The 56,680-nt window shown below is 70.5% G+C and carries 49 protein-coding genes (2 of these 49 cut by a window edge); 32 read left to right on the top strand and 17 right to left on the bottom strand.

Translation table 11 applies throughout. The features are described 5' to 3' along the window. Together cydC and ABD652_RS03825 are read left to right on the top strand one after the other, a co-directional pair. A protein-coding gene (gene cydC / locus ABD652_RS03830; RefSeq protein ID WP_344718359.1) for a thiol reductant ABC exporter subunit CydC crosses the window boundary here: on the top strand, positions 1-157 show its end. 1,685 nt of this gene lie to the left of the window's left edge; 157 of the gene's 1,842 nt are visible here — the last part of the coding sequence; the start codon falls outside the window, past its left edge; it ends in the stop codon at positions 155-157. A gap of 58 nt (positions 158-215) precedes the next feature. Then, complete coding sequence (locus tag ABD652_RS03825) at positions 216-1,730, top strand: mannitol dehydrogenase family protein (protein ID WP_344718357.1); 1,515 nt, start codon at positions 216-218, stop codon at positions 1,728-1,730. A gap of 143 nt (positions 1,731-1,873) precedes the next feature. On the opposite strand, the gene ABD652_RS03820 is transcribed toward ABD652_RS03825, so the two are convergent. From ABD652_RS03820 to ABD652_RS03810, 3 genes are all read right to left on the bottom strand, one after another. Further along, positions 1,874-3,019: an ABC transporter ATP-binding protein gene (locus ABD652_RS03820; RefSeq protein WP_344718354.1), complete on the bottom strand. Its 1,146-nt coding sequence runs from the start codon at positions 3,017-3,019 to the stop codon at positions 1,874-1,876. 280 nt (positions 3,020-3,299) lie between these two features. Further along, the gene (locus ABD652_RS03815) at positions 3,300-3,965 is read right to left on the bottom strand and encodes a response regulator (protein ID WP_344718352.1); all 666 of its coding nucleotides are present in this window, start codon (positions 3,963-3,965) and stop codon (positions 3,300-3,302) included. Further along, positions 3,958-5,802: a sensor histidine kinase gene (locus tag ABD652_RS03810; RefSeq protein WP_344718350.1), complete on the bottom strand. Its 1,845-nt coding sequence runs from the start codon at positions 5,800-5,802 to the stop codon at positions 3,958-3,960. Before ABD652_RS03810 ends, ABD652_RS03815 begins: the two co-directional genes overlap by 8 nt. Before the next feature lie 271 nt (positions 5,803-6,073). Between ABD652_RS03810 and ABD652_RS03805 the strand changes: the two genes are divergently transcribed. Genes ABD652_RS03805 through ABD652_RS03795 form a run of 3 tightly spaced genes read left to right on the top strand, consistent with a single transcriptional unit; the run spans position 6,074 to position 9,131 of the window. After that, positions 6,074-7,099 (top strand): Bug family tripartite tricarboxylate transporter substrate binding protein, encoded by a 1,026-nt coding sequence (locus ABD652_RS03805; protein WP_344718348.1) that lies wholly within the window; start codon positions 6,074-6,076, stop codon positions 7,097-7,099. Next, positions 7,096-7,602: a tripartite tricarboxylate transporter TctB family protein gene (locus ABD652_RS03800; protein ID WP_344718346.1), complete on the top strand. Its 507-nt coding sequence runs from the start codon at positions 7,096-7,098 to the stop codon at positions 7,600-7,602. The genes ABD652_RS03805 and ABD652_RS03800 overlap by 4 nt, the downstream gene beginning before the upstream one ends. A gap of 5 nt (positions 7,603-7,607) precedes the next feature. Next, on the top strand, positions 7,608-9,131 hold the full coding sequence (locus tag ABD652_RS03795) for a tripartite tricarboxylate transporter permease (protein WP_344718344.1): 1,524 nt from the start codon (positions 7,608-7,610) through the stop codon (positions 9,129-9,131). Positions 9,132-9,237: 106 nt separating this feature from the next. Here ABD652_RS03795 and ABD652_RS03790 read toward each other — a convergent pair whose 3' ends face one another. From ABD652_RS03790 to ABD652_RS03775, 4 genes are all read right to left on the bottom strand, one after another. Continuing rightward, positions 9,238-9,627, bottom strand: coding sequence for an ectoine synthase (locus tag ABD652_RS03790; RefSeq protein ID WP_344718342.1), 390 nt, complete (start codon positions 9,625-9,627; stop codon positions 9,238-9,240). 205 nt (positions 9,628-9,832) lie between these two features. After that, complete coding sequence (ectB, locus tag ABD652_RS03785; protein ID WP_344718340.1) at positions 9,833-11,119, bottom strand: diaminobutyrate--2-oxoglutarate transaminase; 1,287 nt, start codon at positions 11,117-11,119, stop codon at positions 9,833-9,835. Positions 11,120-11,286: 167 nt separating this feature from the next. Then, on the bottom strand, positions 11,287-11,817 hold the full coding sequence (ectA, locus tag ABD652_RS03780; protein ID WP_344718338.1) for a diaminobutyrate acetyltransferase: 531 nt from the start codon (positions 11,815-11,817) through the stop codon (positions 11,287-11,289). 368 nt (positions 11,818-12,185) lie between these two features. Beyond that, the gene (locus tag ABD652_RS03775) at positions 12,186-13,721 is read right to left on the bottom strand and encodes an SLC13 family permease (protein WP_344718335.1); all 1,536 of its coding nucleotides are present in this window, start codon (positions 13,719-13,721) and stop codon (positions 12,186-12,188) included. Between the two features lie 416 nt (positions 13,722-14,137). On the opposite strand from ABD652_RS03775, the gene ABD652_RS03770 reads away from it, so the two are divergent. Next, complete coding sequence (locus tag ABD652_RS03770) at positions 14,138-15,577, top strand: uracil-xanthine permease family protein (RefSeq protein WP_344718333.1); 1,440 nt, start codon at positions 14,138-14,140, stop codon at positions 15,575-15,577. 3 nt (positions 15,578-15,580) lie between these two features. Here the strand turns inward: ABD652_RS03770 and ABD652_RS03765 are convergent, their stop codons facing one another. After that, positions 15,581-16,345: a DJ-1/PfpI family protein gene (locus ABD652_RS03765; RefSeq protein WP_344718331.1), complete on the bottom strand. Its 765-nt coding sequence runs from the start codon at positions 16,343-16,345 to the stop codon at positions 15,581-15,583. A gap of 130 nt (positions 16,346-16,475) precedes the next feature. Here ABD652_RS03765 and ABD652_RS03760 point away from each other — a divergent pair, with 130 nt between their 5' ends. Then, entirely contained in the window at positions 16,476-17,030 is a 555-nt protein-coding gene (locus ABD652_RS03760) for a GNAT family N-acetyltransferase (protein ID WP_344718329.1), read from the top strand. Here the strand turns inward: ABD652_RS03760 and ABD652_RS03755 are convergent. Next, positions 16,999-17,562 carry a TIGR03086 family metal-binding protein gene (locus ABD652_RS03755; RefSeq protein ID WP_344718327.1) on the bottom strand — a complete coding sequence of 188 codons (564 nt, stop codon included), beginning with the start codon at positions 17,560-17,562 and terminating at the stop codon, positions 16,999-17,001. The genes ABD652_RS03760 and ABD652_RS03755 overlap by 32 nt on opposite strands. A 208-nt stretch (positions 17,563-17,770) precedes the next feature. Between ABD652_RS03755 and ABD652_RS03750 the strand changes: the two genes are divergently transcribed. The 6 genes from ABD652_RS03750 to ABD652_RS03725 all read left to right on the top strand — a co-directional run bounded on the left by ABD652_RS03750 (position 17,771) and on the right by ABD652_RS03725 (position 24,648). Next, complete coding sequence (locus ABD652_RS03750; protein WP_344718325.1) at positions 17,771-17,953, top strand: CsbD family protein; 183 nt, start codon at positions 17,771-17,773, stop codon at positions 17,951-17,953. A 516-nt stretch (positions 17,954-18,469) separates the two neighbouring features. Beyond that, positions 18,470-19,714, top strand: a complete 1,245-nt coding sequence (locus ABD652_RS03745) for a Gfo/Idh/MocA family protein (protein ID WP_344718323.1) — start codon at positions 18,470-18,472, stop codon at positions 19,712-19,714. A 128-nt stretch (positions 19,715-19,842) separates the two neighbouring features. Then, on the top strand, positions 19,843-20,712 hold the full coding sequence (locus ABD652_RS03740) for a carbohydrate ABC transporter permease (protein ID WP_344718321.1): 870 nt from the start codon (positions 19,843-19,845) through the stop codon (positions 20,710-20,712). 26 nt (positions 20,713-20,738) lie between these two features. Then, a complete protein-coding gene (locus ABD652_RS03735; RefSeq protein ID WP_344718319.1) occupies positions 20,739-21,698 on the top strand; it encodes a carbohydrate ABC transporter permease in 960 nt (319 codons plus the stop codon). Positions 21,699-21,736: 38 nt separating this feature from the next. Then, positions 21,737-23,149 (top strand): ABC transporter substrate-binding protein, encoded by a 1,413-nt coding sequence (locus ABD652_RS03730; protein ID WP_344718317.1) that lies wholly within the window; start codon positions 21,737-21,739, stop codon positions 23,147-23,149. 200 nt (positions 23,150-23,349) lie between these two features. Continuing rightward, complete coding sequence (locus ABD652_RS03725; RefSeq protein WP_344718315.1) at positions 23,350-24,648, top strand: ISL3 family transposase; 1,299 nt, start codon at positions 23,350-23,352, stop codon at positions 24,646-24,648. A gap of 79 nt (positions 24,649-24,727) precedes the next feature. On the opposite strand, the gene ABD652_RS03720 is transcribed toward ABD652_RS03725, so the two are convergent. After that, entirely contained in the window at positions 24,728-26,338 is a 1,611-nt protein-coding gene (locus tag ABD652_RS03720) for an amidase (RefSeq protein WP_344718313.1), read from the bottom strand. 221 nt (positions 26,339-26,559) lie between these two features. Between ABD652_RS03720 and ABD652_RS03715 the strand changes: the two genes are divergently transcribed. Beyond that, entirely contained in the window at positions 26,560-26,889 is a 330-nt protein-coding gene (locus ABD652_RS03715; RefSeq protein WP_344718311.1) for a rhodanese-like domain-containing protein, read from the top strand. After that, entirely contained in the window at positions 26,886-27,818 is a 933-nt protein-coding gene (gene pheA / locus ABD652_RS03710; RefSeq protein ID WP_344718309.1) for a prephenate dehydratase, read from the top strand. The genes ABD652_RS03715 and pheA overlap by 4 nt, the downstream gene beginning before the upstream one ends. 74 nt (positions 27,819-27,892) lie before the next feature. On the opposite strand, the gene ABD652_RS03705 is transcribed toward pheA, so the two are convergent. After that, entirely contained in the window at positions 27,893-29,167 is a 1,275-nt protein-coding gene (locus tag ABD652_RS03705; RefSeq protein ID WP_344718307.1) for a diacylglycerol/lipid kinase family protein, read from the bottom strand. 177 nt (positions 29,168-29,344) lie between these two features. Between ABD652_RS03705 and serS the strand changes: the two genes are divergently transcribed. Together serS and ABD652_RS03695 are read left to right on the top strand one after the other, a co-directional pair. Then, the gene (gene serS, locus ABD652_RS03700; RefSeq protein WP_344718305.1) at positions 29,345-30,634 is read left to right on the top strand and encodes a serine--tRNA ligase; all 1,290 of its coding nucleotides are present in this window, start codon (positions 29,345-29,347) and stop codon (positions 30,632-30,634) included. 328 nt (positions 30,635-30,962) lie between these two features. Continuing rightward, a complete protein-coding gene (locus ABD652_RS03695) occupies positions 30,963-31,436 on the top strand; it encodes a ribose-5-phosphate isomerase (protein ID WP_344718303.1) in 474 nt (157 codons plus the stop codon). Between the two features lie 128 nt (positions 31,437-31,564). Here ABD652_RS03695 and ABD652_RS03690 read toward each other — a convergent pair whose 3' ends face one another. The 3 genes from ABD652_RS03690 to ABD652_RS03680 all read right to left on the bottom strand — a co-directional run bounded on the left by ABD652_RS03690 (position 31,565) and on the right by ABD652_RS03680 (position 35,890). Then, positions 31,565-33,073 carry a sulfatase family protein gene (locus tag ABD652_RS03690; RefSeq protein WP_344718301.1) on the bottom strand — a complete coding sequence of 503 codons (1,509 nt, stop codon included), beginning with the start codon at positions 33,071-33,073 and terminating at the stop codon, positions 31,565-31,567. A 127-nt stretch (positions 33,074-33,200) separates the two neighbouring features. Continuing rightward, on the bottom strand, positions 33,201-34,514 hold the full coding sequence (locus tag ABD652_RS03685) for a D-arabinono-1,4-lactone oxidase (protein ID WP_344719037.1): 1,314 nt from the start codon (positions 34,512-34,514) through the stop codon (positions 33,201-33,203). Further along, positions 34,511-35,890, bottom strand: coding sequence for an MFS transporter (locus ABD652_RS03680; RefSeq protein WP_344718299.1), 1,380 nt, complete (start codon positions 35,888-35,890; stop codon positions 34,511-34,513). Before ABD652_RS03680 ends, ABD652_RS03685 begins: the two co-directional genes overlap by 4 nt. A gap of 278 nt (positions 35,891-36,168) precedes the next feature. Between ABD652_RS03680 and ABD652_RS03675 the strand changes: the two genes are divergently transcribed. Both ABD652_RS03675 and ABD652_RS03670 read left to right on the top strand, forming a co-directional pair. Then, positions 36,169-37,404, top strand: coding sequence for an ROK family transcriptional regulator (locus ABD652_RS03675; RefSeq protein ID WP_344718297.1), 1,236 nt, complete (start codon positions 36,169-36,171; stop codon positions 37,402-37,404). Next, positions 37,394-38,956 (top strand): sulfatase family protein, encoded by a 1,563-nt coding sequence (locus ABD652_RS03670; RefSeq protein WP_344718295.1) that lies wholly within the window; start codon positions 37,394-37,396, stop codon positions 38,954-38,956. Before ABD652_RS03675 ends, ABD652_RS03670 begins: the two co-directional genes overlap by 11 nt. A gap of 39 nt (positions 38,957-38,995) precedes the next feature. Here the strand turns inward: ABD652_RS03670 and ABD652_RS03665 are convergent, their stop codons facing one another. Continuing rightward, a complete protein-coding gene (locus tag ABD652_RS03665) occupies positions 38,996-40,024 on the bottom strand; it encodes a sugar-binding transcriptional regulator (protein ID WP_344718293.1) in 1,029 nt (342 codons plus the stop codon). Positions 40,025-40,206: 182 nt separating this feature from the next. Between ABD652_RS03665 and ABD652_RS03660 the strand changes: the two genes are divergently transcribed. Together ABD652_RS03660 and ABD652_RS03655 are read left to right on the top strand one after the other, a co-directional pair. Beyond that, on the top strand, positions 40,207-41,916 hold the full coding sequence (locus tag ABD652_RS03660) for a dihydroxyacetone kinase family protein (RefSeq protein ID WP_344718291.1): 1,710 nt from the start codon (positions 40,207-40,209) through the stop codon (positions 41,914-41,916). A gap of 55 nt (positions 41,917-41,971) precedes the next feature. Further along, positions 41,972-42,736, top strand: a complete 765-nt coding sequence (locus tag ABD652_RS03655) for a triose-phosphate isomerase (protein ID WP_344718289.1) — start codon at positions 41,972-41,974, stop codon at positions 42,734-42,736. A 118-nt stretch (positions 42,737-42,854) separates the two neighbouring features. On the opposite strand, the gene ABD652_RS03650 is transcribed toward ABD652_RS03655, so the two are convergent. Beyond that, positions 42,855-43,661: a FadR/GntR family transcriptional regulator gene (locus tag ABD652_RS03650; RefSeq protein ID WP_344718287.1), complete on the bottom strand. Its 807-nt coding sequence runs from the start codon at positions 43,659-43,661 to the stop codon at positions 42,855-42,857. Positions 43,662-43,785: 124 nt separating this feature from the next. Between ABD652_RS03650 and ABD652_RS03645 the strand changes: the two genes are divergently transcribed. The 6 genes from ABD652_RS03645 (at position 43,786) to ABD652_RS03620 (ending at position 49,917) form a co-directional block, all read left to right on the top strand. Then, entirely contained in the window at positions 43,786-44,589 is an 804-nt protein-coding gene (locus ABD652_RS03645) for a sugar phosphate isomerase/epimerase family protein (RefSeq protein WP_344718285.1), read from the top strand. After that, complete coding sequence (locus tag ABD652_RS03640; RefSeq protein ID WP_344718283.1) at positions 44,586-45,458, top strand: phosphogluconate dehydrogenase C-terminal domain-containing protein; 873 nt, start codon at positions 44,586-44,588, stop codon at positions 45,456-45,458. Before ABD652_RS03645 ends, ABD652_RS03640 begins: the two co-directional genes overlap by 4 nt. A gap of 66 nt (positions 45,459-45,524) precedes the next feature. Next, positions 45,525-47,030 carry a GntT/GntP/DsdX family permease gene (locus ABD652_RS03635; RefSeq protein ID WP_344718282.1) on the top strand — a complete coding sequence of 502 codons (1,506 nt, stop codon included), beginning with the start codon at positions 45,525-45,527 and terminating at the stop codon, positions 47,028-47,030. 67 nt (positions 47,031-47,097) lie between these two features. Further along, the gene (locus ABD652_RS03630; RefSeq protein WP_344718280.1) at positions 47,098-47,892 is read left to right on the top strand and encodes an SDR family NAD(P)-dependent oxidoreductase; all 795 of its coding nucleotides are present in this window, start codon (positions 47,098-47,100) and stop codon (positions 47,890-47,892) included. A gap of 20 nt (positions 47,893-47,912) precedes the next feature. Continuing rightward, complete coding sequence (locus ABD652_RS03625) at positions 47,913-48,824, top strand: SMP-30/gluconolactonase/LRE family protein (RefSeq protein ID WP_344718278.1); 912 nt, start codon at positions 47,913-47,915, stop codon at positions 48,822-48,824. A gap of 109 nt (positions 48,825-48,933) precedes the next feature. Continuing rightward, on the top strand, positions 48,934-49,917 hold the full coding sequence (locus ABD652_RS03620; protein ID WP_344718276.1) for an SMP-30/gluconolactonase/LRE family protein: 984 nt from the start codon (positions 48,934-48,936) through the stop codon (positions 49,915-49,917). 112 nt (positions 49,918-50,029) lie between these two features. On the opposite strand, the gene ABD652_RS03615 is transcribed toward ABD652_RS03620, so the two are convergent. Continuing rightward, the gene (locus ABD652_RS03615; RefSeq protein WP_344718274.1) at positions 50,030-50,785 is read right to left on the bottom strand and encodes a GntR family transcriptional regulator; all 756 of its coding nucleotides are present in this window, start codon (positions 50,783-50,785) and stop codon (positions 50,030-50,032) included. Positions 50,786-50,976: 191 nt separating this feature from the next. Between ABD652_RS03615 and ABD652_RS03610 the strand changes: the two genes are divergently transcribed. The 5 genes from ABD652_RS03610 to ABD652_RS03590 form a co-directional block, all read left to right on the top strand. After that, a complete protein-coding gene (locus ABD652_RS03610) occupies positions 50,977-51,918 on the top strand; it encodes a sugar phosphate isomerase/epimerase family protein (protein WP_344718272.1) in 942 nt (313 codons plus the stop codon). 42 nt (positions 51,919-51,960) lie between these two features. Beyond that, the gene (locus tag ABD652_RS03605) at positions 51,961-52,950 is read left to right on the top strand and encodes a 3-hydroxyacyl-CoA dehydrogenase family protein (protein WP_344718270.1); all 990 of its coding nucleotides are present in this window, start codon (positions 51,961-51,963) and stop codon (positions 52,948-52,950) included. Positions 52,951-53,223: 273 nt separating this feature from the next. Next, positions 53,224-54,663, top strand: a complete 1,440-nt coding sequence (locus ABD652_RS03600) for a GntP family permease (protein WP_344718268.1) — start codon at positions 53,224-53,226, stop codon at positions 54,661-54,663. Positions 54,664-54,898: 235 nt separating this feature from the next. Then, positions 54,899-56,188 carry an ABC transporter substrate-binding protein gene (locus ABD652_RS03595; protein ID WP_344718266.1) on the top strand — a complete coding sequence of 430 codons (1,290 nt, stop codon included), beginning with the start codon at positions 54,899-54,901 and terminating at the stop codon, positions 56,186-56,188. A gap of 251 nt (positions 56,189-56,439) precedes the next feature. Continuing rightward, positions 56,440-56,680, top strand: the 5' end (the start) of a protein-coding gene (locus ABD652_RS03590; RefSeq protein ID WP_344718264.1) for an extracellular solute-binding protein. The gene runs 1,082 nt beyond the window's last position; only the first 241 of its 1,323 coding nucleotides appear in the window; its start codon is at positions 56,440-56,442; its stop codon lies off the right edge, out of view.

Genomic DNA, 56,680 nt, shown 5'->3' with positions numbered 1-56,680 from the left:
GGGCCTGGCCGAGCGGCTCCACGAGGAGGTGCTCGGCGCCGCCGGGGAGCGGGCGGTCGTGCTGCTCTCCCATGTGCCGGTGGCCGACCGGCTGGTCGACCATCGCGTCCGGCTGGAGGCGGCGGGCGAGGAGCCTTCCGGCCGCTCATCTGAGTGATCGACTACACTCATCTGTTAGTGTGGTGTCGATCACCGATGGATGAAGGGACCGTTCCATGACTGCACTCCGCGCCGCCGCCCTGCCGCAGATCGCCGCCCGGAACGCCGGCCGGCTCACTGTGCCCGACTACCCCCTCGAGGAGCGCCGCGTCGGCATCGTGCATATCGGCGTCGGCGGCTTCCATCGTGCGCATCAGGCCTACTACCTGGACCGGCTGTTCAACGCCGGCCGTTCTCCGGACTGGGCGATCTGCGGGGTCGGGCTGCTCCCCGGCGACGCGGCGATGCGCGAGGCCCTCACCGCCCAGGACGGGCTCTACACGCTGGTGCCGAAGGCGCCCGACGGCGGCCGCGACGCTCGGGTGGTCGGCTCGATCGCCGAATACCTCTTCGCCCCCGAGGAGCCGGCGGCGGTGCTGGAGCGGATGACCGACCCGGAGGTGCGGATCGTCTCGCTGACGGTCACCGAGGGCGGCTACAACTACGAGCCCTCCACCGGGGAGTTCCGGCTGGAGACTCCGGCGGTGGCCCGCGACCTGGCCGCCGACTTCCGCGCCGACGCTCCGCAGGCGGCCTTCCCGGAGACGATGTTCGGCTTCGTCGTCGAGGCGCTGCGCCGGCGTCGCGCCGCCGGCGTCGAGCCCTTCACCCTGCTCTCCTGCGACAACGTCCGCGGCAACGGCGACCTCGCCCGTCGGATGATCATCGCCTACGCCGCGGCGAAGGATGCCGAGCTGGCCGCCTGGATCGGCGAGCAGGTGGCCTTCCCGAACTGCATGGTCGACCGGATCACCCCGGTCACCGCCGAGCAGGACGTGGCCATGGTCGCCGCGGACCACGGGATCGAAGACCGCTGGCCGGTGGTCAGCGAGGACTTCGTCCAGTGGGTGCTCGAGGACGACTTCCCCGCCGGGCGCCCGGCCTGGGAGGAGGTCGGGGTGCAGATGGTCGACGACGTCGAGCCCTATGAGCTGATGAAGCTGCGCCTGCTGAACTGCAGCCACCAGGTGATCGCCTACTTCGGGCTGCTGCTGGGCCATACCTATGCTCACGAGGCCAGCGCCGACGACGACCTGGCGGCAGTCACGCGGAGGCTGTACATGGACGGCGAGGGCGCCCCGACAGTGCCCGAGGTGCCCGGCATCGACCTGGAGGGCTACAAGGACGAGCTGATGGCGCGCTTCTCCAACGCGCATGTCGCCGACACGCTCGCCCGGCTGGCCGCCGAGTCCTCCGACCGGATCCCCACCTGGATGGTGCCGGTCATCCGCGAGAACCTCGACGCCGGCCGCGACGTCTCGGTCTGCGCCGCCGTCGTCGCCTCCTGGGCGCGCTACGCCGAGGGCGTGGGGGAGGACGGGGAGGTCTGGCCGGTGGTCGACCGGCTGCGCGAGCGGGTCATGGCCGCCGCGGCCCGCCACGACGAGGACCCGCTGGCCTTCCTCCGCGACGCCGAGCTCTTCGGCGACCTGGTGGAGCGGCCGGAGTTCACCGCACCCTATGAGCGGGCGCTGCACATGCTGCGCACCGACGGCGCCCGGGCGCTGCTGCACGAGCTGCTCGGCCGCTGAGCGGCCCACGAGGTTTCGGCCGCGCGAGCTGCCCGCGCACGACGAAGGGGCCGGTCCCGGAGGATCTCCGGGACCGGCCCCTTCGTCGTGCGCTCATCGGGGCCGGGCGCTCACTTACGTCGTCGTGAGCTCGCTGCGCTCGCTCACTCTTCCTCGTCCGCGAGGGCCTCGACGTCGGAGAGCGCCGCGTGCGGAGTGTGGTCCGGGATGTCGCCGTTGAGGCGCAGGCCGGTCTCGACGTCGAAGAGGTGGATGCGGTCCATCTTCGGCGCGATGCGCACGACGTCGCCGCGCAGCGGGGGCCGGCGACCGTCGACGCGGACCACCAGCGGCTGGAAGGTGTCGAGGTTCTTCGGCTCGCCGAAGATGTGGGCGTCGGCGCCGAGCTCCTCGGTCAGGTCCACGTCCATGTCGATGCCGCTCTCGGAGCCGAGGTCGATGTCCTCCGGGCGGATGCCCACGACGACCTTGTTGCTCGAGGTCTTCTTCAGCGCGTCGCCGGTGATCTCGAAGCGGTCGTTGCCGAGCTGGATGGAGCGGCCGTCGTGCTCGACCTGCAGCAGGTTCATCGCCGGGGAGCCGATGAAGCCGGCCACGAACACGTTGGCCGGGGCGTCGTAGAGGTTGCGCGGCGAGTCGACCTGCTGGAGGACGCCGTCCTTCAGCACGCACACGCGGTCGCCCATCGTCATCGCCTCGACCTGGTCGTGGGTGACGTAGACAGTGGTGACGGCGAGCTTGCGGGTCAGCGCGGCGATCTGCGTGCGGGTCTGCACGCGGAGCTTGGCGTCGAGGTTCGACAGCGGCTCGTCCATCAGGAAGACCTTCGGCGAGCGGACGATCGCGCGGCCCATGGCCACACGCTGACGCTGACCGCCGGAGAGCGCCTTCGGCTTGCGGTCGAGGTAGTCCTCGAGGTCCAGCAGCTTCGCGGCGTCCTCGACGCGACGGCGGCGCTCGTCCTTGTCGACGCCGGCGATCTTCAGGGCGAAGCCCATGTTGTCGGCGACGGACATGTGCGGGTAGAGCGCGTAGTTCTGGAAGACCATCGCGATGTCGCGGTCCTTGGGCGAGACGTGCGAGACGTCCTCGCCGCCGATGAGGATGCGACCTTCGTTGACCTCCTCGAGGCCGGCGAGCATGCGCAGCGCAGTCGACTTGCCGCAGCCGGAGGGTCCGACGAGCACGAGGAACTCGCCGTCGGCGATCTCGAGATGGAGCTGGTTGATGGCGGGGCGAGCACCGGGGGTGTAGATGCGGCTCGCGGCGTCATAGGTCACAGAGGCCATAGTCTTCAGTCCCTTTCACGGGCAGGTACGTGCCCGACGATCCGTTGTGAATGGGAGCTCGTCGCGGAGAGCGCTGTCCGACGCTCGGACCCTCTCCGGGGTTCGCTCGGTTCAGTTATGTGACACGCATCGCGTGATCTGCGACACGCTCCCGTGAATCACATCATATTAAGGGAGCGCTGTCCATCGTGAGTGTGCTCCATGCCACCTGATGGTGAGTGCGGCGGAGGTCTCTCCGCGGGCTTCCGCGGAGTTCCGTCCCGGGGCATCGTGCGGCGGATCAGGACCGGTCGGCCAGCCGGTAGCGATGCTCGGGGCGGCCGGTGCTGCCGTAGCGCAGCTGGATCGAGACCGCGCCGTCGTCGACCAGCGCCGAGAGGTAGCGCTGCGCCGTGGCGCGGGAGACGCCGACGCTGCGGGCCACCGCCATCGTCGACTGGTGCTCGCCGGACTCCAGCGCCTCCAGCACGGCGGTCTCGGTGGCCGACCGGGCTCGGGTCGCAGTGGGCGACTGGGCCTGATACAGCGCCCGCAGGGCTCGCTCGACCGTGTCCTGGTCCACAGTGTGCTGATCCGGGAGCAGCCTGCGGTATCGCGTGTAGGCGCGCAGGCGACGGGTGAGATCCTCGGCGGCGAAGGGTTTGATCAGATAGCCGATCGCCCCGCGCCGCAGGGCCTGCCGCACCGTCGAGGCATCGGCCGCCGCGCTGAGCACCAGGACGTCGGAGTCCAGCGACGGAAGCACGTCCAGGCCGCAGGCGTCGGGCAGATAGACGTCGAGCAGCACCAGGTCCGGCTGCTGGGAGCGCGTCGTGCGTCGTGCCTGTTCCGCGGTGCCCACCGGGGGCAGCGCGGAGAAGCCCGGCACCGAGTCCACATAGGTGGCGTGGAGGTTCGCCACGTGGAAGTCGTCGTCGACGATCAGCACCTGCAGGTCCTCACTCATGCTGTTCCTCCCCTGGTCGGCCCGGCGTCTCGCTCGGATCCGGATGTTCAGCGGCCGTCGGGTGCCCGCGCCCGCCGGGACCTCGCCGGCTCATCGTCCCGGGCAGGCGCGCACAGAAGACCGCCCCCGGGCCGCCTGTCCGGCCGGGGTCGGCCAGCCACACGTCCCCGCCGCGGTCCCGGGCGATCTGCCGGCATATCGAGAGTCCCAGGCCCTGGCCGTGCGCGTCGAGCGGGCCGGTCGTCGCCGTGGAGTACCCCTCGGTGAAGAGCGCCTCCGGATCGGCCGTCCCGTCGCCCGAGTCGGCCACCACCAGGTGGAGCGTCCCCGAGGGGTCGTCGGTGCCGGGCTCGGCGTCGACCTCGGCGCCGGCCTCGACGACGTCGTCCTCCAGCTCGTCCAGCAGGTCGACCTCCACCCAGCGATCGGGGCCGGCCCCGTGGACTGCGGCGTGCACAGCGTTGTCGACGAGGTTCCCCAGCACGGTGGTGACGTCGTGCGGATCCTCGACGCGTCCGCGGACCAGCGTCGCCTCGCCCACGTGCAGATGCACGCCGCGCTCGCCGGCTTCGACGCTCTTGGCGCCGATGAACGCCTGGAGGTACGGGTCGGCGAGCTGCTCGGCCTGCTCCACCGGGGACTTCAGCGGTCCGGTGGCCAGCAGCGACCCGACGTAGTCCTCCGCCTCGGCGTGGTTCCCGATCCCGAGCAGGCCGGCGATGGTGTGCAGCCGATTGGCGAACTCGTGCCGCTGTGCGCGCAGAGCCGTCGTCATCGAGCTGACGGCCTGCAGCTGCCGGGTCAGCGCCTGCATCCGGGTGCGGTCGCGCAGCATGATCACCGTGCCCAGGTTCTGTTCGCCGGTTCCTCGCAGGCCGCCGGCGCGGACGGGCCGGGCGGTGAGGATCAGCACTCGGGATCCGATGACCGCCTCCGTGGACGGCGTCTCCGGGCCGGCTTCGGCGGCCAGGCCCACCACCGACGGCGGCAGGGGCGAGTCCTCGAGCCGGTGGCCGACGATCTCGTCGTCCTCGGCGAGGTCCAGCAGGCGGCGGGCCTCGGCGTTGACCACGGTCAGCGCGCCCTCGGCGGAGACGCCGATGACCCCTTCGTCGACGCCGCGCAGGACCGCCTCCTGGTCCTGGGCCAGTGCGGTCAGATCCTCCGGCTCCAGCCCGAGGGTCAGCCGGCGCAGCCGCCGCACGAGCAGCCAGGAGGCGACCACCCCCAGCCCCAGGGCGCCGACGCCGGTCAGCGCCACCGGAGTGATGTCGCTGGAGAGGTCCTGCAGCACGTCGTCCATCGCGAAGCCCACGCTGACCTCGCCGACCACCGTCTCCTGCGATCCGGGGGCGTAGATGGGGACCTTCGCCCGTGCGGAGAGGCCGAGCGTGCCTCGGGTCGTGTTGGTGACCTCCTCACCGGACAGCGGCCCCGACGGGTCGGTGCTGACTCGCTCGCCCAGGCGCTCGGCGTCGGGGTGGGTGAGTCGGATGCCCTCGTCGTCGGTGATGACCACGAACAGCGCGTCGGTGCGCGCCCGGACGTCGTGGGCGAGCGGGACCAGCGGCTCGTCGAGCAGCTCGGCGGGGCGCATGGCGGCGGCGTCGGCCGCGGTGAGGCGGGCGGCCTCGGCGCGGACCTCCTCCGTGGTGGCCAGCGTCCGGGCGACCGACAGCGCGCGATGCTGGGCCTCGAAGCCCAGGCGCTGGTAGGTGAGCCAGCCGTGCACGCCGGCGGCGACCAGGGCCACCAGGGTGACGACGGCGAGCTGCAGCAGCAGGGTCTGGCCGGCGAAGTTCAGCCGCGGCCTGCGGGACCCCGGGGCGGCATCCATGGTCCTCCTCTCCGGACGGTGATGTGCGGCTCCGACCGCGTGAGCACAATGCGCAGAACTGGCTCAATGAGCTGTATGCGATGAAAGCGGGATCAACGTCATGCTGTGATCGGGCTCACCCTATCGTGTGGAGGGCGCAGGTCACCGCCGTCTGCGGTGCACGCCGGGATCGCTCGGCGATCGCCCGGCCGCATGCCGTGGCCTGCCTGCCCACGGCGCGACGACGCGCCCGACGACGATCACCTGCACCCTTCTGAGGAGAGAATCTCTGATGACCACCCCTGACGTCCGCTCGACGACGAGCCGACTCGCCCGCTGGACCGCCCCGTTCGCCGCCGGCCTGCTGGTGCTGACCAGCTGCGGCGACGGCGGAGGAGGAGGCGGCGAGGAGGCCGCCGACTACCCGTCCGAGACGGTGGAGATCATGGCCCCGGCCGACGCCGGCGGCGGCTATGACATGACCGCCCGCTCCGTCTCCCGCGCGCTGACCGAGGGCGGAGTGACCGACTCCGGCTCCGAGGTCTACAACGTGCCGGGCGCCTCCGGCACAGTGGGCCTCACCGAGTTCGCCGGCGAGAACGCCGGAGACCCGCACCAGCTGATGGTCATCGGCAAGATCCTGGTCGGCGCGATCCAGCAGACCGACTCCGCGATGACCCTCGACGACGTCACGCCCATCGCCAGCCTGGCCGCCGAGTATGACGCCATCGCCGTCCCCGCGGACTCGAAGTACGAGACGCTCGAGCAGCTGATGGCCGACTTCGCGGAGAACCCGGGCGAGGTCGCCTGGGGCGGCGGCTCGGTCGGGGGCGTCGACCAGATCCTCATCTCCCAGCTGGCCGAGGCCGCCGGCGTCGATCCGGGAGAGATCAACTACAACCCCTACTCCGGCGGCGGGGAGCTGACTCCGGCGCTGCTCTCCGGCGACGTCACCGCCGCGGCCTCCGGAACCGCCGAGTTCAGCGACCTCGTCGACGACGGCGAGGTGCGCCTGCTGGCCGTCTCCAGCGAGGAGCCCATCGAGGGGGTGGACGCGCCGACCATCATGGACGCCGGCTACGACGTCTCCATCGCCAACTGGCGCGGCGTCGTCGCCCCGCCGGAGATCTCCGACGAGCAGCGTGACGCCGTGGTGTCGGCGATCGAGGAGATGCACGAGACCGAGGAGTGGCAGGAGGCCCTGGAGGCCAACAACTGGGATGACTTCCTGAAGACCGGCGACGAGTTCGCCGACTACGTCGAGCAGGAGGACGAGGAGATCACCCAGACGCTGACGGATCTGGGGATCATCGAATGACCTCGCGCACGCATGAGTCAGGGCGCCCCGCCCGGGGCGCCCTGGGGACCCGGATCGCCGCCGTCGTCATCCTCGCGGTGGCGGCGGTGGTCCTGACAGACGCCGTGAGGATCGCCGTCGACGGCGGCTTCGGGCCGTCGGAGCCGGGCTTCTTCCCGCTGATCGTCGGAGTGGGTCTGGCCGTGTTCGGCACCGCCTTCCTGCTGCGCACCACCGCCGTGCCCGACCTGGCGCTCCGCGAGCAGGCCGGTGAGGAGCATGCGACGACGCACTGGCGGACGCTGTGGTCGGTGATCGGCGGGCTGGTGGCCTATGCCGTCCTGCTGGAGCCGCTGGGCTACATCCTCGCGACCTCGCTGTTCTTCCTGGCGGTCAACCTGATCGCCGGAAGCCGGCGATGGGTGCGCACCATCATCATCGCAGTGCTCCTCGCCACTGTGCTCTACCTCGGATTCACCGAGCTGCTCGGCGTGCGCCTGCCCGTCGGGCCTTGGGGGGAATAGGACCTATGGATGTCTTCGCAGATCTCGCCGGAGGCTTCGCCAATGCCTTCGACCTGCAGTACATGCTCTACGCCGCGATCGGCGTCACGATCGGCACCTTCGTGGGCGTCATGCCGGGCATCGGTCCCGCCCTGGCGCTGGCGCTGCTGCTGCCGCTGACCTACGGGTTCGACCCGACGGGCGCGCTGATCATCTTCGCCGGCGTCTACTACGGGTCCCTCTACGGAGGGGCCATCACCTCGATCCTGCTGAACACGCCCGGCGAGGCGGGGTCGGTGGCCACGGCGATCGACGGCCATCCGATGGCCAAGGCCGGACGCGCCGGACCTGCGCTGGCCACAGCAGTGATGGGGTCGTTCTCCGCGGCCATCATCTCCACGCTGGGCCTGACGTTCCTGGCGCCGCTGGTGGCGAATCTGGCCAAGTCCTTCCAGGCGACCGACTACTTCGCCCTGATGGTGCTGGCCTTCGTCTCGGTGACCGCGCTCGTCGGCTCCTCGTTGATCCGCGGCATGATCAGCCTGTTCATCGGGCTGTTCATCGGACTGATCGGGCTGGACTTCCTCACCGGGCAGCAGCGCTTCACCTTCGGCTCGCCGGAGCTGCTCAGCGGTGTGGACATCGTGATCGTCATCATCGGGCTCTTCGCCGTCGGCGAGGCGCTGCACGGGCTGGCCCGGCTGCACAGCACGAAGGATGACACTGTCGAGTTCTCCGGCCGCGTCTGGCTGAACAAGGCCGAGCGCAAGCGCGTGTGGAAGCCCTGGATCCGCGGCGGCCTGCTCGGATTCACCTTCGGCTCCATGCCCACCGGCGGCTCCGAGGTGCCCACGTTCCTCTCCTACACCACCGAGCGGCGGCTCTCGAAGCACCCGGAGGAGTTCGGCCACGGCGCCATCGAAGGTGTCGCCGGACCGGAGGCGGCGAACAACGCCTCCTTCTCCGGCGTGCTGGTGCCGCTGCTGACGCTGGGCATCCCGACCTCGGCCACGGCGGCGATCATCCTCTCGGCCTTCCAGGTCTACAACATCCAGCCCGGGCCGAAGCTCTTCGAGAACTCCCCGGACCTGGTCTGGACGCTGATCGCCTCGCTGTTCATCGGCAACGTGATGCTGCTGGTGATCAATCTGCCGCTGGTGAAGATCTGGATCAAGCTGCTGGAGATCCCCAAGACGCTGCTCTACGCCGGCATCCTGGTGCTAGGCATCCTCGGCGTGTACTCGATCTCCGGCTCGCTCATCGAGGTGATGCTCGTCTGCCTGATCGGTGTGGCCGGCTTCTTCATGCGGGTCTACGACTTCCCGGTCGCCCCCGCGATCCTCGGCGCGATCCTCGGGCCGATGGTCGAGACCCAGCTGCGGCGGGCGCTCTCCCTCAGCCAGGGCGACTTCTCGGTGTTCTTCACCCGGCCCTCGACCGTGGTCATCCTGATGATCGCGGTGCTGATCCTGGCGGTGCCCATGGTGCTGCCGAAGATCCGGCAGGTCCGGAAGAACCGGGCGGACCTGGACCGGGCCGGAGCCGAGTAGCGGCGCCGCACACCACGACGCCCGCCCCGGAGATCTCCGCGATCCCGGGGCGGGCGTCGTCGTGCGGGCGAGCGAGGGCTCGCGCCGGCTCAGCGCGCGGCGGTGCTCAGTCCTCGACGATCAGCGGGTACACGCCGTTCTCGTCGTGGATCTCCTTGCCGGTCACCGGCGGGTTGAACACGCAGACCAGTCGGAGCTCCTCGTCGGCCTCCACCTGGTGCTTCTCGTGACCGTCGAGCAGGTAGAGGAAGCCGTCGGTGATCTCGTGGACCTCGTCGGTCTCCAGGTTGGTCAGCCGACCCTTGCCGCCGACGCAGTAGACGGCCTCGATGTGGTTCGCGTACCAGAACGAGTGGGTGGAGCCGGCGTAGATGGTGGTCTCGTGCAGCGAGAAGCCGACCTTCTCACGGCCCAGGACCATCCGGCGGGAGCGCCAGTCGGCGTCGCGGATGTCGCGCTCGCCGTCGTTGAGGTCGTCGATGTGCAGCGTGTACATAGTCGTCTCCTGTCTGCGGGGAGGGATGGTGCGGAGGTCGTCATGGACGGCCGACGTCGGCGGACCGACGTCCGGGCGGGGTCGAGGCCGGCGCGGGGCGGCGGTCCCGCACGGCTCGCGTCCCCGGTCTCCGCATCATCCCACGGCGCAAGCCGTCGGAGGAGAGGGGACCGGGGGACGCGGGGAGCTCCGCGTCGGAGCGGGATCAGCGCGGGGCGCGCAGGCGGCTCGGCTCGCTCATCTGGCCGGTGGCGGCCAGCACGGCGTCCTCGATGACCTTGATGCCCTTCTGCAGGTCGTCGTCCTCGATGGTCAGCGGCGGCATGACCTTGATGACCTCGTCCTCGGGGCCGGAGGTCTCCAGCAGCAGGTTCCGCTTATAGGACTCGGCGGCGACCTTGCCGGCGGTGTCGGCGTCGGGGAAGCAGATGCCGGTCAGGAAGCCGCGGCCGCGCAGCGTCGCGCCCTTCACGTGCTGGGCGATGTCCTCCAGGCCCTCGCGGAGCGTCTCGATCTTCGCGGCCAGCTGCTTCTGGAAGGAGTCGTCCGACCAGAACAGCTCCAGGGCCCGGGCGCCGGTGATGAAGCCGAGGTTGTTGCCGCGGAAGGTGCCGTTGTGCTCGCCGCCCTCCCAGACGTCCAGCTCCGGCTTGAACAGCGTGATCGCCATCGGCAGGCCGTAGCCGGAGATCGACTTGGACATGCAGATGATGTCCGGGGTGATGCCGGCCTCCTCGAAGGAGAAGAAGGTGCCGGTGCGGCCGCAGCCGGCCTGCACGTCGTCGATGATCAGCAGGATCTTGTGGCGGCGCAGCAGCGCGGAGAGCTCCTTCAGCCACTCCATGCGCGCGGCGTTCAGCCCGCCCTCGCCCTGCACGGTCTCGACGATGACCGCGGCCGGCTTGTCGACGCCGGAGCCGGAGTCCTGCAGGACCTTCTCCAGCCAGATAAAGTCCGGGATGTCGCCGTCGAAGTAGTCGTCGTAGGGGATCTTGGAGCTGTTGGTCAGCGGGATGCCCGCGCCGCGGCGCTTCATCGAGTTGCCGGTGACCGACAGCGAGCCCAGCGTCATGCCGTGGAAGGCGTTGGTGAACGACAGGATGTGCTGGCGGCCGGTGACCTTGCGGGCCAGCTTCAGCGCCGCCTCGACGCTGTTGGTGCCCGTCGGGCCCGGGAACATGACCTTGTACTCCATGTTCCGCGGCTCCAGGATGACCCGCTCGAAGGTCTCCAGGAAGCGGCGCTTGGACGGAGTCTTCATGTCCAGCGAGTGGGTGACGCCGTCGTTGGCCACGTAGTCGACCAGCAGGTCGCGCAGCTCCGGGTGGTTGTGGCCGTAGTTCAGCGCGCCGGCCCCGGAGAAGAAGTCCAGGTACCGCGAGCCGTCCTCGGTGTACTGGTAGGAGCCGGAGGCCTTCTCGAAGACGGCCGGCCAGTTCATGCAGTAGCTGCGGACCTGGGATTCGAAGGTTTCGAAGATGTCGGTGGCCATAGGTGTGGTCTCCTCCGTGATGCGGCGTCGTGCGCCGCGGTCTGGGGTGGGGGATCGGTGCTGTCGACGTCGGCGGGGCTCGGCCGGCGGCCGATGCCGCGGCGCGCCCGCCGTGGATCCGGCGGATCCGGCCGCGGCGGCCGACGTCGTGCGTCTGGGGGCGTCGTTCAGCTCGAGCGCAGCGGCTCGACGGTGTAGAGGTCCTCGGCGGCGTGGTGCTCGCCGGTCTCCTGCTGAGCGGGGAAGAGGTCTTCGGTGAACAGGTCGGATCGGGTGATCTCGGCGTCGTGGTCGCGGGCGAGCCCGGTGAACAGCGCGATGGAGGCGGTGTTGTCCGCGGTGATGGTGGTCTCCAGGCGGCGGGCGCCGGAGCGGGCGACGACGTCGGCGAGCATCCGGGAGGCCAGGCGGCGCCCGCGGAACTCGGAGTCGACGGCCACCTGCCAGATGAACAGCGTCTGCGGGTCGGAGGGGCGGAGGTAGCCGGAGATGAAGCCTGCGGGGCGGCCGTCGACCAGGGCGATCACCGACGTCGTGGCGAAGTCGCGGGTCCACAGCAGGTAGGCGTACGGGGTGTTCACATCGAGGACGCCGGTGCCCTCAGCGATCCGCCACAGGGCGGCGCCGTCGGAGAGCACAGGGGCGCGGAGCTCGATCTCTTCCCCGGAATGGGCAGGGTCGTCTGCGGAGTCAGGCATCGCGCCCCACGATACTGACCGTGGAGGACGAATCAACCGGGAATGCTGATTCTGCGGCCTTGTCGTGGGGCGTCGGCGGCCCGCCGTCGCCTTCCGCAGAGATTATCCGCGTCGTGCGATCCCCGTCATGATGACGATGTGAGGATCCGGTCGGAAATGCGCGAAGAAATGGGAAGACTGTAATCGTCTTGTGATGAAGAAGACGTCAAAGCCCCTTGTATTCCTGTGATCTGCGCCATGACGCGCTCCGGGGTCCGGTCGCGCCGAGGGCCCCGACGGTCCCGCGGACGGGACGCTCACACATCGGGGCCGGGGTGCGGAGTCATGCCCCGCGCCCCGGCCCCGCGTTCCGGCCCGAGTGGAGAGGCTCAGAGGTCCAGGCCCATGGCCCATCCGCCGAGCAGCATCGTCATGCCGGTGATCAGCACGACGCCGATCAGGTTCAGCCAGACGCCGGCCTTCACCATCTGCGGCATGGTCACGTAGCCGGAGCCGTAGACGATGGCGTTCGGAGGGGTGCCGACCGGCAGCATGAAGCTGCAGGTCGCGGCCATCGCCGCCGGGACCATCAGCAGCATCGGGTCGACGCCGATCGCGACGGCGAAGCCGGCGAAGACCGGCAGGAAGGTCGTCGAGGTCGCGGTGTTGCTGGTCAGCTCGGTCAGCAGCAGGGTGAGCAGGCAGACCGCGGCGACGAGCAGCACAGTCGGCAGCACGCCGAGGCCCTCCATGCGCTCGCCGATCCAGTCGGAGACGCCGGTCTCGGACATCGCGGCGGCGAGGCAGAGGCCGCCGCCGAAGAGCAGCAGCACGCCCCACGGGACCCCGCGCTGGGCCGTCTTCCAGTCCATGGCCTGCACGCCGTCCTTGGCCGAGACCGGGATGAGGAAGAGCGCGATGGCCGCGGCCATCGCGATGCTGGTGTCGTTCATGCCCTCGAGGAAGGGCAGGGCATCGACCAGCCAGTCGATCTTCTGCAGCTGGCCGGTGAAGACCCACAGCAGGGCGGTGGAGACGAAGACCGCCAACACGCTCCACTCGCCGCGGGACATCTTCCCGAGCGCGCGGAGCTCGTCGCGGACGACGTCCCGGCCGCCCATGGCGTCGGTCATGGTCGTGGGGAAGATGACCCGACTGAGCATCAGCCAGGCGACGAACAGGAACACCAGCGACAGCGGCACGCCCAGCTTCATCCAGTCGGCGAAGCTGACGGTGGTGTCGAACTGCTGCTCCATCACCCCGACCATGACGAGGTTGGGCGGGCTGCCGATCAGCGTGCCCAGTCCGCCGATCGTGGCGGCGAAGGCGATGCCGAGCATGACGCTGATGGCGAAGTTGCGGGTGTCGCGGTCGCCGGAGAGCGCGGTGACCGGGTCGTCGTCGCCGGCGGGGCGCTGGGCGGCGGGCAGGTGGGAGAGCTTCTCGCTGGCGACCATGGTCAGCACGGAGACGCCGATGGGCAGCATCATCATCGTCGTCGCCGTGTTGGAGACCCACATGGACAGGAACCAGGTCGCGACCATGATGCCGAGCAGCAGCTGGCGGGGTCGAGAACCGATGCCGCGCATCGTCAGCAGGGCGATGCGCTTGTGCAGGTTCCACTTCTCCATCGCCAGGGCGATGATGAAGCCGCCGAGGAAGAGGAAGACGATGTTGTCGCCGTACTGGCTGGCGGCCTGGTCGATGTCGAAGACGCCCAGCAGGGGGAAGAGCAGCAGCGGCATCAGCGAGGTCACCGCCAGCGGCAGCGCCTCGGTCATCCACCACACGGCGATGAGCACGGCGACGCCGAGCGTCATCGCCGCGTCCGTGCTCAGGGCCGGGTCCTGGCTGCTGGCGAGGTAGACGATCACCCCGAGCACCGGGCCCAGGACGCGTCCGGTCCAGAGCCGGGTGTGCGGCACGTGCTCCTCCGAGGCCCCCGGGCGGGGGCCCGCGGCCTCTCTGGTCCTGTCGGTTTCCGGGGTGGTGGGGTGCGACGACATCACCGGGCTCCTTCGACTGGTGGGGGCGGCGGGTCGCGTGCGGCCTGCCGGGAGGGCATGCCTGCCATGCACTGTGTGCATGATCACGCGAGGGAGCACGTTAGCAGCGAGACCTGTGCGCGGCACCTCAGGACCGCTGCGATGTCCAGCATGAGAGACGTGCGATGGTCGCGCCGCGTCGCACGCGGCGTCCATCCGGCGTCTCCGCCTGCACCTCGGCGGCTCCCGCGGCGCGACGGTCCGGCGGGCCGGGTGACGCCGCGGATCGGCCGCGGCGTGCGGCCCGGTAGAGTCGTGCCGACCACGATCCGCACCGGCAGCACCACGGGGGACCCATGCCCGCCAGCACCTCGACCGAGACCACTGCGCCCGCGCGCCGCCGAGGCATCCCGGGCCTCGGCTGGCGGCTGCACGGCGACGGCGTCGCCGTCGCGCCGGGCGCCGTCGTCGCGCCCGACGAGCGGCTGAGCTGGCCGCGGACGCTGGGCATCGGCCTGCAGCATGTGGTGGCGATGTTCGGCGCGACCTTCCTGGTGCCGCTGATCACCGGCTTCCCGCCCTCGACCACGCTGCTCTTCTCCGGGCTGGGCACCATCCTGTTCCTGATCGTCACCGCCGGGCGGGTGCCCTCCTACCTGGGCTCCTCCTTCGCCTTCCTCGCGCCGGTCGGCGCCTCGATGGGCCAGTACGGCATGGCCGGGGCGCTGGGCGGCATCGTGATGGCCGGCGCGGGGCTGTTCCTCATCGGCGTCGTCGCCCATCTGGCCGGCACCCGCTGGATCCAGGTGCTCATGCCGCCGGTGGTCACCGGCGCGATCGTCGCGCTCATCGGGTTGAACCTCGCCCCGGCGGCCTGGGACAACGTCGACGCCGCCCCGGTCACCGCGACGGTGACGATCACGGCGATGCTGCTGGCCGGGGTGGTCTTCCGCGGGCTGCTGGGCCGGCTGTCGGTGCTGGTCGGCGTCGTCGTCGGCTACGTGGTCGCAGTGCTGCGCGGCGAGGTGGACTTCTCCGGGGTCGCCGACGCCGCCTGGGTGGGGCTGCCCGAGCTCACTGCGCCGAGCTTCCACCTCGGCGTCGTCGGACTCTTCGTGCCGGTGGTGCTGGTGCTGGTCGCCGAGAACGTGGGCCACGTGAAGTCGGTGGCGCTGATGACCGGGAAGAACCTGGATCCGGTGACCGGCCGGGCGCTGATGGCCGACGGGGCGGCGACGATGCTCGCCGGCTCCGGGGGCGGCTCGGGCACCACCACCTACGCCGAGAACATCGGTGTGATGGCCTCGTCGAAGGTCTATTCCACCGCCGCCTACCTGGTCGCCGGGCTCTTCGCCGTCGCCCTGGGCCTGCTGCCGAAGATCGGCGCGCTCATCGCCACAGTGCCGGTGGGCGTGCTCGGCGGGGCCGGCACGGTGCTCTACGGCATGATCGGGGTGCTCGGCGTGCGGATCTGGGTGCAGAACCGCGTGGACTTCTCGCACCCGATCAACCTGGCGGTGGCCGGAGTGCCGCTGATCATCGCCATCGCGAACTTCACCATGACCCTCGGCGAGGTCGTCTTCGAGGGCATCGCTCTCGGCAGCGTCGCCGCGCTGGCCATCCACCACGGGCTCGGCGCCGTCGCGCGGCTGCGCGGCACCGCCCCGGGCGCGGCCGCGGCGGACGACGACGCGCTGGCCAGTCCGGTGGGTCGGGACGATCTGGAGGATCTGGAGGATCTGGCGGATCTGGACGAGCAGGAGGCCGCGGAGGGCCCGGAGGGCTCCGGGCGCTGAGCCTCAGCCGGCGTGCAGCCGGGCCGCGGCGCGGTCGACGACTTCGCCGCGGAGCTCGGTCATCGCCGCGATCTGTGCGTGGGCGAGCTCGTCGTCGGCGTCGGACCGCGACGGCGCGCCGGCGTCGAACGGGGGATCCGGGTCGTACTCCAGCTGCAGCTGGATGCGCTTGGCCGCGTCCTCGCCGTGCAGCTCGGCGGCCAGCCGCAGGGCGAAGTCGATGCCGGCCGAGATGCCCGCCGCGGTGATCGCCGGGCCGTCGCGGACCACGCGCTCGGCCGTGGGCGTGACGCCCAGGCGCTCCAGCAGATGCAGCGAGCCCCAGTGACTGGTCGCCCGCCGGCCCTCGAGCAGGCCGGCCGCGGCGAGCAGGAAGGATCCGGTGCAGACGCTGGCCAGATGTTCGGCTGTGGCCGCCTGCCGGCGCAGGAACGCCAGCACGGTGGCGTCCTCGAGCAGCTCGAAGGCCCCGCGTCCGCCGGGGATGAAGAGCACGTCGGCCTGCGGGGCGTCGTCGAAGGTCGTCGTCGGCAGGATGGAGAAGCCGCCGTCGGTGGGCACCGGCTCGATGCGGTGCCAGGCCACATGCAGCTCAGTGTGCGGCATCCGGGAGAAGACCTGCGCCGGTCCGGTGAAGTCCAGCTGGGTGACGTGCGGGAAGAGCACGGCGACGATCCGCAGCGGGCGCTCGGGCGGTGCGCCGGCGCCGGCGTCGTCGATCGGGTGCGTGCTCTGCGTGCTCTGCGGAGTCTGCGGCGACGGGCCCATCGGATGACCTCCTGCGATCCTGTCGACGATGATGGGATGAGCATGGCACAGCGCCGCCGTCGTGGAAACGGGTCGGCGGGCCGCCGGTCGGCTCGGGGACGGTTCGGGGGCGGTTCGGGGGAGGAGACGCATGGACGGACGCGGGCAGCGAGTGCGGCCGGCCGCACTCGAGGACCACGCGGCGATCGCGCGCATCGAACGGGCCGCCGGCGAGATGTTCCGCGGCACGGCGCTGGAGCCGATCGCCGACGACGAGCCGCCGACTCCCCGGGATCTGGAGCGGTTCGTCGCCGCCGACGGCGCCCGGATCTGCGAGGTCGACGGGGTGCCGCGGGCCTATGTGCTCGTCGAGGAGCTGGACGACGCCGCCCATGTGGAGCAGGTCTCGGTGGATCCCGAGGTCGCCGGCCGCCGGATCGGGGCGCGGCTGATCGACGTCGCGGCCGACTGGGCGCGGGCGCGCGGACTGGTGCGGCTGACGCTGACGACCTTCGCCGAGATCCCCTGGAACGCGCCGCACTATCGGCGGCTGGGATTCGTCGACCTGCCGCCGGCGCGGCAGGGGCCGCAGCTGGCCGCGCGGCTCCGCGAGGAGGCGGCGCACGGCCTGGACCGCTGGCCGCGGACGACGATGGCGCGCCCGGTGGAGCCGCTCAGCGCTTCCAGAACGGATCGCGGCCGATGAAGCCGGCCAGCCGCTCCTGCACCGGTGCGTCGGCGGGGACCGGCACGCGCGGACCGAAGTGGCCGGAGGCGCGCAGCTGCTCGTTCTTGCGCTCCAGCACTGCGAGCAGCTGGGCGCTGAAGTCCTCGTCGAGGATGACGTCCTGACCCGCCGCCCGGCCCAGATCCCAGGTATGCATGAACACGTCCGGAGTGTAGTACCGGTCGATCGCGAGATTCAGCGGCATCGGGCTCAGCTCGGGATGGGTGAAGGATCGGTGCGCCTCCGGGCCGTCGAGCAGCTCCTGGACCTGGGCGCGCAGATGCTCCCAGGCGCCGACCGGGTCCACGGCCGCGTCGGGGCCGGGGGAGAGCTCCACTCCGTCCGGGCGCATGAACTCCGGGAACCCTCGGCAGAGATGCCCGACGACGTCGCGGGCGCGCCAGCCGGGGACCGGCGCCGGGGCATCCCAGTCCTCGACGCCGGCGACGTGCTCGGAGAACGTCGCGGCCACGGCCCGGTGTCGGGCGGCGGGCTGGTCGGGAAGACTCATATCTGGAGGATGCCACGCGCGATCGATTCCGGACCAGAGTTGACGTCCCGCGCTGACCTGGAGGGATCCGGGTGTCTCGGGGTTTTCGGCAATGTGCGGTGAACACCGCCTGAATGTCTCCTGCGAATCGTCGTCCAGGTAGTGACCTGGGCCCGAGATGTGGGTAGCGTGCGGAGTGCCCCGACACCCGACCGAAGGGAGACCCACGATGGGACTCGGTGACAAGTTCGACGAGTACAAGGAGAAGGCCGGCGAGACCGCCGAGGAGGCCAAGGAGCAGGGCCAGGAGACCTTCGAGAACGCCAAGGACGCCGACAGCGTCGGCGAGGGCGTCGACCAGGTGAAGGGCGACGCCCAGGAGTTCGGCGAGGGGCTGAAGGACAAGTTCTGAGGCGGACTGCCTGACTCGCGGCGCCTGAAACGCCTCCGGCGGCGGGCGTCGCACCTGGCGAGGCTGCGGGCCGGGACCCACGGGTCCCGGCCCGCAGTCGTGCGTCGGGGGCCGATGCGCGGGCCGGGCGCGGGCAGAAGAGGACCCCCTGGGTCGGCCAGCGTGGAGAAGACGCGTCAGAACGGCCGGCCCAGGGGGTCCTCGGATCACTCGCACCTTGATGAGGTGTCTCCGACAGTAGGTGTCCGACATGGCCGTGAGCGTGATGTCTGCTGAGAGTTCCCTGGAGATCGCGCGGTGGGGGCGCGGTCGACGGCGGGCCTGATGCGGTCTGGTCGCCGCAGGGCCGGCAAGGGCGGCCGTTCGGGGATGATTCAATTCATCAAGAAACTAAAGAGTGACTCTTGACACAGTGAGTGAAAGCGGTGAGGGTTGTCCGTACATGTTGATGGATGTTGGAAAGCGTCGGAAAACGCCTCCCGCCTCACAGCCCGACGATCCCACTGAGAGGACCCCATGAGCCCCCTTCCCCTCGAGCCTTCCGCCCCGTTGGACGCCGACGCCGGCAGCGTCAGCATCGGCATCGTCGGCGCCGGCCAGTTCTCCGGATCCTTCGCCGCCCTCTGGGACCTGCACCCCAACGTCAGCGGACTGCGCGTCACCGACCTGCGTCCCGAGCGCGCCCGCCAGCTGGCCGATCGCCTGGAGGGCGCGACCGTCGACGACAGCTTCGAGGAGATGCTGGCCTCCGACGTCGACGCGGTGGCCATCTTCACCCAGCGCTGGACCCACGCGCCGCTGGTCCTGCAGGCTCTGGAAGCCGGCAAGCACGTCTACTCCGCAGTGCCCATGGCCGTGGAGATCACCGAGATCGAACAGATCCTCGCCGCCGTCGAGCGCACCGGGCTGACCTACATGATGGGCGAGACCAGCTACTACAACCCCGCCACCGTCCACATCCGCGAGCAGCACCGCCGCGGTGCGCTCGGCCGGGTCTTCTACAGCGAGGGCGACTACGTCCACGACATGGACCTGGGTTTCTACGCCGCCTATCAGTACAGCGGCGGCGAGAACTGGAAGGCCACGGCCAGCTACCCGCCGATGCTCTACCCGACCCACGCCGTCGGCGGCGTGCTGGGCGCGATTCCCGCGCGGGTGGTCAGCGTGAGCTGCCTCGGTGTGCAGGACGACCGCGACGACGGCGTCTTCGACCGCGAGGTCAGCATGTTCGACAACGACGTCTCCAATGCCACGGCGCTCTTCGAACTCTCCGACGGCGGCGTGCTGCGCAGCAACGAGATGCGTCGAGTCGGCTATCCCTGCCCGATCCGCGAGTCCCGGTTCCGCTTCTTCGGCACGCGGGCCAGCTTCGAGCAGCTCGCCCACCAGACGGTGTGGAACGACAAGGAGGAGTCGCACGACATCTCCGAGCAGTTCGTGCCCGGTCGCGGAGACGTCGACGACGCCGACCTCGCCGACGTCGACCCGGCGCTGCGCGACGCCTTCACCTCCGGCACCGCTGCAGTGCACGACCGGACGCGGCTGCCCGCGGCCTACGACGGCGCGCCCAACGGGCACGAGGGTGCCCATCACTTCCTCGCCGACGACTTCGTCCGGGCCGTGGTCACCGGAGAGCGTCCGCCGGTCGACGCCTGGCGCGCGGCGGCCTTCACCGCCCCGGGGATCGTCGCCCACGACTCGATGCGTGACGGAGGACGGCGGCTGGAGGTCCCCGACTTCGGCGACGGCCCGGCCCGGTGACCGGGCGCGGCGCCGCCTCACCGAGCTGACCTGCCCGCGACTGAGATGAGGGACCTGTCATGACCGCCGTCACGTCACCCGCCGTCGACTCGGGGCCACGACCCCGGGCGAAGCGTGTCCGTCGCCGCATGCGGCGCGACGACACGCGCATCGCGCTGTTGTTCATCCTGCCGGCGACTCTGGGGATGGTGGTCTTCTATTTCTGGCCGCTGCTCCGCGGCATCTGGTTGAGCTTCACATCCTGGGACATCCTCACCCCGCCGGAGTTCATCGGACTGGCCAATTACGAGCAGATGCTCTCCGACCCGGTGTTCTGGAACGCGGTGAAGGTGACCATCCTCTACGTGGTGATCAACATCGGCGTGCAGATCGTCGTGGCGCTGGTGCTGGCGGTCCTGATGCAGCGGCTGAGCCAGTCGATCCTGATGCGCTCCCTGGTGCTGACCCCGTTCCTGGTCTCCAACGTCGTCGCTGCGCTGGCCTTCCTGTGGATCCTGGACTTTCAGCTCGGCATCGGGAACCAATTCCTGGAGTGGATCGGCGTCGGCCGCGTCGGCTTCTTCACCGAGGAGGCCTGGGCCATCCCGACCATCGCACTGATCAACGTCTGGCGGCACATGGGATACACCGCCCTGCTGCTCTTCGCCGGGCTGCAGGCCATCCCCGGGAACTTCTACGAGGCCGCCCGGGTCGACGGCGCCTCGGAGATCCGTCAGTTCTTCACCATCACCATGCCGCTGCTGCGGCCCATCCTGGGTCTGGTGCTGATCATCTCGGTGATCGGCTCCTTCCAGGTCTTCGACACCGTCGCGGTGACCACCGACGGCGGGCCGGTCGACGCCTCTCGCGTGCTGCAGCTGTACATCTACGACAACGCCTTCGGACAGTTCAACTTCGGCTACGCCGCCGCGTTGAGCGTCGCGCTGCTGCTGATCCTGCTGGTCGTGACCTTCGTGCAGTACCGCGTCACCCGCGCAGGCCAGACGGACCTGAACTGAGCTCGGACCGAGAGGGAGTGGACACGATGCCGCCCACCACCACGACGGCGCCGGCTCCGGAGACGGCGGCGACCGCCCCGGCCCCCGCACGCCCGGTCCGGCGCACACGACGCCGGATCTCGCCTGGGAGGATCCTCGCCTGGACGGTGATGATCATCCTGTTGGCGATCACGCTCTTCCCGTTCCTCTGGATCCTCCGCACGGCGCTGTCCAGTAATGACGCCCTCTACGCCGAGGCCGCCTCGCTGGTGCCGGCGGACTTCAGCCTCGGCGGCTTCGAGCGCGTCTTCGGGATGCAGTCCACCGAGGAGGCCATCGCCCAGGGCGGATCCGGCGCCTCGATCGACTTCTGGCGCTACCTGATCAACACGATCGTGGTGGCCACCGGGATCACCGCCTGCCAGGTGTTCTTCTCGGCGATGGCCGCCTACGCCTTCTCCCGGCTGCACTGGCGAGGGAGGAACCTGGTCTTCAGCGTCTTCCTGCTGTCGCTGATGGTCCCGATCATCTTCACCCTGCTGCCGAACTTCCTGCTGATTCGGGATCTCGGTCTGATCGACACACTGCTGGGGATCATGCTGCCGAACATGTTCATGACCCCCTTCGCGATCTTCTTCCTGCGGCAGTTCTTCCTCAACGTGCCCGTCGAGGTGGAGGAGGCCGCCCTGCTCGACGGCGCCGGGAAGATCCGGGTGTTCTTCACCCTGATCATCCCGATGAGCGCGGGGCCGATCGCGACGGTGGCGATCCTGACCTACATCACCGCCTGGAACGACTACATGTGGCCGCTGATGGTGTCCTACACCGACGCCTCGCGGGTGCTGACCGTCGCGCTGGGCAACTTCACCGAACAGAGCCCGCAGACCGGTCCCGACTGGGCCGGGCTGATGGCCGCGACGCTGGTGGCCGCGCTGCCGATGCTGCTGTTGTTCATGGCCTTCGCCCGGCGCATCGTCAGCTCGATCGGCTTCAGCGGCATCAAATGACGGGATCGAGCGAGCGGGACCACGTGAGGAGCACCGCCATGCCTGCACCGCACCGACAGCACGTTCCACAGGGTCGGGAGCCCCGTCCCCGCGGCCCACGAAGTCTGCGGCGGCGCCTGCGCCGGGTCGCCGGCCTCGGCCTCGCCGGGGCCCTGACCCTGGCCGCCGGCGGCTGCGGCACCGTCGTCGCCGACGACACCGTCGCCCTGGACTACTGGCTCTGGGACGCCAACCAGCTGCTGCCCTATACGAAATGCATCGAGGAGTTCGAGGAGCGCAATCCGGACATCTCGGTGCGGATCAGCCAGTACGGCTTCGACGACTATTGGATGAAGCTCACCGCCGGCTTCGTCGCCGGCACCGCCCCGGATGTCTTCACGGACCATCTGAGCCGCTACCCGGAGTACGTCAATCGCGGGCTGCTGCACGACCTCGAGGACTTCGAGGCCACCGCCGCAGTGGACCCCGACGAGTTCCAGGAGGGGCTGGCGGACCTCTGGGTCGGCCAGGACGGCGGTCGCTACGGGATGCCCAAGGACTTCGACGCCATCGGGATGTTCTACAACGAGGAGATGATCGCCGACGCGGGACTGAGTTCCTCGGACCTGCAGGGGCTCTCCTGGAATCCCGAGGACGGCGGATCCTTCGAGGATCTGGTCGCGCATCTGACCATCGACGAGGACGGCGTCCGTGGCGACGAGAAGGGCTTCGACCCGAACAACGTGGCCGTCTACGGGATGGCCTCGGGCGGATCGGGAGGCACGGCGGGTCAGGCGACCTGGTCCTGGGTGGCCGGCTCCACAGGCTGGCGGTTCACCGACGCCGACGTCTGGGGCGCGGAGTACAACTTCGACGATCCGCGGCTGCACGAGGCCCTGGACTGGTACTTCTCACTGGTCGACAAGGGGTACATGGCCCCCTATGAGGAGGTCGGCTCGGACGCCAACGTCCAGCAGCAGCTGGGCTCCGGGCGGGCGGCCCTGGCTCCGGACGGCTCCTGGATGACGAACTCCTACGTCAGCCTCTCCGGCGTCGACGTCGGCATCGCCAAGCTGCCCGCCGGGCCGGTCGGGCACCCGGTGTCGATGTACAACGGACTCGCCGACTCGATCAGCGCTCAGACGGAGCATCCTGAGGAGTCTGCGCGGCTGGTGGCCTTCCTGGGCTCGGCGACGTGTCAGAACATCGTCGCCGACGCCGGCGTCGTGCTGCCGGCCCGGCCGGAGAGCACCCAGCGAGCGATCGAGGCGTTCCGGGAGAACGGCGTGGACGTCTCGGCGTTCACCGATCTGGTCGAGAACGGCCACACCATGTTCTATCCGGTGACGGAGTCCTACGGATCCGTCGATTCGTTGATGACCCCGGTCCTCGACGAGATCTACATCGGCGACCGCGACCCGGAGTCGCTGACGCGGATGAACAAGAAGGTCAACGACCTGCTGCCTGGCTGAGCCGCCCGTCGACGGCGTCCGCTCACCGGTGATGACTCGGTGGAACGCGTGGGAACACGTCTGCTTTCCGGGTCTCCTGTCGTTTGTGTGGGTGACAGGACCGCCGGACGGGGCCGAGATACAGAGATGGCACGTCGTTCTCGAGCGGTAGATTTCTTGACGACCAAGTACAAGAGATCCCCGCGAAGGAGGAGAACGACGTGCCGACCTCCAGGGTATGGGCCCGGCTGCTCGCAGTCGAGAAGACCGTGGTCGAATCCGCCGACTACGACCCCGAGAAACGAGCCTTCGTCGCTGATGTCCGTCCCGCCGCCGGACAGTCGAACAGGTGCCCGATCTGTCACCGACGCTGTCCCGGCTATGACTCCGGGGCCCGGCTGCGGTACTGGCGCGGTCTGGACTTCGGCACCACTGCGGTCTATCTGCGCGCGGTCCCGGTGCGGATCCGCTGCCGGTTTCACGGGATCCTCACCGCCGCTGTGCCCTGGGCCAGACACCAGAGCCGGCATACCATCGAGTTCGAACGCCAGGTCGCCTGGCTGGTCACTCAGTGCTCGAAGACTGCGATCACCGAGTTGATGCGGATCTCGTGGCGCACTGTCGGAGCGATCCTGACTCGTGAGCATGCCGCGCTGCAGGCCGGCCGGGATCGGCTGGCCGGGCTGCGGAGGATCGGCATCGACGAGGTCTCGTTCAAGCGCGGCCAGCACTATCTGACCGTGGTCGTCGATCACGACACCGGCCAGCTGGTCTGGGCCGCCGAGGGCCGGGACAAGGCCACTGTGCGGGCCTTCTTCACCGAGCTGGGAGCCCGTCGATGCGCACAGCTGACCCATATCAGCGCCGATGGTGCCGCCTGGATCGCCCGGGTAGTCACCGAGTGCTGCCCGCAGGCGGTCTTCTGCGCCGATCCCTTCCACGTGGTCCAGTGGACCAACGAGGCGCTGAACGAAGTCCGCCGCAGCGCCTGGCGCGATGCCCGCCGGCAAGCCGCCAAAGAGCCCAAGCGCAGCCGCGGGCGCCCGCCCAAAGACGCCCCGCCTCGGCCCGCCAGCGCTCTGGCCAGAGGACTCAAGGGCGCACGATTCGCGCTGGCGAAGAACCCGCAGAACCTCACCGAGAAGCAGGCGATGAAGCTGGAATGGGTCACCAAGACCGATCCCAGGTTGTATCGGGCCTATCTGCTCAAAGAGCGGCTGCGACTGATCTTCACCCTGCCCGATGCTGCTGCCGCCGAGGTCGAGCTGGATGCCTGGATCCAATGGGCTCGCAGGTGCCGGATCCCGGCATTCGTGAAGCTGCAGCGCACCATCACCGAGCACAAGCGACGGATCCTGGCGGCTATCGAGCATGGGCTCTCGAACGGGCCGGTGGAATCAGTCAACGCCAAGATCCGGGTGATCACCCGCATGGCCTATGGGTTCCACTCATCGAGGCCGCTGATCGCTCTGGCGATGCTGCAGCTCTCCGGGATGAAACCCCGACTGCCCGGCCGATAGACCCACACAAACGACAGGAGACCCTGCTTTCCCACGCTTTCCACGGAGTCATCGCCGGCGAGGCGGGGACGGGGAGGGCTCAGTCCTGCTGCAGCGTGGCCGCCAGGGCGAGCAGCTGCTCCTCGCCGCCGCGGCGGCCGATCAGCTGCACCGACCAGCTCATCCCGTCGACGTCGGCGTGGACCGGCACGTTGATCGCCGGCAGGCCCATCACGTTCACCACGGAGGACCACGGAGTGAAGCGGCACTGCTGCACGTAGTCCTCGGCCGGGTCGAGGCCGGCGAACCAGCCGACCTCCGGCGGGCGCATCCCCAGCATCGGGGTCATCAGCACGTCCCAGGGCCCGAGCAGCGCCTCGGCGTCGTCGGCGAGCCGCTGCATCGCCGTCACCGAGCGCGCCGTCTGTTCGGCCGGCCGCTCGGCGGCCAGCTCGAGGAAGTGGCGGGTCAGCGGGCGCAGGCGCTCGCGGGCCTCGTCGCCCAGCTCGAGGCCGGCCAGCCGGGAGGTCCACAGCGTGCGGAAGTCCTCGTGATACCCGGACGGCCAGAAGCGGCCGGCTCCGGTGTCGTGCGCCGTTCCCTGCACGGCGTGGCCGCGACCGGACAGCCCGGCGACGCCGGCCTCCAGCGCGCGGATCGCCTCCTCCTCGGGGAGGATGTCCAGCTCCGGGCTGAACGGGGACTCGGTCACCACGCCGACCTGCAGCGGCGCGAGCCCCTCGGTCAGCGCCCGGCGGACCGCGCGCATCGCCGGGCCCTCGGCCAGGGCGACGGCGGCGCCGTCGTCGTCCGTCCTGCGGCGACGCCCGCGGAGCCTCCGGCGCCGTCTGCGCCCGCCGGCCTCGCCGACGGTCGGGGCGGTGAACCGGGCGCCGGCCATCACGTCGAAGAGCAGCGCGGCGTCCTCGGCGGTGCGGGCGATCGGTCCCGAGACCGCCAGGTTCGTCACCCGATCCTCCTGCGGATCGTCGGGCATCCGGCCGCGTCCGGGCTTCAGCCCCACCAGCCCGCAGGCCGCCGCGGGGATGCGCACCGAGCCGCCGCCGTCGTTGCCCGGGGCCATCGGCAGGATCCCGGCGGCCACCGCCGCGGCTCCGCCGCCGGTCGAGCCGCCCGAGGTCCGCGCCGGGTCCAGCGGATTCCGCGAGGGCGCGGCGAGGTCGTTCTCCGAGTAGCAGGGCAGGCCGAACTCCGGGACCTGGGTCTTGCCGATGCTCACCGTCCCGGCCCGGTGCACCCGCCGGGCGAGGTCGGCGTCGCGGGGTGGGACGGCGGCGTCCAGCGCGGCGGTGCCCAGCGTGGTGGGCATGCCGGCGACGTCGACCAGGTCCTTGAACGCCGTGGGCAGGCCCAGCAACGGGTCGCGGGCCGAGAGATCGGCGAGCCGCGAGGCCCGCGAGGCGGCCGGCACGCGGTCGAGGACGGCCGCGCGCACCTGATCCAGCTCGGCGGCGCGGGTCAGCGCCAGATCGGCGTCGACGTGGAGGAAGGCTCCGAGCGAGGAGCTCACCGCCTGGGCGGTCAGCGCCGAGGTGGTCAGCTCGACGGCGCTGACGTCGCCGGTCAGGAACGCCTCCCGCCACTCCGCGGCCGTGGCGGCGCGGAAGTCCGTCAGCTCGGTGTCGGTGGTCGAGGCCGGAGTCGCGTCGGTCGGATGATCAGCGGTGCCGTGGCGGCCGGTGGTGCTCATGGCCCTCACCCTATGCATCAGGGCCCCGGCTGGGGAGGTCCGGGCCGTCGTCGGCGCCGCGCCCGGCCCGACGCGGCGGGGTCCGGCGCGATAGTCTCGGAACCATCGACGGAGCGTGCGCCCCGGTGCCTGGCCCGCGGCGCGTGCGCCCGGAGAGCCCGCCACGACGTGCCACGACCCGCCACGACCCGCCACGACCCGCACCACCTGAGGAGGCCGAGATGTCGGACTTCGAGACCGTCCGCGCCGCCGACGTCCCCGACGGCGCCGCCCTGTTGGACGTCCGCGAGGACTACGAGTACGCCGCCGGCCACGCGCCGGGCGCGCTGCACATCCCGGTCGGCCAGATCCCCGAGCGCTTCGCCGAGGAGCTCGACCCCGACGAGGACACCTACGTCGTCTGCCGCACCGGCGGCCGCGCGGTGAAGATCGCCGAGTGGCTGACCGCCCAGGGCTATGCCGCGGTCTTCGTCGGCGACGGCATGGGCGGCTGGCTGGAGGCCGGCCGACCGCTGGAGGCCGACACCGGCGAGGAGCCGGCGGTCCTGTGAGCGCGACGAGCCGCTACAGCTTCCTCGGCCCGGCCGGGACCTTCACCGAGGCCGCGCTGCTGCAGATCCTCGACGGCGACGAGACCGCCGAGCGGGTGCCGACGACCTCGGTGCCCTCCGCGCTGGCGCTGGTCGACGACGGCGAGGTCGACGCGGCCATGGTGCCGATCGAGAACTCCGTCGAGGGCGGGGTCACCGCCACGCTCGACGCCGTCTCGGTCGCCCACCAGCTGCACATCGTCGCCGAGGCGCTGGTGCCGATCACCTTCGTCGTCGCCACCCGCGAGCCGATGCCGCTGAGCCGGATCGCCACGATCACCACCCACTCGCACGCCTGGGCCCAGGTGCGTCGCTGGGCCGACGCCACCGTGCCCGAGGCCGAGTTCATCCCCGCGGCCTCCACCGCCGCCGGCGCCCGGGGACTGCTGGGCGAGGAGCCGGCGGCCGACGCGGCGATCTGCTCGCCGCTGGTCGCCGAGCAGCTGGGCCTGCACGTGGCCGCCGCCGGCGTCGAGGACGTCGAGGGAGCGGTCACCCGCTTCGTGCTGGTCCGTCGGCCCGGACCGGTCCCCGAGCCCACCGGCGCGGACAAGACCACCATCATGATCCCGCTGCCCGAGGACCGCGCCGGCGCGCTGCTGGAGCTGCTCGAGCACTTCGCCACCCGCGGGGTGAACCTCTGCCGCATCGAATCGCGGCCCACCGGCAACGGGCTGGGGGAGTACTTCTTCTCCATCGACCTGGAGGGCCACATCCGCGAGGAGCGGGTGGCCGACGCGCTGGCCGGGGTGCACCGCATCTCGCCGAAGATCCGCTTCCTGGGGTCCTACCCGCGCGCCGACGGCAAGCCGCAGCAGGTCACCGCCGACGTCGGCGACGCCGCGTTCTCCGCCGCACGCACCTGGATCGATGCGCTGCGCCGGGGCTGACGAGCCCGGCTGAGGTCGCATGTCGTAGGGCTGTGAGAAGTCGCGGCGCTATAGTCCGACGACATCTCACAGCCCTACGACGACTGGCCCGGCGCCCGGCCCGGCGCCCGACTCTCGTCGATCTCGATCGCCTCGTCCGGCGTCGTCCCGGCCGCATGCCCGCTGTCGCGCCGCGGCGGCACGGCGGTGATCTGCGAGGTGTTCCCGCGCTCGGGCTCCCAGTCGTCGGCCGGGTCCGCCGTCGTCGGGCTCCAGCCGGTCCAGCCGGAGGTGGCCACGCCGTGGACCCGCAGCGAGGCCGGCCGGATGCTCGCCTCGACGCCGACGACGTCGCCGACCGGGTCGCCGTCGATCTGGAACGGCATCGGCTCGGTCATGCTCAGCCGGCCGGTGTGGGACTGACGGACCGTCATCACCGGGATGTCGGCCGAGGAGCGGGTGACGGTCTTGGCGACGATCTTCGCCCAGTCCAGCGCATGCCGCGGGGAGAACAGGGCGGTGTCGAAGACGCCGTCGTCGAACTGCGCGCTGGGCACCAGCACCATGCCCGCCTGCAGCATGCCGCAGTTGGCCAGCAGCACTGAGCGCACCTTGTGGGTGTGCGGCGGCTGGTCGTCCAGGGCCACGGTGAGCGTGCGACGTCGCCCGGTGACGTGGCGCATGCCGGCCTCGCCGTAGGCGAGCCAGCCGGCGCGGGCCTTCAGCGCGTCGCGGGTGTCGCTCATGACCTCGGCGTCCAGGCCGCCGCCGGCGATGACCAGCGAGCTGTGGCGGGCCTGCGTGCCGTCGGGGTGCTCGAGCATCAGCTCCAGAGTGTCCACGCGGTGCGGCCGGCCGTGCAGCGCCTGGTCCACGCAGGCCTCGAGGTCGTGGTGGGGCAGGCCGATGTTGCGCGCGAAGAGGTTTCCGGTGCCCATCGGCACCACGCCCAGGGCGGCCTCGGTGCCGGTCAGATGGGCGGCGACGGCGCGGACGGTGCCGTCCCCTCCGGCGGCGATGACCACCCGGGCGCCGGCGTCGAGGGCCTCGCGGGCCATCGCGCCGCCGGGGTCCTCGGGCGTGGTGGGCAGCACCAGCGGCTCCCCGAGGCTCGACCGCGAGCAGGCCGAATGCACCAGGCGGGCGACGGCGTCGGCCTCCGGCTTGGAGGCGTTGATCACCAGGGCGACCGCCGGCCGGCCGTCGACCTCGTGGGAGGTCTCGGCGGCCCGGTCGCGGGCGCGGCGGAGCTCGAGGATCTCCTCGTGCAGCCGGCGCGTCGTGATCTGCGCGCGGACGAGCACGATCACGGCGATGACGTGAACGGCGGCGGAGGCGACGAGCAGCCAGAGGAGCAGATCGGGATCCATCAGCGTCGAGTCTACTGTGAAAGCTTGCGCGCACCTGGGTGCGGGCGCCCGGCGGGCCGCCGGAGGCCGGCGTCGGCCCGGCGCTGATCCTGCGCTGGTCCTGCCCTGGTCCGGCGCGAGCCCGGCGCGAGCTTCGCGCCGGGAGCGTGCCGGGTGCATTGCCGATAGTCTGGTGGGGTGATCGACACCAAGGACCTCATCGAGCATCCCGAGAAGTACCGGGCCAGCCAGCGGGCGCGGCAGGAGGACGAGTCGCTCGTCGACCTCGTGATCTCCGCCCAGCAGACCCGCAACGAGGCGATCGCCCGGTTCGAGTCGCTGCGCGCCGAGCAGAAGGCCTTCGGCAAGCAGGTCGCGCAGGCCTCCGGCGAGGAGAAGGACCGGCTGCTGGCCGAGGTCAAGGACCTCTCCCAGCGGGTCAAGACCGCCGAGGCGGCCTCGAACGAGGCCGAGGAGACCTTCCGGACGCTGCAGCGGCGCGTGCCGAACCCGATCCACGACGGGGTGCCGCCCGGCGGCGAGGACGACTTCGACGTGCTGCGCACCGAAGGGGCCCCGCGCGACTTCGCCGCCGAGGGCTTCACCCCGAAGGACCATCTGGAGCTGGCCGAGTCGCTGGGCGCGGTGGACATGGAGCGCGGCGCGAAGACCTCCGGCGCGCGCTTCTACTTCCTGCAGGGCGTCGGCGCGCGACTGGAGCTGGCGATGATGCAGATGGGCATGGACCAGGCGCTCGCCGCCGGATTCACCCCGATGATCACCCCGACGCTGGTGCGTCCGGAGACGATGCAGGGCACCGGTTTCGACGTCGAGCACGACGACGAGATCTACCGGCTCGAGCGCGACGATCTCTACCTGACCGGCACTTCCGAGGTGGCGATCGCCGGTTACCACGCCGACGAGATCCTCGACCTCGCGGACGGCCCGAGCCGGATCGCCGGCTGGTCGACCTGCTACCGGCGCGAGGCCGGCTCGCACGGCAAGGACACCCGCGGGATCCTGCGGGTGCACCAGTTCAACAAGCTGGAGATGTTCGTCTACTGCTCCGCGGAGGACTCGACGGCCGAGCACGAGCGGCTGCTGGCCTGGGAGGAGCAGATGCTGGCGAAGATGGAGCTGCCCTACCGGGTGGTCGACATCGCCGCCGGCGACCTCGGCATGAGCGCTGCCCGCAAGTTCGACTGCGAGGGCTGGGTCCCGAGTCAGGAGACCTACCGCGAGCTGACCTCGACTTCGGACTGCACCACCTTCCAGGCCCGGCGGCTGAACATCCGTGAGCGGCGCACCGCCGACGACGGCGCCAAGGCCGGCACGCGCCCGGTCGCCACGCTCAACGGCACGCTGGCCACCACCCGTTGGCTGGTCGCGATCCTGGAGAACCATCAGCAGGCCGACGGCTCGGTCCGCGTGCCCGAGGCGCTGCGCCCGTACCTGGGCGGCCAGGAGGTCCTCGAGCCGATCCGCTGAGGACGTCTCGCCGACACCGGCCCCGTCGCTGACGCCCCGCCCCGGACTCCGGCGCGGGGCGTCGTCGTGTCGCGGCCCGTGCGCCGGCGCCTGGTCCCGCCGGCGCCTGGGGACGGCAAGTGCCCGGTTCCCACCGGCGCCTGGTTCCCGCCGGCGCTGAGTGGTCACTTCTGACGACGGATCCCGCGAGTGAATCGATTCACCGACGGGATATGCCGTCACAAGTGACCACTCAGTGCGCAGGAGGCGTGAACATTTGTGCCTTGACGTTCGTGCTGGACGGGGTCAGCATGGTGGCAGAGACCATATCGAGCAAGGAGATGCAACGATGAGCACTCAGCAGCTGCGCCTGATCGTCGGCGGCGACGACGCCGGCTTCTCGTACAAGGAAGCCCTGAAGAAGGACTTCGAGGCCGATGACCGGGTGGCCTCGGTCGTCGACGTCGGCGTCGCCGAGGGCGACTCGACGGCCTACCCGAACGTCGCCGTCGCCGCGGCGGAGAAGGTCGCCGCCGGCGAGGCCGACCGCGCCCTGCTGGTCTGCGGCACCGGCCTGGGCGTGGCGATCTCGGCCAACAAGGTCGACGGCATCCGGGCGGTCACCGCCCACGATCCCTTCTCCGTGGAGCGCTCGGTGAAGTCGAACAACGCCCAGGTGCTGTGCTTCGGCGAGCGGGTGGTCGGCCTCGAGCTGGCCCGGATGCTCGCCGCCCAGTGGCTGGACCACACCTTCGACCCGGAGAGCGCCTCGGCCGCCAAGGTCGCCGCCATCGAGAGCTACGAGCAGACCGGCAGCTGCTGAGTCCAGCTGCTGAGTCCAGCTGCGGAGGGACGAACGAAGGGATCGGTGACGGTTCCTCCGCAGTGCTGCGTCCCGAGGGACCTGCCCGATGCTCTCGCCGGGGGCTCCTGGAGAATCAGTGATGTTCGTCAGCTGGTGGCGCGGATGTTCTCCACGTAGTCCTCGATATTTTCTAGGGCAGCGGCGTCGTGCGGTCCCCACTCCGGCCGCGGCGTGTCCGGACCGCGGTACTTCTCGTCACCGTAGTGCCGCTGGTACTCGTCCAGCTTCACCTCCAGCTCGCCGCGGATCTCGGCATATTCCGGATCATCGGCGACGTTGCGCATCTCATCGGGATCCTGTCGGAGGTCATAGAGCTCCCATTCCGATTCGAAGAGCCGTTCCGACGCCCCGGGGACCCCGAGCCCGGCACCGTAGTAATGGATCAGCTTGAACTCGCGAGTGCGGATGCCATAGTGCGCCGGAGCAGCATGGATCGGATCATCATGCTCCCAATAGCGGTAATAGGCCGCGTCGGGCCAGTCCTCGACCTCCTCGCCGCGCAGCAGCGGCCGGAAGCTGCGGCCCTGATTGGTCGGCAGCGCCTGATCGACGTCGACGCCGCAGACATCCAGGAACGTCGCGGCGAAATCGACATTGGTGATGATCCCCTCGCAGCGGGTCCCGGCCTCGATCTCGGCGGGCCAGCGCATCAGCATCGGCATCTGCAGCGACGGGTCCAGCATCAGTCGCTTGTCGAACCACCCGTGGTCACCCAGGAAGAAGCCCTGGTCGGAGGTGTAGACGACCAGGGTGTTCTCGGACAGTCCCTTCTCGTCCAGATGGTCGAGCAGCCGGCCGACATTGTCATCGATGGACTGGATGCACTGCAGATAATCCCGCATGTAGATCTGGTACTTCCAGCTCATCCGCGCCCGACGATTCTCCGGCCCGCGCAGATGCTCAGGCACCTCGGTCTTGAGATCATCGGCTCCCATGTCGTCGGCGATCGACATGTGCACCCCCTGCACCGCCCGACTGCGGCTCGCGTGATCGTCGAAGAAGGTCTCCGGCTCGGGGATGGAACCGTCGTCGTAGAGATGCTGATGCTTCTCATCGGGAACCCACGGCCGGTGCGGGGCCTTGTGATGGACCAGCATGCAGAACGGCTCATCGTCCTGACGCTCGTCCAGCCAGTCGATGGCCATGTCGGTGACGATGTCGGTCGCGTACCCCTCGACCACCCGGGAGCCGTCCTCGTCGATCATCTCCGGATCGATGTAGTCGCCCTGCCCCGGGAAGACCTTCCAGTCGTCGAAGCTGCGCGGCGCCGAGACCCCTTCCTCGCCGAGATGCCACTTGCCGAAGAGCGAGGTGCTGTATCCGTTCTCCTTCAGCACGTCGATGAAGGTCGGCACGCGGTAGTCCATCTGCGTCCAGATCGAGGAGACGCCGTTGACGTGGCTGTAGGTGCCGGTCAGGATCGACGCGCGCGAGGGGCTGCAGATCGCGTTGGTGCAGTAGACCGCATCCAGTCGGGCGCCCTCCGTCGCCATCCGGTCCAGATGCGGGGTGTGATTGACTCTGCTGCCATAGGCCGAGATGGCGTGAGCGGCATGGTCGTCGGACATGACGAAGATGATGTTCGTGCGGGTCATCCGTCCTCCAGGAAGTCGTCGTCTCGGGGCCAGGAGGCTGCTCGGGCCGTCGGCGACATGTACCAGGTGACTCGTCGGCTGTGTTGTGATCGGGGCGGCCCCGGGCCGCCCGCCGGGAAGCGTCGGACTACCAGCGGCGGCTTCCCAGAGTGCGCTCCAGGAACGCATTGTTGAATTTGCCCTCAGGGTCCAGAGATTCCACCAGTGTGCGGAAGTCGCCCAGCCGTGGGTACTGCCGCTGCACCGTCGCGCCGTCGTGGGTGAACCACTTGCCCCAATGAGGGCGGGGATCGTACGGCTCGAGCGCCGCCTCGACGATCGGCAGGACCTCTCGCACCTGCTCCGGCTCGTTCCTCCATGTCATATGGATGGCCAGGGAATCCCTCCCGTGTGCTGGACTCAGCCATTGCTCATCACCTGCGACCGTGCGGAGTTCCGAGACCTGCACGAGGGGGGCGAAGGCGGGTGAGACTTCACGGAGAGATCGGAGCGCGTCGGGGCCGAATCGGCGCGGGACGAAGTACTCGGTCTGGATCTCGTCGCCGCGGCTCGGGTCCGCGTCCGGGCGGAAATGGGGCAGTCGCGACCACCAGGGGCCGGGCACGCCACCCTGCGTCGTCTGGTTGGCATTCTGGCCCTCGGCGAGCTCGCCGCGTTCGGTGCGTGCCCATCGAGCCCCGAATCGGGCCGGGTCGAGCGTGGCGTCCCACGCGTCGCAGCGTGATTTGAGCCAGACTTTCCCGGCTGTCTCCGAATGGGACCAGTCCGGCATGACCGAGACGCTGTATGCGGAGGCCATGATGGCGTCCAGGTTCTCGATCAGGGAGGGCCAGGGAAGGTCGAACCAGACATCCTGACGCATGTCGAAGGTCGGCACGAGGTCGAGAGTCACCGTGGTGGCGACTCCGAGGGCGCCGAGTGACAGCACTCGGCCTCCGAAGTCGGTGTGGCCTTCGCGCGTCCACCGATGCATCTCTCCGTCGGCCGTGACCACGTCCACAGCCGATACCGCGGCCGAGAGATTGCGATGGGCGTCTCCCGATCCGTGGGTGCCGGTCGCGGTCGCTCCGGCCACTGAGATGTGGGGCAGGGACCCCATGTTCTGCAGGGCCCAATGCGTGTGGGAGAGGTGCTCGGCGAGGCGCCCATAGGTGGTGCCGCCTGAGACGGTCACAGTCGCGGCGGAGTCGTCGACGTCGACGCGTTCAGGCAGGTCGTGGACTGTCACCAGTTTCCCCTCGGTGTCAGCCACGTCATTGAACGAATGACGCGATCCGAGAGCCCGGATGCGCGAGGACGAGGCGATGGTCTCCTGGAGCTCCTCTGCGGTGCGCGGAGCGCAGAGCTCCCTGGCGGCGAACGTGTGCGACCGGGACCACGTGGTGCCGACGTCGGACGTGCGTGCCGGCTGGTCGGCCTTCGTCGGGTCGGGTGTCCTCATGGGGACTGCACCTCCTGGTCCGCCGCGGTGCCCTGGGCATCGTCGGCGACGCGCTCCGAGGAGTCGGACGTCGTCTCGGCGAGCTCCTTGTGGAAGGTCTCGCCCGCCCGCCAGATGCACAGCGCGCTCAGCGCACAGGCGGCGAACAGATATGCGCCCGCCGGCCACCAAGATCCGGCGGCCGCTGTCAGGAACACCACGATCATGGGTGTCGGTCCCCCTCCGAGCAGTGCGGAGCCCTGATAGACGATGCCGAGTCCGGTGTAGCGCATCCTCGTCTGGAACAGTTCGGCGAACAGAGCGCTCTGGATGCCGAACATCAGGCCAGTGCCGAAGGCGTGCACGACGATGATCATCGCCCATGTTCCGGCGGTGCTGCCGGTCGAAAGCACGGGGAAGTACAGCATGCCTCCACCGGTGGCGCAGATGGCCAGGCCGGTCAGATAGACGGGGCGGCGACCGATCCGGTCTGAAATCCGGCCCGCGGCGGGGAGCACGACGAGTTGCACGGCCGAGGAGATGACGAAGCCGGTCAGGATGGCATCGCTGCTCATGCCCATGGTGCTGGTCACCCAGGAGACGGCGAAGACGTTGACCACGTTGAACGTCACGGCGTCGGCCATGCGCGCTCCGATGCCGATCAGCACCATCTTCGGCTGTTCGCGCAGCAGGGAGATCAAGGGCGCAGACTTGGCACGCGTCGTGTCCTTCTGGAAAGCCGCAGTCTCCGGGAGGTTCTTGCGGATGTAGAAGCCGAGCAGCAGCAGCGGTCCACTCACCAGGAAGGGGATGCGCCAACCCCAGGAGAGCAGGTCCTCCTCGGGGAGCTGCTCGACGAGGGCGAAGATTCCCGTGGAGGCGAGGAGGGCGGCCGGCGTGCCGAGCTGGTGGAAGCTGCCGGCCAGTCCCCGACCGTTCTTGGGCGCATTCTCGAGCGCCAGCAGCGACCCGCCGCCGTACTCGCCGCCGATGCCCACGCCCTGCACCACGCGGAGGATGATGAGTGCGACGGCGCCGAGGCTTCCGGCGACCGCATGCGACGGGAGCAGTCCCATGAGGAACGTTCCGCCGCCGATCAGGAACACCGTCACCAGCAGCACCGGCTTGCGTCCGACGCGATCGCCGAAGTGTCCGAACAGGATCGCTCCCACGGGGCGTGCCAGGAAGGCCACCGCGAAGGTGCCGAACGATTGCATGAGTGCGACTGTGGGCGGCGCCTCGGGGAAGAAGACCTGGGGGAACACGAGGGCGGCGGCGGTGCCGAAGACCCAGAAGTCATACCACTCCAGGAATGCCCCGGCGAAGGCGGCGAATGTGGCGCGACGGGACGTCAGCGTCGCGGGGGCCGGAGTGCCGGCTGCAGAGTGTGAGGACATCATCGTCGACCTACTTTCGTCTCGGGCTCGTCGTCGGCTTGGACGAGCCGCCGGTCCGTGGGGCCAGCTCCAAGAACGTTAGATAGGACACATTTTTCAGTCAACACAGCGACAGAAAAACCTCAGTGTGTTCGATCTCGCCGTCCTCACGATGGCCCTGCCCTCATGCGCGGGGAGGCATTCGCGAGGCGATGGACTTTCGTCGTGTCTGCAACGATGCTCGTCGTTCATTCTGACGGGCCCTTGTCGAAAAAATGTGATGTGCCTAGCATGACGGCATGTCCACTGCCCAAGAAGGTCCCAGGCTTGTCAGGTGGCGGCACGAGGAGCAGGTTCTTTCAGCACTGCGAAGCCGCGGTGCGATGCGGCGTGCCGAGCTGGCCTCTGCGGTGGGCCTTTCGCGGACGACGCTCTCGGAGATCGTGACCGACCTGATCCATCGCGGCGCTGTGCGGATCGTCGACACAGATGCCGTCGACCGGCGCGGGTCCGGGCGTCCTGCGGAGCTTCTCTCGCTGGATCCGCGTGCCGGACAGTTCCTCGGCATCGACCTGGCTCATGCGGCTGTGCACGTGGCGATCATCGACGCCAGCCACGAGGTCATCGCCGAGCGTCAGCGGCCGATCGCCTCGGACGCTCCCTGGCGCGATCGGATCGCGACGGCGCTGAGGATCATCGACGACATCGAGGCTGAGGGCACACGTTTCGACGCGCTCCAAGGAGTGGGTGTCGGCCTGCCCGGGTCGCACTCCTCGGCGTGGAGCATCGACCATCCCCGCGCTCGTCGGAACTCGGACGAGGCTCGTGAAGCCGTGCGTCGTGAGATCGAGCGACGGTTCGGCCTGACTCCGATGCTCGACGTCAACACGCGCCTCGCCGCGCTCGCCCAGGCGGTGCACAGTGGAGAGCCGGAGAAGGAGCTCATCTACCTGCGGGTGGCTGACGGAATCGGGGGAGGTGTCGTCGTCGGCGGGCGCCTCATCCACGGGGCGGCCGGACTGGCCGGCGAATTCGGCCACGTGACGGTGCGCCGCGACGGACGGCGATGTCGTTGCGGAAAGCGTGGCTGCCTCGAGACTGTGGCGTCGGTCCCGGCCGTTCTCGAGTCGTGCCGTGAGCGCGGTCTGGACCTGGCCGGACCGGAGGACCTCGGCCGCGCAGCCGACTGTGCTGACCCAGTCCTCGAGGAGGTCCTCCGCGAATCCGGCACGGCCGTAGGACACGTGCTGGCGACCACCGTCCTCGCGCTCAACCCCACAGACATCGTGGTCGGGGGCGTGCTGCCCCGCATCGCTCCGGTGTTCCTCGACCAGGTCTCGTCGACCATCACCTTCGAGGTACACCCCATCGACGGCGCGCGCCCCCGGGTGCGCTCCTCCGAGGTGACGGACTCCGGCGGTGCCATGGGAGCCATCGTGGCGCTCCTGCATCGCACGTCGCTTCTCGCCGACTATCCGGGAGGGCTCGACGGGCCCTCCTCTCCCACTCGTGAAGGAGATCATCATGTCCGATGACCAGCGCAGCAACATTCTGTTCCTGATGACCGACCAGCACCGTGCCGACACGCTCGGCGCCTACGGCAATCCGCACGGCACGACTCCTGTGCTCGATGAGCTGGCCCGCTCGGGAACGCGGTTCGATCGCTGGTACACGCCGACCGCGATCTGCACGCCGGCGAGGGCGAGCCTGCTCACTGGCCAGGCGCCGTTCCGCCATCAGGTGCTCGCCAATCGAGAGCGCAATGTGGGATACATCGAGGACCTGGCCGAGGGCACCTTCACGTTCGTCGATGCCCTGCGTGACTCCGGGTACAACACGGGGCTGGTGGGCAAATGGCACGCTGGGGCGCGTCGGGAGGCCGGTGACTACGGTCTCGACGGACCTGAGCTGCCCGGCTCGGCGTGGCATAATCCGGTAGAGGCCGAAGACTACCTGCGCTACCTCGAGGACAACGGTCTCCCGCCGTACGCGATCAGCGATCGGATCCGCGGTACGCTGCCCAACGGCGGGCCCGGCAATCTGCTGGCGGCCCGTCTGCACCAGCCCCTCGAGGCGACGTTCGAGCACTACCTCGCCACCCGGACCATCGAGCTGATCGATCGGTACGCGGACGAGCTGCGGTCGGGCTCCCGGCCGTTCTTCCTCCAGCTGAACTTCTTCGGCCCGCACCTGCCCTATGTGCTGCCCGAGGAGTACTTCGACCTGATCGATCCTGAGGATGTCGAGCTGCCGGGCTCGATCGTCGAGACCTTCGAGGGGAAGCCGCCGGTCCAGAAGAACTACAGCGCCCATTGGACCTTCGACACCATGCCGATCGAGACGACGCGCAAGCTGATCGCCGTGTACCAGGGCTATGTCGCCATGATCGACCACGAGATCGGCCGCGTCGTCGAGGCGCTGGATCGTCGCGGGCTCACCGACTCCACGGCGGTGTTCTTCAGCAGCGACCATGGCGAGTTCACTGGGGCACATCGTCTGCACGACAAGGGGCCGGCCATGTACGAGGACATCTATCGCACTGCTGGACTCCTGCGCGTCCCCAGCGGCGTCGCCGGGCAGGTGCGCGAGGAGTTCGTCAGCCTGCTCGACTGCACGGCGACTATCCTGGATCTCGCCGGGATCGATTCCTCACCGGCGGTGGACTCGCGCAGTCTCGTGCCGCTCGCGCGTGGAGACGAAGCGTCCGACTGGGCCCCCGACATCGTCTGCGAGTTCCACGGGCATCACTTCCCCTATCCGCAGCGTATGCTGCGGACTGAGCGCTACAAGCTCGTGGTCAACCCTGAGTCCACCCACGAGCTGTATGACCTCGATCGTGATCCGGACGAGCTGCACAATGTCCATGGTCTGCCAGAGATGGACGGGGTGCGACGCGAGCTCACGGCCCGGCTCTATCGACTGCTGAGGGATCGGGGCGACAACTTCTACCACTGGATGACGACGATGGACGACGTCGGCGAGGTCGACCACGACCCGACACAGTCGGGGTTGGACGAATCTTCCTACTCCGATCGCAACGGGCATGCTCAAGAGGCCGTCGCGCAGGGCAGCTCCGCGCGCGGGTGACCGACGCGCCGGCCGAGGCCTCGCGACGTCGGCCCTCGGCTACGGCGTGCGGTCGATCGCGCGGGCGGTGACCTCGTCGGTGATCAGCGTGGTGAACCACTGCGACTTCGCGGCGGTGATGATGCTGGGGGCCTTGTGCACGCCGACGGCGGCGGCGATGCGATGCGGCACCGCGCGCAGCGCCTCTCCCGGGATGCGCACCATCCGCTCGTGGCCGGGGAAGGTGACCTCGTCGCCGTTCTGGTCGAAGAAGGCCAGGCACACGTCGCCCACTGAGCGGGCCAGGTTCGGGTGGTCGCGGGGCACCGACCGGGCGATCGACTCGCGGGAGAGCGCCGGGGCGCCGACGCCGACCAGCGCGACCTTCGCGGTGCGCCAGTCCGCGACGATCTGCCGGTAGCCGGGGTCGTCCTGCAGCGCGGTCAGCAGCGCATGCGAGGGCATCGACGGGGCGAAGAGGTAGTGCGGATACCCGCCCGAGGTGGAGGAGAAGGCGCGGACGACCTCGTTGGTCTGATGCCAGGGGTCCGGCTCGGCCTGCCCGCCGACGGTGGGGGCGACGACGACGCCGGAGAAGGAGCCCAGTCGCTGCTGGGCCAGCGCGTAGGTGGTCTCGCCGGAGGCGATCAGCAGCACGTCGCCGGGGCCGAGGTGCGTGCCGGCCAACGCGTGCCGGGTCAGCGGCCCCAGCCCCATGCCGATGCGCTGGCGCTGGTCGCCGGAGGCGATGAGCACCTCATGCAGTCCCAATCGGGTGCGCAGCCGCTCCTGCAGATCGTCGACGCCGAAGGCCGACGGACGGTGCACGCGGATCTCGACGATCCCGCGCGTCCGAGCCTCGGAGAGCATCCGGCTGATGGAGGGGCGGGAGACCTGCAGCTGCGCGGCGACCTCGGCCTGCGTTGCGCCCTGCTCGTAGTAGAGCTGCGCGGCGCGGTAGAGCCGCTCGGTCTCGGCGGCCTCCGCGGACTCCGGGGCGTCGGCCGCAGGCCCCGAGGGGCTCGGGCCGGCGGTCGCGGCGGGGTCCTCAGGGGGCGAGGGCGCCTGGTCGTTCATCTCAGCCTCCATCGGATCCTCGTCGATCGACTCATCGTATCCTCCGCTCGGATCGGCGGTTCAGAGTGGTGCTGGTCACCCATCCTGCCGTAAGGTGGGCGTTAGAACAATTGTCAGAGAACATCTGTACCAGCGCCGGCGCCTTCTCGCCCGCCGCTGGTCGGGCCCCGGGACAGCACGAGGACTGACGAGACATGACCTACCTGATCAACGATGCATCCGACTTCTCCGCCGAGGCGGTCCGCGGCCTGGTGGCCGCGCACCCCGAGCACGTCAGCGCCGTCCACGGCGGCGTCGTGCGCGCCACCGAGACGCCGAAGGGCCAGCCGGCGCTGGTGATCGGCGGCGGCTCCGGGCACTACCCGGCCTTCGCCGGCTGGGTCGGGCCCGGCATGGGCCACGGCGCGCCCTGCGGCAACATCTTCGCCTCTCCGTCGGCCTCGCAGGTCTACTCGGTGGCCCGCAACGCCGAGAACGGCGGCGGCGTCATCCTGGGCTTCGGCAACTACGCCGGCGACGTGCTGCACTTCGGCGCCGCCGCGGAGAAGCTGCGGGCCGAGGGCGTGGACGTGCGCATCGTCAAGGTCAGCGACGACGTCGCCTCCAACTCGGAGGAGAACCACCGCGACCGCCGCGGCATCGCCGGCGACCTGCCGGTGTTCAAGATCGCCGGGGCGGCCATCGAGGCCGGTGCCGACGTCGCCGAGGCCGAGCGGGTCGCGTACAAGGCCAACGACGCCACCCGCTCCTTCGGTCTGGCCTTCGACGGCTGCACGTTGCCCGGCGCCGAGGAGCCGCTGTTCCACGTCGCCGAGAACACCATGGGCGTGGGCCTGGGCATCCACGGCGAGCCGGGTGTGAAGGACCTGCCGATGGGCTCCGCCTCCGAGGTCGCCGACCTGCTGGTCGACGGCGTGCTGGAGGAGGACCCCGGCATCGGCTCGGGACGGGTCGCGATCATCCTCAACGGTCTGGGCACGGTGAAGTACGAGGAGCTCTTCGTCGTCTACGGCCGGGTGGCCGAGCGGCTGGAGGCCGCCGGGCTGACCCCGGTGCGTCCGGAGGTCGGCGAGTTCGTCACCAGCCTGGACATGGCCGGACTCTCGCTGACGGTGGTCCACCTCGACGAGGAGCTGGAGCAGCACTGGACCGCTCCGGTGGACACCCCGGCCTACCGCCGCGGCGCCGTCGACGGCGCGCGGAGCCCGCGCACCACGTTCTTCGCCCCCGGCGAGGAGGAGGTCCCCGCCGCTCAGGAGGACGCGCAGCGGCAGGCCGGCCGCGTGCAGTCGGTGGTCGAGCTCTTCGCGCGCATCTGCGCCGAGCAGGAGGAGGAGCTGGGCCGCATCGACGCGATCGCAGGCGACGGCGACCACGGCCAGGGCATGGTGCTCGGCACCCGCGGCGCCGTCGAGGCCGGCGCCGTCGCCCTGGAGCGCGGCGCCGGCGCCCGGACGGTGCTGGTCCACGCCGGCACCGCCTGGGCCGAGTCGGCCGGCGGCACCTCCGGAGCGCTGTGGGGCGCGGCGCTGACCGCGGCCGGCCGCGCGCTCTCCGATGAGCGGGCCAGCGACGACGCGGCCAAGGGGCAGGCGCTGCTCGACGCCGTCGACGCCGTCCGCCGCCTGGGCGGCGCCGAGGTCGGCGACAAGACGATGATCGACGCCGCCGTGCCGTTCTCCGGCGAGCTGCGCAAGGGGCTCGACGCCGGCACGCCGCTGGCCGAGGCCATCACCGCCGCCGCCCAGGTCGCGCAGCAGGCGGCCCGGGACACCGCCGACATGACCGCGCGGCTGGGCCGCTCCCGGGTCCTCGGCGACAAGTCGCTGGGCACCCCCGACCCGGGCGCGGTCTCCTTCTCGCTGCTGATGCAGGCCCTCGGCGAGCACCTCGCCGAGACCTGAGTCCGCGTCGCGAGACTGGATCGCGCGTCCGAGCACCGAGTCGAGGAGGAGCCGCATGGAGCGGATCGACGGCGCCCCGTGGGTGGGCACCAGCTGGAAGATGACCAAGACGCTGGCCGAGGGCCGCGAGTTCGCCCGCGGACTGGCCGAGGCGCTGGCCGCGGAGCCGCGGCTGCGCGAGCGGGTGCGTCCCTTCGTCATCCCGCCGCACACGGCGCTGGCCGCCGTCGCCGCGGAGCTGGAGGGCTCCGGCGTCGTCGTCGGCGCGCAGAACGCCCACTGGGAGGACGCCGGCGCCTGGACCGGGGAGGTCTCGGTGCCGCAGGTCGCCGACGCCGGCGCGGCGCTGGTGGAGATCGGCCACTCCGAGCGGCGCGAGCACTTCGGCGAGACGGTGGAGACCACCGCGGCGAAGGTCGCCGCGACGCTGCGCCACGGGCTGACGCCGCTGCTCTGCGTGGGCGAGCCGGCCGAGGTGCGCGACGCCGGCGGCTCGGCCGAGCACATCCTCGCCCAGGTCCGCGGGGCGCTGGACGGGCTGTCCGAGGAGGAGCTGGGCCGGGTGCTGGTCGCCTACGAGCCCATCTGGGCGATCGGCGAGCATGGACGTCCGGCCACAGTGCCCGAGCTCGAAGCGCCCTTCGCCGCGCTGCAGGGCGAGTTCGGCAGCCGCACTGCGGCGATCCTCTACGGCGGATCGGTGCACCAGGACAACGCCGCCGAGCTGCTCGCCATGGACGACGTCGACGGACTCTTCGTCGGCCGCGCCGCCTGGCGACTGGAGGGCTATCTGGAGCTGCTGCGCCTGGCGGCCGGCTGAGTCGCGCCGCGGCGGCGGCGTCGTCGGTCTCGGCTTCCCTCGCTGAGTGGTCACTTCTGACGGCGTCTGACCCGCGACACGCCGGTCTGCGGCCTCAGGCGTCGTCAGGAATGACCACTCAGTCCGCGGCGTCCTCCGCGCCGTCCGCTGTGCTCTCCGCTGCGGCGCCGTCCGCGCCGGAGTGATCCTCGACGGCGGTGAGCACGCGATCCTGGGCGGTGCCCATATGCGAGCCCATGGCCGCCGCCGCGGCCTCGGGATCGCCGACGCGCACCGCCTCGATGATCGCGGCATGCTCGGTGATCGCCCGCTCGGCATCCTCCGGCCGGGCGACGCCGCGGTCGACCCAGATGCGCAGCAGCGCGCGCACACTCTGCAGCAGCGCTGAGAGGGCGGCGTTGCCGGTGCAGGCCGCCAGCTCCTGATGGAAGTGCGCATCGGCCTCGATGAACTGCTGGCGGTCACCCAGGTCCTGGTGGCGGGTCATCGTGTCGACGTGCCGCTGCAGGCGGTCGACGGCGTCGTCGTCGCGCCGCTCGGCGGCGTGCCGTGCGGCCTGCGCCTCCAGCGTCGAGCGCAGCTCGACCAGGTCGGCGACGTTCTGCGCGCCGAGCATCAGACCCCAGTTCAGCGTGCGGGGGAGCAGCTCGGAGGCGTGCGACTGCAGGTAGGTCCCGGAGCCGGGACGGACCTCGACGATGCCCAGGATCTCCAGGGCGGCCAGGGCCTCGCGCACTGCTGACCGGCCGGTGCCCAGCATCTCGGCCAGCTGGCGCTCGGCGGGCAGCCGAGTCCCGGGCTCCTGCTCTCCGGAGGTGAAGTAGGCCAGCAGACGCGAGGCCACTGCCGCCGTCGGCGTGCTGGCCGGGATCGTCGACAGCCTGCCGTGGAGCTCTTCGGCCGGATTCTGCGGATAACGAGGCATGCCGCGAGTCTATCGAGTCGGGCCCGAGTCCACCCCAATTGGTCAACCGGTTGACAACTATGCGTTCGCCTGATTCGCTGTGGTGAGTCAGATCACCCAGCACCTGTCTCATCGGAGGAGCCGCATGCTCGGCATCAGCACCTACGCCTATCTGTGGCGGGCGTCCGATCGGGTTCCCGAGCCCTGGACGCTGCCGCAGATGCTCGCCGACGCCGCCTCGCTCGGCGCCGAGGTCTTCGAGATCTGCGACCACGCGCCGCTGGAGGGCATGGACGCCGCACAGCTGCACGAGCTGCGCTCCCTCGCCGACGACCTCGGGCTGCGGCTGGCGGTGGGCACCCGCGGCGTGCGTGCCGCACATCTGCGGCGGTTCCTCGAGATCGCCGAGGCGCTGGGCGCCGGGACGGTCCGCTCGATGGTCCAGCCGGCCGACACCCCCGTCGACGTCGCCCGCGAGCAGCTGCGCGCGGCGATGCCCGCCTACGCGGCGGCCGGGGTCGAGCTGGCGCTGGAGACCTACGAGCAGCTGCCGACCACCGCGCTGGTCGAGCTCGTCGAGACCGTGGACAGCCCTGCGCTGGGCATCACCCTGGACCCGGGCAACGCCGTCGCCGCCCTCGAGCGCCCCGCCGACGTCGTCGCCGCGACCGCCGCGCACGTGAAGAACCTGCACGTGAAGGACTTCGCCTTCACCCGCGAACCCGGCTGGGTCGGCTTCACGTTCAGCGGCGCGCGGCTGGGCGAGGGGCTGCTGGACTACGCGGCGATGGTCGCGGCCGTCGCGCCCGAGGAGCGCGGGATCGACCAGATCATCGAGCACTGGCTGCCCTGGCAGGGCGACGCCGAGACCACTGCGACGGCCGAGCACGACTGGACCGTCCACAGCATGGACTGCCTGAAGAGCCACCTGAGGAGGACGCACGCATGACCATCGACACCACGACGATCGACACCATGACGATCGCGCTGATCGGCGCCGGCGGAAAGATGGGCCGCCGCATCACCGACAACCTGCGCACCACGGAGGCGCAGGTGCGCCATGTGGAGAAGTCCGACGCCGGCGCCGAGCGGCTGCGCGAGGCCGGTGTGGAGACCCTGCCGCTGGAGGAGGCCGTCGACGGCGTCGACGTCGCCATCCTGGCGGTGCCCGACATCGCCCTGGGCACCGTCAGCGCCGAAGTCGTGCCGCTGCTGCCGGCCGGAGCGATCCTGATGACCCTGGACCCGGCCGCCGCCTATGCGGGGCTGCTGAGCCCCCGCGAGGACGTCGAGTATGTCTGCGCCCATCCGGCGCACCCCTCGATCTTCCTCAAGCGGCGCACCGACGAGGAGTACGCCGACACCTTCGGCGGCGTCGCCGCGCCGCAGCACGCCGTCGCCGCGGTGGAGTCCGGCGACGCGGCCGTCGCCGAGCGCGCCGCCGAGGTCATCCGAAGCATCTACGCGCCGGTGATCGACGTCCACTGGGTCACGGTCAAGCAGCTCGCGGTGCTGGAGCCGACGCTGGTGGAGACCATCGCCTGCATGATCGGCGAGCTGCTCCACGAGGCCCTCGAGGAGACCGTCGACACCGTCGGGGTGCCCCGCGAGGCCGCCGAGGCGCTCTTCCACGGCCACATCCAGGTCGCGCTGGCCAATGCGCTGCGCGGCGACAATCCGTTCTCCGAGGCCTGCCACATCGCCATGGGGCACGGGCGGGACATGATCATCAAGGAGGACTGGAAGCGCGTCTTCGACGACTCCGTCCTCGACGACACGATCGCCAAGATGCTGAAGATCGAGGCGGTCCGCCGCTGACGTCGTCGGGCCCCTCCGCACCGTCGCGAGGGGCCCGCGTCGTCCGGGGGAAGGAGACCACTGACCATGAGCACTCTCACCGTCATCGGAGTGGCCGTCGCCGCAGTCGCCGTACTGCTGGTGCTGGTCATCCGCTTCAAAGTTCCGGCCTTCGTGGCCCTGCTCGCCGCCGCCCTGGTGACCGCCTTCGCCAGCGGGATGCCGCTGGACGAAGTCGTCCCGACCTTCGTCGACGGGATGGGCGGGACGCTGGGCTCGGTGGCCCTGCTGGTCGGGCTGGGCGCCATGCTCGGCGCGATCATCGAGAAGACCGGGGGCGCGGCCGCGCTCGCGACGTCGCTGACGTCCGTCCTCGGCCCGCGGCGCGTCGGCCCGGCCCTGCTGCTGACCTCCGGGGTCTTCGCGGTGCCGATCTTCTTCGACGTCGGCTTCATCATCATGCTGCCGATCATCTTCTCCTTCGCGCGCGCCGCGGGCCATCGCGCGCCCATCGCGGTCGGGGCGCCGATCGCCGCGCTTATGGTGTTCATCCACAACATGGTGCCGCCGCACCCCGGCGTCACCGGCAGCTCCACGCTGCTCGGCGCCGACGTCGGTCTGGTGACCCTGCTCGGCCTGGGGATCGCCGTGCCCATGGGCTTCCTGGTCCACGTCGTCGGCCGGATGATCACCGATCGGCGGGACTTCCCGCTGGACCCGATGGTCCGGCGGCGCTTCGAGCAGACGGTCGACGCGCAGGATCGTCGGGCCGCCGGCGAGGACGACGAGCCGGACGGGGCCGACGGAACCGGCGGGACCGGTGGGACCGGTGGGACCGGTGGAGCCGCCGGCCGCCCGGCACCTGCCGGCGGCGGCGACGTCGCGACGGCGGTGCGGACGGCGCCTGCGACGGTGCGCGGCCCCGGGGCCTTCGCCGTGGCCAGCATGGTGGTGCTGCCGGTGCTGATGATCACCGTCGGCACCCTGGGGTCGCTCGTGGTCGCGGAGGACAGCCTCCCCGGACGCGTCGTCTCGCTCGTCGGCGAGCCGGCCTTCGCCCTGCTGGTGACGGTGGCCGCGGCGATCTTCGTGCTGGGGATCCGCGGCGGGTGGAGCATGCGGGACCTCAGCGGGGTCATGGACGCCTCGCTCGCCCCGGCGGCCATCGTGGTCTTCGTGACCGGCGCCGGCGGCGTCTTCGCCGAGGTGCTCACCCAGACCGGCGTCGGCGACACCATCTCGCAGGAGCTGCTGGGCACCGGCATGCCGATCCTGCTGATGGCCTTCCTGCTGGCCACCGTCTTCAAGGTCGCGCAGGGCTCCGGCACCGTGGCCACGCTCGCCTCGGCCGGACTGGTGCAGAACGTCGTCGTCGACGGCGACTTCACCTCCTTCCAGGTGGCGCTGATCGTGCTGGCCATCGGCTGCGGATCAGTGGCGCTGTCGCACATCAACGATTCCGGATTCTGGGTGGCCAACACCTTCCTGGGGCTCTCGGTGGCGGACGGGCTGCGCACCTGGACGGTGCTGACCACAGTGCTGGGATGGACCACGATGATCATCCTCGCCGCGCTCTGGCCTCTGGCGGCGTGAGCGTCCGGCGCAGGATGGGATGACGACCGGAGGGCCGCCGCGCGGCGGCCGCGGAGGAGGAGCGAGCATGAGACAGGGACAGCCATCGGTGCAGACGCCGCAGCTCGACGGCCGGACGGTGATCGTCACCGGCGGCGGGTCGGGGATCGGTGCGGCGACCGCACGGCTGGCCGCCCGGCGCGGGGCGGCCGTCGGGGTGGCGGACATCGACCGAGCCTCCGCCGAGGAGGTGCGCGACGAGATCGTCGCGGCCGGCGGCACGGCCGCGGCGCTGTCGGTCGACGTCTCGCAGGAGGCCGACGTCGCGCGCATGATCGCCGAGACGGCGGAGGCGCTCGGCCCGGTGACCGGGCTCGTCAACAATGCCGGCGTCATCGTCACCCGGGCGCTGGTCGACACCACGGTGGAGGACTGGGACCGGTGCCTGCAGGTCAACGCCCGCGGTGCGTTCCTGGGATGCAAGCATCTGGTGCGCCACGCCCGGGAGCACGGGCTCGGAGCGGCGATCGTCAACACCGGGTCCATCTCCGCGCTCGCGGGCCAGGACGGCCAGGCGGCCTATGCCGCATCCAAGGGCGCGATCGTCCAGCTGACGCGGCAGATCGCCGGAGAGCACGCCGCCGAGGGGATCCGCTGCAACTCCGTGGGGCCGGGCTCGGTCCGCTCGGCGGTCCTGGACTCCTTCCTGGGCAGTCAGGAGGACCCGGCCGCGGCCGAACAGACGCTGGCCGCGACGCATCCGGTCGGGCGCATCGGCGACCCGGAGGAGGTCGCCGCGGCGATGTGCTTCCTGCTCGCCGACGAGGCCTCGTTCATCACCGGGGCGAATCTGCAGGTCGACGGCGGCTACACCGCGGTATGACGCGTCAGGGAGGAGAGGCCATGTCAGGTGTGGACGAGCTGGTCCGAGGCGGCGCCGCGCCGGTGAAGATCGCCGACGGCGCGACCTGGTCCGAGGGGCCGTGCTGGATCCCGGAGACGAGCACGGTGCGCTGGAGCGACATCCACGGGGACCGCATCCTCCAGCATGATCTGCGCACCGGGGCGACGTCGGTGCATCGGGACGGGGTGGAGTTCACCAACGGCCGCACGCGCCGCGGCGACGGGGCGATCGTGCAGTGCTCGCACGGCCGGCGCCGGGTGGAGGTCGAGCGCGACGGCGTCGTCGAGTCGCTGGTGGAGCGGTGGTCGGGCGGGCGCTTCAACTCGCCGAACGACGTCGTCGTCGCCTCCGACGGCGCGGTCTGGTTCACCGACCCGCACTACGGCATCACCGTCGCGGGCGAAGGACACCCGGGGGAGATGGAGTACGGAGGCTGCCATGTCTTCCGCGTCGACCCCGGGACCGGGGAGGCTGAGCCGATGATCACCGACATCGCCGAGCCGAACGGTCTGGCGTTCTCCCCGGACGAGTCGGTGCTGCACGTCAGCGACACCTCGGCGGTCCGCCGGCCGGCCGGCGTCGGCGAGCGGCGGGTGGTCTCCTACGACGTCGTCCGGGAGGAGGGGCGGATCCGGTGCCGAGGTGGCAGGACGCTCTTCGAGATCCCCGCCGGCATCCCGGACGGGATCCGCGTGGACGAGGCCGGGCGCGTCTGGAGCTCGGCGGCCGACGGCGTCCACGTCTACACCGACGCCGGCGAGCACCTGGGCCGGATCCCGGTGCCGGAGGTCGTGGGGAACCTCTGCTTCGGCGGCGCCGAGGGACGCGAGCTGTTCATCGCCGCCACCACCGGCATCTACCGGCTGCCCGTCACTGTGCGCGACGCGACCTGGTCGCGGATCGGCGGCTGACCGTCCCTCGTCCGCGGCCGGGATGGCATGATGAGCCTGTCCCCGGGGCGGAGCGGCGCCGCTCCGAGAGGGCGGCCGTGCTGTCCGCCGTGCGAGGAAGGAGACGCCCGTGACGACTGCAGGCTCCACACCCGCCGATGGCCCGCTCACCGATGGCCCGCCCGCCGATGCGGAGACGCTGGCCGCCCTGGTCCGGGCCGGGCTGATCCCCGCAGGGGTGACGCCGACGAAGGTCGCCGACGGGGCGATCTGGTCCGAGGGCCCCTGCTGGATCCCGGAGACGGGCACGGTCCGCTTCAGCGACATCCCCGGCGACCGCATCCTGGAGCATGACCCGGCCGCCGGCGCGACCCGCGTCCACCGCTCCGGGGTCGAATTCACCAATGGCCGCACGCGCCGCGGCGACGGGGCGATCGTGCAGTGCTCGCACGGCCGGCGCCGGGTGGAGGTCGAGCGCGACGGCGCCGTCGAGCCGCTGGTGGAGCGCTTCGCCGGCCGGCGTTTCAACTCGCCGAACGACGTCGTCGTCGCCTCCGACGGCGCGGTGTGGTTCACCGACCCGCCCTACGGGATCGTGAACCCGCGCGAGGGTCATCCCGGCGAGTTCGAGTACGGCGGCTGCCATGTCTTCCGCGTGGATCCGGGGACGGGCGAGGCCGAGCCGATGATCACCGACATGGGCGACCCCAACGGCCTGGCCTTCTCCCCGGACGAATCGGTGCTGCACGTCAGCGACACCTCGGCAGGCCGGCTGGCCTCCGGCGGGCACCGGCACGTGCGCTCCTACGACGTCGTCCGCACTGACGACGGGGTGCGCTGCACCGGCGGGCGGGTGCTCTTCACGCCGCCGTCGGGCGTCCCCGACGGCATCCGGGTCGACGCGGCCGGGCGGGTCTGGAGCTCGGCGGCGGACGGCGTCCACGTGTACTCCGCCGACGGCGCGCATCTGGGTGCGGCGCCGGTGCCGGAGGTGGTGGCCAATCTCTGCTTCGGCGGTCCGGAGGGGCTGGACCTCTACATCGCCGCCACCACGGGGCTGTACCACCTGCCGGTGCTGGTGCGCGACACGACCTGGGCCCGACTCGGCGGCTGAGCCCCCGCCCCGGCCTGTCCCGCCCCGGCCTGGGGCGATGAGTCCGTGGGACGGGTGGGAATACGGCGACATTCCCGCCCGTCCCACGGACTCATCGCCGAGGGGGCGGGGCTCAGCCGTCGGAGGAGACGCGGCCGGCGACGGCGTGCAGGTGGCGGCGCAGGGCGTCGTCGACGGTCGTCGGCTCCCGGGTCTCGAAGGCCGCCAGCACGTCGGCGTGCTCGGCGACGGCCTCGTCCATGTCCAGCCGGCCGTGGTCGGCGGTCTGGCGCATGCGCTGGACGTGGGTCTGCAGCGAGTCCAGCGACTGCTGGAGGAAGACGTTGCCCGAGGCGTGCACGATCGCCAGGTGGAAGGACCAGTCGGCGGTGAAGTACTCGCGGAGCTCCGCGAAGCCCTCGCCGGTGGTCGGCCGGCCCTCGTCGAGTCGGCGGCGCACCTGGTCGGCGGCGGCCTCGTGCCGGGCATGGGCGGCGCGCAGCTCGGGCAGCAGCTCCTCGATGCGGGCCATCGCGCGGGCGGCGGCGGCCGGCTCCAGGATGAGACGCATGTCGAAGAGCTGCTCGAGGTGCTCGCGGGACATCGGCGGGGCCACGCGGTAGCCCTTCAGCGCCTCGCGGGTGACCAGCCCGGTGTGCTCCATCTGCACCAGCGCCTCGCGCACCGGGGTGGGGGAGACGGCGAGCTCGCGGGCCAGCGCGTCGATGGTCAGCGAGCTGCCGGCCGGCGCGGAGCCGTCCAGGATCTTCTCGAGCAGCGCGTCGTAGACCCCGTCGCGCAGCGCGCGCCGGGAGATCGACGGGCTCGGGCGCGCGCCGGCGTCGTCGGGGCCGGGCCCGGAATCGGCGGCGGGCTGGGAAGTCGTCATGGTCCCTCGATCCTAGCTGGACGTCCTCCGGGCGCTCGACGCCGCGGATCCCTCTCTCATCATGCGGTCATCGGCCGATGGTGCGACACGTCATGTCACCGACTTCCCAATATCCTATTGGATATGTGACAGTAGTGTGCGTCACATGGCCGGCGGACGCCGACGTCCGCAGATTCTGGAGGTTCGATCCGTTGATCGCCCACGACGCTGAGACCTGGCCGATCGCCGGCAACATGCTGGCCTTCGGCAGCACCACGCCCGACGGCACGCCCGTGCACGAGGCCGACGCCGCCTACTGGGCCGACTGCCTGCGGCAGATGCGCGAGCTGGGCTTCGACCACATCGACCCCACCGACGCCTGGCTGCCGCTGCACCGGCTCTCCGCCGAGCGGCTGGAGGAGTTCCGCGGCGTGCTGGCCGCCGAGGGGCTGGGCATCTCGTCCATCTCGATGACGCGGAACTCCGTCGTCGACGCCGAGCACGGCGAGCGGAACCTCGCCGACGCCCACCGGCTGATCGACGTCGCCCCGACGTTCGGCGCGACGATCGTCAACACCGGCTTCATGCAGGCCTTCACCCCCGCCCAGGCCGAGGCGCAGTGGTTCTGGCACGCCGCCGGCCACGTCGACGACCCGGCGCTGCGTCCGCTGGCGATCGAGCGCGTCCGCGAGCTCGGCGACCACGCGCAGGCCAACGGCATCCAGCTGAGCCTGGAGATGTACGAGGACACCTTCATCGGCACTCCCGAGCGCGCAGTGGCCTTCCTCGAGGAGGTCGACCACCCCGCCGTCGGGCTCAATCCGGACCTGGGCAACCTGGTGCGACTGCACCGTCCGCTGGACGAGCTGGGCGGCACGCCGGAGGCGATGCACGAGAAGGTCCTGCCGCACACCAACTTCTGGCACATCAAGAACTACTCGCGGGACTACGACCCGGCCACCGGCGCATACTTCTCCGCCCCGACGCCGCTGAAGACCGGCTACATCAACTACCGCCGGATGATCCGCCGCGCGCTCGAGCTGGGCTTCACCGGCCCGTTCTGCTGCGAGCACTACGGCTCCGACTCGATCGGCGTCTGCGCCGAGAACCGCGACTACATCCGCGGCGTGCTCGCCTCGGCGCCGCGCGGCTGACCGCATCCCGACACTGCCCGACCACCACCCAGGAGGGTCCCCATGACATCCCCAGTCCAGTCCATCAGCACCGTCACCGTCGTCGGCGCCGGCTACATGGGCGGCGGCATCGCCCAGTCGCTGGCGCTCGCCGGCTACACCGTGGAGATCGTCGACGTCGACGTCGAGGCCTCGCGCCGCGGCCTGGAGCGTCTGCTCGGCGAGGCGCAGGACTTCGAGGACCAGGGCCTCTACCCGGCAGGCTCCACCGAGACCATCCGGGCGAACCTGACCGCCGGCCGCACGCTGGAGGACGCCGTCGCCGACGTCGACTTCATCGAGGAGGCGGTCTTCGAGTCCCCCGAGGTGAAGAAGGACGTCCTCGGCCGGATCTCCGCGAGCGCCCGCGACGACGCGATCATCGGCACCAACACCTCCACCATCCCGGTGCACGTGCTGGCGCCGGCGGTGACGCGCCCCGAGCGGTTCTTCACCGTGCACTACTCCAACCCGGCGCCGTTCATCCCCGGTGTGGAGCTGGTCTCCGGCGAGGAGACCGCCCCCGAGGCCGTCGCGGCGGTCAAGGAGCTGCTGGAGCGCTCGGGCAAGGAGGGCGCCGAGGTCGCCGACAAGCCGGGCATGGTGCTCAACCGCCTGCAGTACGCGCTGCTGAAGGAGGCGGTGAACGTCGTCGAGGAGGGCGTGGCCACCCCGGAGGCGGTCGACACCATCGTGCGCACCACCTTCGGCTTCCGGCTGGGCTTCTTCGGGCCGTTCGCCATCGCCGACCAGGCCGGCCTGGACGTCTACGCCAAGTGCTTCAAGATCGTCGAGGACGCCTACGGCGAGCGGATGGCGACGCCGACGATGCTCACCGACCACGTCGAGGCCGGCCGTCACGGCGTGAAGAACGGCAAGGGCTGGACCGGCGACTTCGACGAGGAGACCGCCGCCGAGCTGGTCGCCTACCGGAACAAGGCCTACGCGAAGATGGGCGACCTGCTGCGCGAGCTGGGGCCGGCGCCGCGCGGCACCGGCAGCGACCAGGTCTGATCCCTCCCCGGCCGCGCGGCGACCGCGCGGCCTCGGGCAGTCGACGCCCGCCGCAGTCGACGCCCGCCGCCACCGCACATCGGTCCGGGTCCGCCGTCGCAGTCGTCGACGGCGGGCTCCGGCCGGAGTGCATCCCGCGCCGCCGGCGAGCATCGTCGCCGCGTCTGCGGCGACCCCCGCCGCGCGGCGCGCCTCCCCCCACCCCCCCATCACGTCATCCTCGTCCGCCATCCCGCCGCCTGAGGCGGCGGGCGACCCACGGAGAATCCCCGTATGCTTGAGACACTGTCGTCCGGGCTGTCACCCCTGGCCGCCGCCGACGTCGGACGGGCCTTCGAGCCCGGCACTCCGGTGCTGCTGACGATCGCCGCACTGGCGATCGTGCTGCTGCTGGTGCTGATCATCAAGGTCCGCCTGCACGCCTTCTTCGCCCTGATCATCACCTCGCTGGCGACCGGACTGGCCGCCGGCATCCACTACGGGGAGGTCTTCGACGTCGTCGTCGACGGGTTCTCCTCGACCATCGGCGGCGTCGCGCTGCTCATCGGCTTCGGCGCCGTCCTCGGCCGACTCGTCGAAGTCTCCGGCGGCGCCCAGGTGCTGGCCGACCGGATGCTGGCGACCTTCGGCGAGAAGCGCGCCCCGCTGGCGCTGGCGGTGGCCTCGCTGTTCTACGCCTTCCCGATCTTCCTCGACGCCGGCTTCATCGTGATGCTGCCGATCATCTACACCGTCGCCCGGCGGCTGCAGGGCGGCTTCATGATCTACGTGCTGCCCTCGGTCGGCGCGTTCCTGATGATGCACGCGCTCACCCCGCCGCACCCCGGCCCGACGGCGGCGGCGACGGTGATGGGCGCCGACATCGGCACGGTGCTCGTCGTCGCGATGCTCGTCGGCATCCCGACCTGGTACCTGGCCGGCTACCGGCTGGGCCTGCTGCTGGCGAAGAACCACCCGAACATGCCGGTGCCGGACATCTTCGGCGAGCCGGAGATCACCGAGCACGTCCGCGCGCCGAAGTTCGGCACTGTGATCTTCTGCCTGCTGCTGCCGCTGGCGCTGATCTTCTACAACACGGTCTTCAGCACGTTGGAGTCCACCGGCGCCGTCGACTCCGGCAACGTCGGGCTGACCATCTCCAAACTCATCGGCCCGACGCCGATCGCGCTGCTGATCGCCACGCTGGCGGCGATGTACCTGCTGTACCTGCGCCCGCGCCGCGGAGTGCAGGACGTCCGCTCCGGACTCTCGGACCTGGTGGACAAGGCCTTCGCCCCGGTCTGCTCGATCATCCTGATCACCGGCGCCGGCGGCGCCTTCGGCGGCGTGCTGACCGCCACCGGCATCGGCGACTCCATCGCCTCGGCGCTGGACTCCTTCGGCATGCCGGTCATCCTGGCGGGCTTCCTGGTCGCCGTCGCCGTGCGCGTCGCGCAGGGCTCGGCGACGGTCGCGGCGACGACGGCGGGCTCGATCATGGCTCCGAGCGTCGCCGAGCTGGGCCTGGAGGGCTTCGGACTGGCGGCGATCGTGGTGGCCATCGTGGCCGGCTCGATCACCTGCTCGCACTTCAACGACTCCGGCTTCTGGATGGTCGGCCGGTTCTGCGGCTTCGACACGCTGACCACGCTGAAGACCTGGTCGGTCATCGGCACCGCCATCGGCGTGCTGGCCTTCCTGCTGGCCTGGGTGGTCTACGCCCTGGTCGCCTGAGCGAGGCCGCCGCTGCGGCAGCGATGAGTCCGCGGCTCGGGTGGGAAAGACGACTCTTTCCCACCCGAGCCGCGGACTCATCGTATGTCGGGGGATGTTCCGGGGGCGGGGCGGAGGCGGGCTGAACGTCTGTTCATGTGATGGTTGACACTTGTTCCCGTCGGCATTAGTTTTGCGGCACCACATAATGTGGTGCGCATCACTCACCTGTCCTGATGAGGAAAGGATCACGCCCATGCCTGTACGTCGAACGACGTCCGCCGTCGCCGGCCTCTCGGTCGTCTCGCTGCTCGCCCTCTCCGCCTGCGGCGGCTCCGGAGGCGAGGGGGATCCCGACGCCTGGGTCCTCAACGGCGGCGTCTGGCCGGTCGTGGAGGAGGACCTGGATCGCTACAGCGAGGAGACCGAGGGGGTCGACGTCCAGGTCGAGAGCTTCGCCAACGACGTCTACAAGGAGCGGATCCGCACGGCGGTGGGCTCCGGCGAGGCGCCGACGATGATCGTCGGCTGGACCGGCGGCACGCTGCTCGAGTACATCGACGAGGGCTACGTCGTCGACATCACCGAGTCCACCCAGGGTCTGCAGGACCGGCTCATCGACTCGGTGGCCGCCAACGGCGTCGTCGACGGCAGCACCTACGCCGTGCCGATGAACAACATGCAGCCGGTGGTCCTCTACTACAACAAGCAGGTCTTCGCCGACGCCGGCGTCGAGGTGCCCGCGACCTGGCAGGAGGTCATGGACGTGGTGCCGGTGCTCGAGGAGCACGGCGTGCATCCGTTCTCGCTGGCCGGCAACTCGCGCTGGCCGTACCTGATGTGGGCCTCCTATCTGACCGACCGGCTGGGCGGGGCGGAGGCGTTCGAGGCCGTCGTCGCCGGCGAGGAGGACGCCTGGTCCCATCCGGCCATCGTCGAGGCGATGGAGCGCTGCCAGGAGCTCGTCGAGGCCGGCGCCTTCGATCCCGGCTTCGCCTCGGTCACCGCCGACCAGAACGAGGACGGTCAGCTCGTCGCCGACGGCGAGGCCGCCATGGTCCTGCAGGGCAGCTGGGTCTACTCGCGGCTGCTGCAGGACGAGCCCGACGTCGTCGAGTCCGGCGACCTGGGCTTCACCACCTTCCCGGCCGTCGAGGGGGGCGAGGGCGAGCCGAGCAACATCGTCGGCAATCCGGCGAACTTCTGGTCGATCTCCGCCGACGCGAGCGAGGAGCAGCGTCAGGCCGCCTCGGACTACCTCGAGGAGTCGCTGTTCAACGAGGGGTACGTCGACGGGATGCTGGAGACCGGCAATCTGCCGCCGCTGACCGGTCTGGAGGAGAAGATCGCCGAGACCGAGGACCAGGAGTTCCTGGGCTTCGCCTACGACGCCGTCCAGGAGGCCGAGAGCTTCCAGCTCTCCTGGGACCAGGCGGTCGCCCCCTCGCAGGTGCAGCCGCTGCTGGAGAACCTGGAGAAGGTCTTCCTGCAGGAGATGACCCCGGAGGAGTTCGCCGCGGAGATGAACGCGACACAGGGGCAGTGAGCCGTCGGCCCCTCCCGCCTCGCGGGAGGGTGTCGAGGCGCCGCGCGGGCGGCGGAGGGCCGGAGTCGGTCGTCCGTCGCCCGCCTCGCGTCCGGCCGTGTGAGCAGAGACATATGTGGCGCTTGACACCCGACTGCGAGCTATTTAGTCTTTCCGCAAGACGAAATGCTGATCACCTCGCATCACCTGCCGTGCGACCGCACCCCTCCGGTCGACCGACGGCTGCTCGCCCTGATGAGAAAGGACCTCTCATGACCACCCGCACCCTCACCCGCACCGGCACCCGCGCCGGCACCCGCGCCGGCGCGGCGAGCCTCGCGGCCGCCTCGCTGCTGGCCCTCTCCGCCTGCGGCGGCTCCGGCGGCGGCTCCGGAGACGGCGCCGGAGCCTGGATCCTGACCGGCGGCGGCTGGCCGAACGTCGAGTCCGACATCGAGCGCTGGAACGAGCAGGCCGAGGACGGTCGGCAGATCGCCGTCGAGTCCTTCGAGA

This window comes from Nesterenkonia halobia (genome assembly GCF_039536005.1).
Lineage (GTDB): Bacteria > Actinomycetota > Actinomycetes > Actinomycetales > Micrococcaceae > Nesterenkonia > Nesterenkonia halobia.
Note: the sequence above shows the minus strand (reverse complement) of the source record. Positions and strands in the feature narration are given on the sequence as shown.

Bases quoted from the DNA above. Each gene is read 5' to 3' on its own strand.
- ABD652_RS03825 (WP_344718357.1), top strand. From the start codon at position 216: ATGACTGCACTCCGCGCCGCCGCCCTGCCGCAGATCGCCGCCCGGAAC.
- ABD652_RS03820 (WP_344718354.1), bottom strand. From the start codon at position 3,019: ATGGCCTCTGTGACCTATGACGCCGCGAGCCGCATCTACACCCCCGGT.
- ABD652_RS03815 (WP_344718352.1), bottom strand. From the start codon at position 3,965: ATGAGTGAGGACCTGCAGGTGCTGATCGTCGACGACGACTTCCACGTG.
- ABD652_RS03810 (WP_344718350.1), bottom strand. From the start codon at position 5,802: ATGGATGCCGCCCCGGGGTCCCGCAGGCCGCGGCTGAACTTCGCCGGC.
- ABD652_RS03805 (WP_344718348.1), top strand. From the start codon at position 6,074: ATGACCACCCCTGACGTCCGCTCGACGACGAGCCGACTCGCCCGCTGG.
- ABD652_RS03800 (WP_344718346.1), top strand. From the start codon at position 7,096: ATGACCTCGCGCACGCATGAGTCAGGGCGCCCCGCCCGGGGCGCCCTG.
- ABD652_RS03795 (WP_344718344.1), top strand. From the start codon at position 7,608: ATGGATGTCTTCGCAGATCTCGCCGGAGGCTTCGCCAATGCCTTCGAC.
- ABD652_RS03790 (WP_344718342.1), bottom strand. From the start codon at position 9,627: ATGTACACGCTGCACATCGACGACCTCAACGACGGCGAGCGCGACATC.
- ectB (WP_344718340.1), bottom strand. From the start codon at position 11,119: ATGGCCACCGACATCTTCGAAACCTTCGAATCCCAGGTCCGCAGCTAC.
- ectA (WP_344718338.1), bottom strand. From the start codon at position 11,817: ATGCCTGACTCCGCAGACGACCCTGCCCATTCCGGGGAAGAGATCGAG.
- ABD652_RS03770 (WP_344718333.1), top strand. From the start codon at position 14,138: ATGCCCGCCAGCACCTCGACCGAGACCACTGCGCCCGCGCGCCGCCGA.
- ABD652_RS03765 (WP_344718331.1), bottom strand. From the start codon at position 16,345: ATGGGCCCGTCGCCGCAGACTCCGCAGAGCACGCAGAGCACGCACCCG.
- ABD652_RS03760 (WP_344718329.1), top strand. From the start codon at position 16,476: ATGGACGGACGCGGGCAGCGAGTGCGGCCGGCCGCACTCGAGGACCAC.
- ABD652_RS03755 (WP_344718327.1), bottom strand. From the start codon at position 17,562: ATGAGTCTTCCCGACCAGCCCGCCGCCCGACACCGGGCCGTGGCCGCG.
- ABD652_RS03750 (WP_344718325.1), top strand. From the start codon at position 17,771: ATGGGACTCGGTGACAAGTTCGACGAGTACAAGGAGAAGGCCGGCGAG.
- ABD652_RS03745 (WP_344718323.1), top strand. From the start codon at position 18,470: ATGAGCCCCCTTCCCCTCGAGCCTTCCGCCCCGTTGGACGCCGACGCC.
- ABD652_RS03740 (WP_344718321.1), top strand. From the start codon at position 19,843: ATGCGGCGCGACGACACGCGCATCGCGCTGTTGTTCATCCTGCCGGCG.
- ABD652_RS03735 (WP_344718319.1), top strand. From the start codon at position 20,739: ATGCCGCCCACCACCACGACGGCGCCGGCTCCGGAGACGGCGGCGACC.
- ABD652_RS03730 (WP_344718317.1), top strand. From the start codon at position 21,737: ATGCCTGCACCGCACCGACAGCACGTTCCACAGGGTCGGGAGCCCCGT.
- ABD652_RS03720 (WP_344718313.1), bottom strand. From the start codon at position 26,338: ATGAGCACCACCGGCCGCCACGGCACCGCTGATCATCCGACCGACGCG.
- ABD652_RS03715 (WP_344718311.1), top strand. From the start codon at position 26,560: ATGTCGGACTTCGAGACCGTCCGCGCCGCCGACGTCCCCGACGGCGCC.
- ABD652_RS03705 (WP_344718307.1), bottom strand. From the start codon at position 29,167: ATGGATCCCGATCTGCTCCTCTGGCTGCTCGTCGCCTCCGCCGCCGTT.
- ABD652_RS03695 (WP_344718303.1), top strand. From the start codon at position 30,963: ATGAGCACTCAGCAGCTGCGCCTGATCGTCGGCGGCGACGACGCCGGC.
- ABD652_RS03690 (WP_344718301.1), bottom strand. From the start codon at position 33,073: ATGACCCGCACGAACATCATCTTCGTCATGTCCGACGACCATGCCGCT.
- ABD652_RS03685 (WP_344719037.1), bottom strand. From the start codon at position 34,514: ATGAGGACACCCGACCCGACGAAGGCCGACCAGCCGGCACGCACGTCC.
- ABD652_RS03680 (WP_344718299.1), bottom strand. From the start codon at position 35,890: ATGTCCTCACACTCTGCAGCCGGCACTCCGGCCCCCGCGACGCTGACG.
- ABD652_RS03675 (WP_344718297.1), top strand. From the start codon at position 36,169: ATGTCCACTGCCCAAGAAGGTCCCAGGCTTGTCAGGTGGCGGCACGAG.
- ABD652_RS03670 (WP_344718295.1), top strand. From the start codon at position 37,394: ATGTCCGATGACCAGCGCAGCAACATTCTGTTCCTGATGACCGACCAG.
- ABD652_RS03665 (WP_344718293.1), bottom strand. From the start codon at position 40,024: ATGGAGGCTGAGATGAACGACCAGGCGCCCTCGCCCCCTGAGGACCCC.
- ABD652_RS03660 (WP_344718291.1), top strand. From the start codon at position 40,207: ATGACCTACCTGATCAACGATGCATCCGACTTCTCCGCCGAGGCGGTC.
- ABD652_RS03655 (WP_344718289.1), top strand. From the start codon at position 41,972: ATGGAGCGGATCGACGGCGCCCCGTGGGTGGGCACCAGCTGGAAGATG.
- ABD652_RS03650 (WP_344718287.1), bottom strand. From the start codon at position 43,661: ATGCCTCGTTATCCGCAGAATCCGGCCGAAGAGCTCCACGGCAGGCTG.
- ABD652_RS03645 (WP_344718285.1), top strand. From the start codon at position 43,786: ATGCTCGGCATCAGCACCTACGCCTATCTGTGGCGGGCGTCCGATCGG.
- ABD652_RS03640 (WP_344718283.1), top strand. From the start codon at position 44,586: ATGACCATCGACACCACGACGATCGACACCATGACGATCGCGCTGATC.
- ABD652_RS03635 (WP_344718282.1), top strand. From the start codon at position 45,525: ATGAGCACTCTCACCGTCATCGGAGTGGCCGTCGCCGCAGTCGCCGTA.
- ABD652_RS03630 (WP_344718280.1), top strand. From the start codon at position 47,098: ATGAGACAGGGACAGCCATCGGTGCAGACGCCGCAGCTCGACGGCCGG.
- ABD652_RS03625 (WP_344718278.1), top strand. From the start codon at position 47,913: ATGTCAGGTGTGGACGAGCTGGTCCGAGGCGGCGCCGCGCCGGTGAAG.
- ABD652_RS03615 (WP_344718274.1), bottom strand. From the start codon at position 50,785: ATGACGACTTCCCAGCCCGCCGCCGATTCCGGGCCCGGCCCCGACGAC.
- ABD652_RS03605 (WP_344718270.1), top strand. From the start codon at position 51,961: ATGACATCCCCAGTCCAGTCCATCAGCACCGTCACCGTCGTCGGCGCC.
- ABD652_RS03600 (WP_344718268.1), top strand. From the start codon at position 53,224: ATGCTTGAGACACTGTCGTCCGGGCTGTCACCCCTGGCCGCCGCCGAC.
- ABD652_RS03595 (WP_344718266.1), top strand. From the start codon at position 54,899: ATGCCTGTACGTCGAACGACGTCCGCCGTCGCCGGCCTCTCGGTCGTC.